Below are 57671 nucleotides of genomic sequence, written 5' to 3' on the forward strand. Positions count from 1 at the left end.
GCGAGGTCGGCGTGCGCTTCTGCTTCCGGACGCTGAAGCGGGACGGGACGCCCGTGGCGTGCGGCTACCAGACGGTCCTCTGCGCGGACAGGGCCACCGGCGCCCTGTGCGCCTTCCCGGATTCGTTCCGCCCCTGCTTCGAGTCGCTGTCGAACATGTTCGAGCCCGCGTCCGCGCAGAGCTTCCGCGAGCGCGTGCTCAAGGGCGGCTCCGCCATCCAGGAGCTGTTCTCCGAGCCGGTGCGTGCGCTGGCCCGGCGTCTGCTGGAGGACCCGGCCTCGCTGGGGACCTCCAGGCTGGTCGACGTCGATGCCCTGGTGGCGAGCGCTCCGGTCGCGGTGGAGCCGGCACGGAGCCCCACGCTCCAGTTGCCGACGGGGGCCACCGCGTTCCTCTTCGCCGGGCAGGGGTCCTTCGAGCCGGAGTTGTTCGCGCGGCTCAAGTCCCTGCAGCCCGAGCTCCGCGACGAGCTCATGTCCGTCGTGGACGTGGCCCGAGGACACGGGGTCGACGTGCGCCCGTTGGTGGAGGCGCGGGACGCGGCCGAGGTGCGTCACGCACTGGAGCAGGAGCCGCGGCTCGACCAGCTCGGCATCTTCCTGTCCGGTGTGCTCGGCGCGCGGTGGTTGATGCGCGAGGGCACGGCGCCGGACGTCTTCGTCGGGCACAGCTTCGGGGAGATTGCCGCGATGACGGCGGCGGGGGCGATGGACCTGCGCTCCGGCGCGGAGGTCGTGTGCCTGCGGGTCCTCGCGCTCGAGACGGTGCCGGAGGACCTGGGGACACTCGCCGCCGTGGCACTGGGCGAGGCGGACACGGCGCGTGCGCTGGTCGAGAGTGGCGTCACGGGGGTGACGGTGGCGGGGCGCAACCACGCCAAGCAGACGGTGGTGGCGGGGGCCCGTTGGGAGCTGGAGCGACTGCGAGCCCACCTGGAGCAGCGAGGGCAGGGCTTCACCTTCGTGTCGAGCCGGTACCCCTTCCACCATCCAGGCCTCCGGCCCGCGGCGGAGGCGTTTCGGGTCGCGCTGTCGCGGGTCGAGATGAAGACGCCGCGGGGGCTCATCTACTCGCCCATCGAGCGGCGCGTGTACGCGGGAGCTCCGGGCGAGCTGGCGGAGGCGCTGGCGGCGCACCTGCTCAAGCCGTTCGACTTCCTCGGCGCGGTGGAGCGGCTGTCGAGCGCGGGGTGCACGCGCTTCCTGGACTGCGGCACGGACGGACGGCTGGCGCGCATCGTCCAGCGCATCCCGGTTCCGACGGGGCCGCTCGACGTGCGCGCCATCTCCGCGCTGTTGCCGCCTCGCTCCGAGCCGGTGGCGTCGGCTCCCGTGAAGAGCGAGCCGCCGAAGGCGGATGCGACCATTGCCATCGTGTCGCTCGGCTGCATGTTGCCGGGAGGCGCGAAGGACCCCGAATCCTTCTGGCGCAACATCCGGCAGGGCATCAGTGGAATCGTGGACCCTGGGGCCCGCGAGCCGTCGCTGGTGACGGACTTCATCGGGCCGGTGGGCACGCCGGACCGGGCCTACACGTTGCTCACGGGGGCCGTGCGTGACGAGGACCTGGTGGCGCCGGAGGGGGCGGACCCGGAGCGCTTCCGGCGATATGTCCGCGAGCAGAAGCTGCTGGCCATCGCGCTGGCCCAGTCGATGGAGGGCCTCGGGGCGCATGCTCCGGAGCGCATCCAGTGTCTGCTCGGCTCCACGGCGGAGGGCTCCTCCGAGTACGACGCCGCGCTGAGTCTGGAGGCGGGCGAGGCGCTGCTGCGCGCGAAGGGGATGCATGGCGCGGACGTGGCCCTGCTGTCCCGGGCCGCGCGCGAGGTGATGGGCGTCGAGGCCCGCTCGTCGGAGCTGGCACCGCATCCCACGCTCCAGGCGGTGGTGACGGACGTGGTGGGGCGCGGTGTCTCCACGGTGCTTCTGGATGCGGCCTGTGCGTCCTCGCTCTACGCCATCGCGTTGGGGATGAAGACGCTCCAGCGAGGGGAGGCGGACCTGGTGCTGGCGGGAGGAGTCTTCTCTCCGGGGCCTGGCAACAACTGCCTCTTCTCGCAGTTCAACGGGCTGTCGGCGACGGGGAGCAGGCCGTTCGACGCGAGCGCGGATGGCGTCATCTTCGGTGAGGGCGCGGGGGTGGTGGGGCTGATGCGCCTGTCGGATGCGCTCGCGCGGGGCCTGCCTGTTCGCGCTGTCATCCGAGGCACGGGTTTGTCGAGCGATGGCCGCAGCAGCTCCGCGAATGTCCCTCGCGTGGAGGGACAGGTGGCGGCGATGACCGCCTGTTATGCGGCGGCGGAGGTGGACCCGGCTTCCATCCAGTACCTGGAGGCGCACGGCACCGCGACGCCCGCGGGAGACGCCACCGAGCTGAAGTCGATCGGCCGGGTCTTCGCGGGCAAGCGCGCGGGCATCCAACTGGCGAGCGTGAAGGCGCTCATCGGACACGTGGGCTGGGCGGCCGGCGCCGCGTCGGTCATCAAGCTGTGCAAGGCGCTGGAGCACCGGTTGTTCCCGAGGCAGGCGAACTTCGAGCGGCCTGGCGACGCGCTGCGCGCGCTCGGCGCGGACTTCGAGGTGAGTCAGCGTGAGCAGCCCTGGCCGGAGAACGGGGCGAATCCCCGGCGAGCCGCGACGAACGGCTTCGGCTTCGGGGGGACGAACGCGCACCTGGTGCTCGAGGAGTACCGAGGCGATGCGTCGCCCGTGTCGACGCGGTCCGGGTCGATGAGCGAGCTGGTGGTCGTCGCCGCGGAGGGCGTGTACCCGGATGCGCGAGGGACGCCGCGAGTGGGCGTGCCGTCGGAGGTGGGGACGCGCTTCGAGGTCGGAGCGTTCCGTCTGCCCTCCTCGTTGAGGTTGTTGCCGGACATCGCCGAGGACATGGACCTGACGCAGGGGCTCGCGCTCACGGCGGCGAGCGCGCTCGTGGAGAAGCTGGGTGGCTTCGACGGGCTGCGCTCGGGAACGGCCATCGTGCTGGGGCTCGAGGGAAAGACGCGCAGGGGCGTGGAGGCCATCCAGCGGGTGCTGGCCGCGTCGACGCGGCGTGGGCTTCGCGAGCTCGTCCTGGGCACTCCGGAGCGCGCGGCGCTGCTTCCGTTGGCGGAGGCGCTGCACGACACGGTGCTGGGGAGTGTGCGGCCGTCGGGGCCCTACACGCTCCAGGGGATGATGGCGAACGTCACGCCGGGGCGGGTGGCGGGGGCGCTGGATACGAAGGGGCCCAACTTCGTCATCGACGCGGGAGCGGCCTCGTTGGCCGAGGCGCTGAAGGCCGCGAGGGACGTGTTGGAGACGGGCTTCGAGCTGGTCCTCGTCGGGAGCGCGAACGTGCTCCGACCGGGCGCGGTGGATGCGGCGAGCGCGTCGGAGGGGGTGATGTTGCTGGCGGTCACCACCGCCGAGAAGGCCGCACAGCGAGGGCTGAAGGTGATGTGCGGCTTGCGCCTGTCCTCCGCGGAGCCCGCCCGTGAGGAGGCGGTGACGCGACTGTCAGCGCATTCGGCGAGCGAGGGGCTCGCGGTGCTGCGCGCGGTGCAGGCCGCGAGCGAGGGACGCGCGGGGACGCTGTGCTTCCACCCGGACGCGGCGAAGGGCACGCGTCTGTCGGTGGAGCTCATCCCGACGCAGGCGCGTGTCACCGGAGCGCGAGCTCCTGTCATGGAGACCCCGCGCATCGAGGGGGCTCGGCATGAGGCGGCGGCCTCGACAGCGAGGACCGCGCACCCAGCCGCCGCGATGTCGACCTCCAAGGTGGGCGAGACGGTAGCGAGGGCTCAAGCCGTGAGCGCGAGAGTGGATGCGTCCGCGCCCCAGGCAGAGGCGAGTGGCTTCGACCTCAGTGCGTCCATCGGCTACCACGCCCCTGTGCTCGTCGAGCATCCAGCGCGAGTGACGCGGGCCTCGGTGCTCACGGGGCGACGGGTCCTGTTCATCGCGGGAGACGAAACCCTGGCACATGAGCTGGAGGAGCAGGCGCGCCGGCTCGGTGTGTCGGACCACCTCAGCCTCTTCGCGGGCCCCGCGACGAGCACGAAGGGCAGGGTGCGCGGAATCGACCTGTCGAGCGAGGAGATCGCCGAGGCGGGACTGGAGGCCCTCGGCTTCGAGCCCCAGCTCATCCTCGCCGTCACGCGTGTCCACGGTGGCGACGAGCCCCAGGTCGTCGAGCAGACCGCCCTGCGCCACGAGGCACTCGAGCTGCTGTTCCTCGCGGCCCGTCGCTCCTACGAGAAGCTCGTCGCCGGAGAAGTCGAGCTGGCGAGTCTCTGCATGGGCGGGCTGGGACCTCGGCGTGTCCTGCATCCCGTGACGGGGCTGTTCGCGGGGCTGCTCAAGTCCATCGCGAGGGAAGTCCCGGCCAGGAACGTCCGGGCCATCTCGACCACGAGCACCCTGCTGCCCGAGTCCCTGGACCAGGCGCTCCTCGAGCTGGGCTCGGAGGAGGACGAGGAAGGCCCGTCGGTCGAGGTCTGCTTCGACGGCGAGACGCGCTGCGTGCGCAGGCTGCGCCCCACCTCGTCACCGTCCTCGGGACCGGCCCTGCTCGACTCGAGTTCCGTGGTCCTGCTGACAGGCGGCGGCCGTGGCGTCACGGCGGTGCTTGCGGGCGCGCTGTTGAAGCGCTACGGCTGCACGGTGGTCCTCCTGGGCCGGAGCGACCCGGAGGCGGCGCCCGAGAGAATCCTCGTCGCGACGGACGAGCAACTCCCCGCGCTGGAGCGGGAGTTCTACACCCACGAGCTGGCCACGACGTGGGGCGTCCGGATGCCGGAGCTGCGCGCGCGCTTCGAGCGTCACCTGGCCGCCCGCGAGCTTCGCTCCACGCTCATGGGGCTCGCCCGGCTGCCAGGGCGGACCGTCTACCGCGTCGCGGATGTCACCCGTCCCCAGGACGTGGCGAAGGTCATGGACGAGCTCGTCCGCGAGTTCGGCCGACTGGACCTCGTGGTCCACGGCGCGGGCACGCAGACCTCCAAGAAGCTCAACCGCCGCCGGCTCGCGGAGCTGCGAACGAACCTGGACACCAAGCTGCTCGGGCTGCACCACCTGCACGCGGCCTGCGCCAGTCGCTTCGGACGCACGGTGCCCTTCCACGTGCTCACGTCCGCCTTCAGCTTCATCGGCAATGACGGACAGGCGGACTACGGCGCGGCGAACGAGGCGCTGGACCGGCTCTGCGCCTGGGTGGACGACGTCAACCCCCGCGCACACTGGTGCAGCGTGGGGTGGCTCGCCTGGGATGGCATCGGGATGACCCGGGGCTCCGAGTACCGGGTGCTCGGCGCCAGCCGCAAGCTCCGAGGCATCCGTGCCGAGGAGGGCGAGGCCCTGTTCCTCCAGCTCGTGGACGGCCAGCCGCGCGAGGCCATCAACGTGCAGCTCACCCAGAACGAGCGCGAGTTCTACGGCCTGCGACTCCTCCCCGAAGGCTCCGCGGGGGCCACCGCGCCGCGCCCCGTCGTCCGCGAGGTGCGGGTCGACGCCGCGAGCGTGCCGTGCCTGGAGGACCACCTGGTGCGCGGCACGCCCACGCTCCCGGGGGCCTGGGCGTTGGACCTGATGCTCCGGGCCGCGGTGGGAGACCGGCTGCCGGAGCTGAACACCGTCACCATCGAGGACGTCCGCTTCTCACGCTTCATCCGCGTGCGGCCCGGCGGCCACCAGGCCCTGCGCGCCGAGTGCACGCCGTGGGTCGATGAACCCGGGGTGCATGGTGTGCGGGTGCGGCTGTTGGGGGACATCGTCCACGCCTCCGGCGTGGTGCTCGAGCGTGACCTCGTCTACGCGGAGGCGCGCTTCACGCTGACCCGGCAGCCACCCCAGGGCGTGCCGGGACTCGACGCGGCGGCGCCTTCGGGGCGAGGCATCCTGGTCGAGGACCCTCATTGCGCCCCGGGCGGTCCCATCGAGCTGCGCAAGATGTTCGACTGCCTGGAGGACATCCGCCTGGAGCCCGCGGCGCGCTTCGCGAAGCTCGGCCTGCCGACGCGGCGGGAGGAGGCGGGGGCCACCGTGCCCGCGCTCGTCCTGGACGCGGCGCTGCGCTTGAGCGCGATGCACGTGCACGGTGTGTCGAACGACGTCTTCGCGCCCATCCAGTTCCAGCGCGCGACGTTCGACCGGGAGCTGGTGGACGGGCGGAGCCGCGCGCCGCTCCAGCTCTCCCTCAAGGCCCTGCGCCCGCGACTGGAAGGTGACGTCCTCCAGTGCGGCACCGTCGCGGCGGTCGATGAAGCGGGGCGCCTGCGGATGCTGCTCGAGGGCGGCCTCGCGCGCCCCATGGCCTGAAACCCTTTCCACGGAATGGACCCCATGAGCTCCTCCACACCGTCGCCGGTTGCCCTGCCGTTCGATGACCCCAAGCCGCTCCGCGCGGAGCTGCGCCGGGTGATGCCCGCCGAATCCTTCGAACCTCAACCCCACCGGGGTGTCATCGCGCTGGCCCTGGTGCCGGTGATGCTGGCCTCCATGTGGCTGCTCGCCTGGGGCGGGCTGCCCTGGTGGGCCTGCCTCCCGCTCTCCTTCGTGTTGGGACAGATGGTCACCACCGTGGGGCTCGCGGCCCACGAGGCGCTGCACCACGCCGTCTTCAGGAGCCGGCGCTGGGAGGACGTCATCGGCTGGGTCGGCTTCGGCCCGTTCCTCGTCACGCCGGGCAACTGGCGCGCGTGGCATGTTCAGGCACATCACAGCGCCGCGAACATCCACCAGCGAGACCCGGACATCCTCCCGCGACAGCCGGACCTCGGCACCCAGCGCTTCGCGCGGATGTTCCACGCGATTTCACCGGGCTCCGGCACCTGGCTGAGCTACGTCAGCTTCAGCCTGTTCTTCACCGCGCAGGGGCAGGCCTTCCTGTGGCACCACATCGACCAGCCCCACCTGCGCCACGTGCGCATGAACCGCGCGAAGGAGCGCATCCTCACGGTGCTCCTGGTGCTCGGCTGGGGGGCGCTGGGCTGGGCCATGGGGCCGCGCGGAGCCTTCTTCGCGCTCGTGTTCCCCCTCGTCGTCGCCAACATCACGTTGATGGTCTACATCGCCACCAACCACTGGCTGCAGCCGGCGTCCGAGGAGCACGACAACCCCTTCGTGAACACCGCGAGCGTCAAGACGCACCCGGTGATGGACTGGGCCCACCTCAACTTCAGCTATCACCAGGAGCACCACATCTTCCCGGCGATGAGCCCCCGCTTCGCGCCGCTGTTGCGCAAGCGACTGCGGGAGCTGAGCCCGGAGGCCTCCACCGTCTATCCCCACGTCCAGGCGCTGCGCACGCTGTACTCGCGGCCCGCGTTGTACTCGCCCACCGAGGCGGGGACGTGGGTGGGGCCCCATGGGACCCCCACGGTGACGAGCGGCGAGCTGCGAAGCCGCCTCGAGTCCCCCGCCTGACGAAAGGCGCTACTTCCCGGTCCGGGCGTGGGGCGCGTTGACGGGCTTGGACTCGGGGCTGCCCTTCTCGCGCAGCCAGATGGACAGCAGGACGAGGGCCGCGACGGAGAGGAACTCGCTCTGCCAGTTCTGGAAGGACTCGAACCAGAACCGGGAGGACACCAGGTACTGGAGCACGGTGACTGCCGCCTCACCGTGCGCCAGGGCCTCTTCGTTGCGGGCCGCGGCGCCGGTGACGGCATGCAGGCCGAAGCACACGATGAACAGCGAGAAGAGGGCGATGGACAGCGAGTGGCTGTAGAGCTTGAGCACCAGCCCTCCGCGATGGAGCGGCGCCGGGGAGCCCTCCTGGGGCTCCAAATCCTTGTCCTCCTCCTTCTTGCCGCCGTTCAGGTCCTTCGACTCACCAGAGCCCTGCTGCTTGAGGAAGGCCGCCAGGATGACGAAGGCGCCCATCTGGAAGAACTCGCTCTCCCGGTTCTCGAACGTGGCCTCCAGGAAGTCGCCCGAGCGCAGGTGCTCGCCGAACCGCGCCTCGGGTTGCCCATGCTGGCGCTGCTCCTCGTTGTGATGGAGGAAGCCGGAGACGGCCTGCCCCACCCAGCACAGGAGGAACGCGGCGAGCAGGACGAGCGACAGCCCATTGTTGGACAGGAATGTGCGCGGGCCTCTCTTCGGAGACCCCGATTGAGTGGTATCCGCCATCTCCCGAAGTCTGGACACGAAATGTCGGAGCGTAGCCGCCTCGGGAGGGCGACTGTCCGCCCGCCCGGTCCCCCGCCGGCTTGGAACCCCCGGAGACACGAGACATGGCAGGACTGTTCGACCCCCTGGTGCTGCGAGAAGGCGTCGTCGCGCGCAACCGCGTCTGGCTGGCGCCGCTCACCAACAAGCAGAGCCATGCCGACGGAACCCTCTCCGACGCGGAGCTCCACTTCCTGGAGCGTCGTGCGCAAGGTGGCTTCGGACTGGTGGAGACCTGCGCGGCGCACGTCCAGCAGGACGGGAAGGCCTGGGCCGGCGAGCTGGGCGTGCACGACGACGCGATGTTGCCGGGCCTGCGCCGGCTCGCCGAGAAGGTCCACCAGGGCGGCGCGCTGTTGTCCGCGCAGCTCTTCCACGGAGGTCTGCGCGCGGACCCCACCGTGAGCGGGATGCCGCGCTGGAGCGCGAGCGCGCACGGCGGCGCGGACGAGTGCCGTGAGGGCACGGAAGGTGAGATTGAAGCCGTCATCGCCTCCTTCGCGAATGCGGCCCGGCGCTGCGCCCAGGCGGGCTTCGACGCGGTGGAGTTGCACGGCGCGCATGGCTATCTGCTGTCGCAATTCCTGAGCACCACCTACAACCGCCGCGCGGACCGCTGGGGTGGCTCGCTGGAGAACCGCTCGCGCCTCATCCGTCAGACCTTGGCCGCGGTGCGAAAGGCGGCCCCCTCGCTGGTGCTCGCGGTGCGCCTGTCACCCGAGGACTTCGGTCAGGCGCGTGGGTTGGACCTGGATGAGAGCCTGGAGGTCGCGCGGATGCTCACGGACGAGGGCATGGACATCCTCCACCTGTCGCTCTGGCGCGCGGGGCTCAACACGACCAAGCGCCCCCAGGAGCACGCGACGGACTTGTTCCGCCGGGCCGTGCCCGCGCGCGTGAAGATGGTCGTCGCCGGCGCCATCTGGACGAAGGAGGACGCGGAGGCGCAGCTGTCGCGCGGCGCGGACGCGGTGGCCCTGGGCCGCTCCGCCATCGCCAACCACGATTGGCCCGAGCGCATCCATCGCGGTGCGCCCATCCACCAGCCGCCTCTCTCCGTCGACCTGCTGCGGGCCGAGGGCGTCTCCCCGGGCTTCATCGACTATCTGCGGGGCTGGAAGAACTTCGTCGCGACCTGATGCGTTGAAGCTGCATGGGTCGCGACGCGGAAAAAGGGCGTTTCACTCCGGGAGTGTGCCCGCCGCGTCAAGATTCTTGGCCGTGAAACGAAGTCTCGCGATGTGAGGCGTGTGGACTGGAAAAATGCCTGGGTCTCCTGAAACCCGGCCTTTTATGTCCCGTCCGTTTTAAATAAGTGACGCCTCCGGGCGTCTCTACACGCGTCCGACACCTCGACGGTGTGGGGCAACTCACATCACTTTTCGCGGGACCACCTTCATGACCAGCCGCACCCAGATGATGCTGTGCTCGATGTCCTTCGCTCTCATCGCCGCCCCCGCGTTCGCGCAGGATGACGCTGCGGAGGGCTACTCCGAAGAGGGTTATGTCCGCGAGGACTCGTCCGCGGGTGAGGGCAAGGGCTTCGCGCTCGGCCTGCGCGCGGGCTTCGCCGTTCCGTACGGCGACCTGGCGGGGAACCCGAACGGCGAGGGTGATGGCGCTCCGGTGGGTGACCTGGTCTCGAGCGTGATTCCGCTGGAGCTCAACGCGGGCTACTTCTTCAACAAGAACTTCTACCTGGGCGCCTTCTTCCAGTACGGCCTGGGCTCGCTCAACACGGACACCGAGGATGGCGAGGAGGATCCCTGCAGCGTCGACGGCGTGAGCTGCAGCGCCACCCAGCTGCGCTTCGGTGTCAACGCGGCCTATCACTTCGACGCGACGCCGATGGTCGACCCCTGGGTGGGCGTGGGCATCGGCTACGAAATCCTGAACTCCAAGGTCTCGGCCGAGGCCCTGGGCCAGGAGATCTCCGCGAAGACGTCCGTGAAGGGCTTCGAGTTCATCTCCGCGCAGGGCGGCGTCGACTTCCGCATCTCGCCGAAGTTCTCGGTGGGCCCCTACATCACCGCGACGGTGGGCCAGTACTCGTCGGCGTCCATCTCCCTGTCTGGCGACGGCGAGGAGGAGGAGCAGTCGCAGGACATCGAGGAGAAGGCCATCCACGGGTGGATCAACGGCGGCGTGCGCGCGCAGTTCCGGTTCTAATCACCGCTTCGCGCCTTGGCTGTCCATGACGTCGGGCCAGGTTCGCTCCTGGCCCGACGTCGTCGTTTCAGGGCTCAGATGTATTCGTCGAACCAGTCGAACATGCGGTGATTGGCGACGGCCTGCGCGGCCTCCTGGCAGTGCAACAGGCCGGTGTCCTCCTCGGTGAAGAGCAGGTAGTCCTTGGGGCAGGTCAGCGCGTCGAAGAGCAGCTTCCCCTGGCCGCCGGAGTACGCCTCCGCGGTGCCGTCCATGACGAGCGTGCGGCAGCGGATGCGCTCGACGACGGGCCGGTTGGTGAAGCTCCTCAGCTTGAACATCAGGTCCGAGGGGGAGCTGGCGCCGTGCTTGTGCATGGCGTCGCGCATGTACCAGCGGTACAGGAACACCTGGGTCATGAGCTGGTACATGGCCGCGTCGAAGGCGGCCGGGTCCGTGTCGAGCAGCGCCATCAGCTCCGGGAAGTAGCCGTTGAAGTTGTCGAACTGCGACTGGCCCCAGTCGAGCACGCCCGGGTTGGGGATGAGCAGCTTGATGCGCCGCTCGAAGGCGGCCGCGCGCGGCACCAGGGCGCCGCCCATGCTCCAGCCGAGCAGGGCAATCCTGCGGGAGTCCACCCCGGAGATTCGCACCGCGAAGTCCACCACGGGCGTGATGACCTTCTCCCAGTCCGGGCGGAACGGCAGGTTCTGCTCGCGGATGGCCATGCCCTGGCCGGGGGCGTGGACGAGCAGGCAGTGGTAGCCCCGCTCCAGCGCGGCGTCCACCACGTACTTGGACTCCTCCGGCCAGGCGTCGCGGCCCTGCTGGAAGATGAGGAGCGGCGCGGGTCCCCGCGTGCCCCGCGCCCGGAAGAGGTAGCCGGGCAGGGTGGTGTTCTCGTAGGGGATGCGCACGGGGGTGCCCGGCATCTTCAGCAGGACGAGCGCCTTGTTGTACGCGTCCACCGCGCGGCGCCCCGTCTGCAGCACGCTCGGGTGGCTGGGCTCGGGGTGGTGGATGAGCGCGGCGCGGTAGTAGTTGGCCGCGCGCAGGTAGGCGTGGCCGGCGCTCGTCTTGTGGTGACGGGCAAGGCTCGCCTCGGCCATGCCGCGCAGGCGGTCCGCGGTGCTCACCCACTCGGTGGGCCAGCTCCAGTCATCGCTCACGTCGATGCGCGTCGCGGTGTCCAGCACCTCGCCGATGTCCGCCTGGGCGCTGTAGGTCGCGGCCAGGAAGTGCAGCAGCTGGTTCTGCATGACGGGGTCGTCTTCCAGCAACCCCAGCTCGTACCAGGGCCGCTGGGGCTCCTCGGCCGGGGGCGTCGTGCCCGGCGTGGAGGCCGGCGCCGCCAGGGCGGAAGGCGCGCGCAGCAGCGCGAGCCCGCCGGTGAGCCCCAGGCCCACGTGCAGCAGGGAACGTCGATTCAGGGTGAAACCCATGGTGTGCAATCTCCTGTGAGGGATTGCAGGCTCGAACACCGTGGCCCTTTATTTCTGTCATCGCCCGGTGGAAATCACAGACATGATTCCCGCGCGGAGAGGTGAAGACAGACGGAGGGCGGGGCGCGGGCGGCGCGAGGTGACACGTCGGCGTCGACAGGGCCCGGGCGCGCGGCTCTCGAGCACGGGAGGCCAGGGCATGGCTCGCCCGTGCCTCCCGGAGGGGATTCAATCAGTTGATTGAATCGTGCGATTGGAGGTGTCGGTTGTCAAGGGGCCCAGGCGCCGGAGGCCGCGGCCTCGGCGGCGTAGGTCTCGAACGGCTTGGGGGCCCGTCCGGTGACGGCGCGCACCGTGTCGGTGGGGGCGGCGTCCCCGCGCTCCTTCAGGGCGGAGAAGGCCTGGATGGCGCCCTGGATGGTCTCGTCGGGGAGCCCCAGCGTCTTCTGCTCGGCGCGGTAGGTGTCCGGGTCGCCGGCGAAGTGGACCGCGCGTCCGGCGGCGCGGCCGATGATGGCGGCGGCCTCGGCGAAGCCCAGGGCCCGGGGGCCGCTGAGCTTGTAGCTCCGGCCCGCGTGGCCGTCCTCCGTCAGGGCGGTGGCCACGACGGCGGCGATATCGTCGGCGTCGACGAAGGCCTGCTTCGTGTCCCCGACGGGCAGGGCGATGCGTCCGGCGAGGATGGACGGGCGGAAGAAGCCCTCGTCGAAGTTCTGGTTGAACCAGTCGGGGCGCACCAGGGTCCACTCCACGCCCGCGCCGCGCACCAGCCGCTCGGCGGCCATCAGGCGCTCGTCCCCCATGACTTCGATGGCCTGGCTCGACAGGAGCACGATGCGGCGCACGCTCCGGGACACGGCGAGCGACACGAACTCCGCGGGGATGGGCTGCTCATGGGGCGCCATGAGGTACAGGCGCGAGGACGCGCCGAGCGCGGCCTCCCAGGTGCTCGAATCCGTCCAATCGAAGCGGATGTCGGAGTGCCGGGAGGCGGCCCTCACGGTGTGGCCCTGGCCGCGCAGCAGCCGGGTGACTCGTCGTCCGGTGGTGCCGCTCGCGCCCAGGATGAGGATGCTCGGGGAGGAGGTCATGGCGTGAGGCATACACAGCCGCGCCTCGCCTCGGGACGCGCGAGGCGGGCGCGGATGGATTACTCAACAGAGCGCACGCTCAGGGCGTGGTGAACTGGGTCAACCAGTTCAGGTTGGGACGCAGGGACCAGGGCTGGCTGCCCGAGCGCCAGGTGGAGTCGAGCAGGAGCCCCACGCAGCTGCCCGTGCGCATGTAGCAGTGGTCGGCGTTGAGGTCGCCCACCTGGCTGTCCTTGATGATGTACCAGCCGCTGCCGTTGCTCTGCAGGCAGGACGTGGCCAGCGGGCAGGAGTAGCCCGTCGTGTCCGTGTTCTGCGCGCGCACCTGGGCCTCCGTCGGGCCGACGAAGACGTCCTGCTCGCCGTTGATGATGCGCAGGCGGCTGCTGGGCAGTGCGCGGTTGCCATTGGCGACGCAGGAGGACAGGTTGTAGATGGAGTACTGGACGCCGGCGCCCAGGCCATACGCGGCCTGCACGCGCGAGTCGTGGTTCTTGGCGAGGATGGCCATGACGGAGCCCTGGCTGAAGCCCGCCACCACGATTCCCTTCGAGCAGTCCGCCTTGGCGCGCGAGCACAGCGTGCCCACCGCGCTGGTGGACCGGCTGCCGTCGAAGATGCAGCGCGAGCGGGCCGTCAGCGTGGAGCACGAGCCGAACGTGGCGTTGTCGTACTCGACGGTGGCCGCGACATAGCCGCGCTGCGCCATCTCCTCCACCGCCGCCAGCGCCGAGGAGTGGTCATAGTTCTCCGTGGTGCCCACCGTGTAGATGAACACAGGGTACTTGCCCGAGGCCGCGGGCTCCTGGCCGCGCAGGTTGTACGTGGAGCCACACAGCGACGTGCCACCACCCCGGTACGTCGCCGAGAAACTGCTCAACGTCTGTGCCCCCGCGGCGGAGGACCAGGCCAGGGCCAGCAGCAATCCAAGACGGAAGCTCAGCTCGCTCTTCTTCATGACTTCTCCTCGTGGTTGTCGACAGTCATGGGAGCGCCGCGCAAGCCAGGCGCGGGCGTCCCATCCGGAATCAAAGCGGCGCATCCGGAGTCGTGTCTATCTTATTTTTCTATCTGTTCAGTTATTTCATGATTTGTTCCGCTTCGCGAAACATGGCTGGGATTGTTTCGCGAAGCGAAAGCGCGCGAGCGCGGTGGATTCCGCACCGCGAAAGGACAAGGCCTGTCGCGCGTGATAGAGGCGGCGCGCCATGTCTCCTTCGCTCTTGCTGCTGTCCCTGTTGTCGACCGTGCCCCAGGTGTCCGAGTCAACCCCGGAGGCGTCCTCGTGGCAGGCCCGTCTGTCCTTCCTGGCGAGTGACCCGAACGTGGACCGTTCGGGCTCCACGACCAGCTGGAACGCGGCGCTGGATGCGCGCTCGCCGGAGCTGACGGCGGGGCTGCGCGCGGAGGCGGAGCTGTCGTTCTTCGTGAACGCCAACAACGCGCAGGGCGTGAGCTTCGCGGACAATGGGAGCAACTTCCGGCTGCGCTACCGTCCCGCCGCCTGGGCCGCTGACGAGAGCCTGGCGCTGAGTGTCTTTCCGCTGAGCTCCACGCGGGTGTACCTGGGCTCCGTCTACCCGGTGACGTGGGGGCGGGACGTCTTTCCCTCCGGTGACAGCAGCAGCGAGCCCGCGGTGGAGCTGCGGCTCGTGCGTCAGCGCTGGGCGGCCTTCGTGGCGCTCAAGTCCGCGGAGTTGACGACGTGGGAGCTGGAGCGGGCGCGGCACTACGCGGTGCTCGCGGGCGGACAGGTCGAGCTCGCGCCCGGGCTGCGGGTGGAGCTGGAGGGGATGTACGTCGACCGGGGGGACAGTCCCGGGCTGGCCAACATGGGGCGTGAGCTGTCGGTCATCCTGCGAGGTGGCTCCGCTCGGGTGTTCTGGAGCCGGGGCGAGCCCATCGGCGACAACGTGGACCTGTCGCTCTTCCGGGGGGACCCCACCTTCTTCGAGCGGTTCTTCACGCCCTCGGCGTCCTCGACGGGGGTCTCCGCGTCGCTCTCGCTGGAGGGCAGCCTGATTTCCCAGGACCTGGAGGACGGGGACGGCGGCTTCGGCAAGCTCACCGAGACATCCCAGGCGGCGGCCCTGGATGGACGGCTGCGACTGGGGGCGTGGCGCTTCCATGCCCTGACCTGGTTCCGGACGGCGAGCTTCCTCCAGATGGATGGGCCCGGCTTCCCTCCGTTCATGGCCTTCCCGCGCGACGCGGACCCTCGCGTCGAGGTCTCCGGCTCGCTGGGCGTCGACTACCACCTGCCAGACTGGGGCCTGACGCCCGGCCTGCTGGCGCGTGTCTCCTTGCCGGCGGCGTTCAGCTCCGCCGAGGCGCTGGGGGTGGACCGGGTCTTCATCGTCCAGGGACGCAACCAGTTCCAGGTGCTGCCGGTCGGCGAGGACCGCGCCAGGGTTCTCACCCTGAAGGCCACGGCGAGATGGGACCTGGGACGCGTGGCTGGTGTCGTGGGCGAAATCTCCTACGTGAATGACCCCAACCAGACGGAGTTCCGAGACGACGTGACGGGGGTGGCGCAGCCCGTCTTCATCAAGGCGAGCGCGTGGGGTGCCACGGTGATGCTCCAGGCCCGTTTCTGACAGGCTTTCGAGCCAGGCGTGGCGCTCACGAATTCCTGATGTGCTGTGTTCTCTGAAAACGAGACACAAGAAATGGTTTCGTGGCGCAAGGAGTGGTCAGCCTTCACCCAGGTTCGCTGGCGCTCCGCGCCGTCGACATGTTCCAATGCGAAGCATGCGAAGACTCATTTGCATGCTGTGGGCGGTCCCGCTGCTGGTGCTGGCGGGATGTGGCAGTGACTCGGACTCGTGCGACGACAACACGTCGCCGGAGACCTACAAGGAAGCCAAGCGGGTGACGTGTTCGGGCACGGCGGACGCGGACGTCGCCTGCTGTGGTTACATGGGTGACGCGTGCAACTACACGCTGTGCCGCAAGAGCGTGTGCGGGGACTGGGTCGAAGAGTCCTACGTCTGTCCCTGAGCCTGGGTTGATGCTCGTTTCCGGGGCCGGGCCCCCGGGGATGGGCGGTCGACCGTGTCTATCTTGGCTGTGGTTGGGAAGTCGCCGTGGGTGTCCCCCGGGACTGTGCCCGGTGGTGTGAGGCCCCGCGCTTCCTTCGGAGCGTCTCGACTCGCGAAGCGAGGGACGCATTCCTCCGGGTGAGCACGGGGCCTTCGTGCGTCCGTGCAACTAATTGCGACGCTTGTTCGCCAGGAACTCCTCGGCCCAGCGCTTCACCGTGTCCGCCGCGTCGGTGCCGTCGGACGCGCGCAGGGCCGCGGCCAGCGTGGCCGGATTGGTGGAATCATCACCCTGGGCGGCCGTCTGGCCCTTCTTGCGAACCCAGACGCGCGGACCCGCGGGAGCGGCGGGCGTGGCCGCGGGCGTGGGCTTCTCCTCACGCGACTCCGAGCGACGGCGGCGCGACAGGATGACATCCGGCAGGGAGTGCGGCGCGGCGTGCTCCACCCAGGCGGAGTGCAGCCGGCCCGTCGCGATCATCTGGCGACGCTTCTGGTAGTGCGCCGAGCAGTAGCCGAGCGTGCGGACCGGTTGGCGACAGCCGATGACGGCGCAGGCGACGGGCTGCTCGACGACGGCCTCGACCTTGGGAGGAGGCTGGGGCGCGACGGGGGCCTTGGGGGCCGCGCGCGGCGTGGTGATGGGTTGCCCGCTCATGCGCTCGGACAGGCGGCGCAGCGAGGCCACCAGCGAGGCGAACGACTCCTGCACGGCGCCCTGCACGATGGACTGGAAGGCCTCATCCAGGGACGGCGTCGCCGAGGGAGCGCCGCGCGCGGGCTGAGAGCGGGTGTTTCGGGGGGAGGGGGAAACGCGACGGGCTCTAGGCATGTCGTGGCTGGCGTAGCACGGCTCAGGTGGTTCGACTATACGTGAATGTTCACCGCTCACTGGCGGGCACTCCGGGCGAGCCGTCGAGCTGACTTCACGCTGCTCGAGCATGCTGAGCACTGCAGTCGAAGCGCCGTCACGGTACACGCGGGTATCGATGTAACGCGGACGCTCGCGTTTCAATGCCTATGCAGTGGCGACGTCGCTGTCCCGATTGACGGCGAACACCGAGGCCACGGCCACTGTCGGCGGCTGCGCGCCACACTCGTCCCGTGGCTGCATGGGCAGCCTCCGTGGTGGTCGGGCAGGCCGCGGGCCTCCGGTCGAACGTAGCAACCGTGATGCGCCTGGGGCTGGACTGGGTTGCCGTGAGCGTGCTGCTCGTCGCGGGAGTCCACCGGCCCGCGAGCCATCGTGGAGCCGCTGGGCGGTTCGTCGTCGAGCTGCTCCGCCACCACATCCGAGCCGCGCGGCCATCGACGCGGTTGGAGCGGAGTGCGTCGCGATGTCGGGAGCCCGAAAAGGTGAAGGCCCCCAAGCCACTAGGACTTGGGGGCCTTCTTATTGGCGAGGAGTACGGGACTTGAACCCGTGGCCTCCGGCGTGACAGGCCGGCGTTCTAACCAACTGAACTAACTCCCCACAACTATGGGCGGAACAGGGATTGAACCTGTGACCCTCGCCTTGTAAGGGCGACGCTCTGCCGCTGAGCTATCCGCCCGAGGGCGTGTTCCGCGTTGCGACGGGGGGGCTTTTATAAAGGGCTCCCTCCACTGTCAAGCATACGTTTCGAAGGCCCTGATCATTCCGTCACCGACCGCGCGGAGCGTGAAATCGCCCGTGCGGTCGGTGAGTCATCCGCCTAGGGAGCGCTCACGACGCCCACGTCCGCGGCCTGGAAGCCGTTGCCGCTGCCATCCCGGTCATTCCGGTCGCCGAAGCAGTAGGCACCGCCGTTGAGGGCGTAGCGGTAGGCGTAGACGGTGCCGGCGGGGAGGTTGCCCGGCAGCTCAGCGGAGAACTGGTCGTTGTTGCCGCCGCCCTCCTCGCTGAGGAACGGGGCGGCAATCCAGGTCCAGCCCCCCACGCCCGGGTCCTGCTGGGCATCGCCGTAGCCCAGGTGCGCCACCAGGCCGACGCCCGCGCCGCTCTCGGTCGTGACGCCGGCCTTGTAGACCTGCCCATAGATGGTCGTGGGGTTGGGGCCCACGGTCACCGAGAAGGGCCACTGGAGGTTGCAGTACTCGATGTCCTGGTGGTTGCCGACGGTGAGGGCGTGCTGCTGACCCGGGGTGTACCCGCCCACGTCGCTGCCGTCCTTGTCGCAGTACGTCCACGCCGTACCGTCCGTGGAGTAGCGCAGGCTGACCGCACGGCTGCCCGTGTAGGCCGGGTGGATGCTGGTGGAGAACTCGTCGGTATCCGCCTCACCCTCGGCCTCGCGGGCGTACGCCGCGGCCTTCCAGGAGAAGGCCGCGGGAGTCGCGGAGGCGTCCACGTCCGCGTTGCCCAGGCCCACCTGCACCTGGAGCCCAGCGCCCGCACCCGCGCCGTTGGTGACGCCCGCCAGGCGCACCCGGCCCGTCACGGTGACGGCCGCGCCGCTGCCCACCGTCGTCCCGCTCACGCTCTGCAGCCGGCAGAAGTCCGCCGCCGCCGGCGCCTGCACCGTCAGCGTGCCGGCCTGCTCGAGCGAGAAGCCGTTGCCCAGCCCGTCCGCGTCGCAGTAGCGGTACGCGCCGCCATTCACATTGAAGCGGATGGCGAACTTGTAGCGGCCCACCGTGCCCGGGTTGGGCAGCGCGGCCTTCCACTCGTCGTTGTTTCCGTTCCCGGACTCACGGTTGAAGCTCGTCCCCGTGGTGGTCCACTGCCAGCTCGCCGCCGTCGGCTCGTCCGTCTCCGGGCCGTAGCCGACCTCGCCCTGGATGCCCGCGCCGCCGCCCGTGCCCGGAGTGACGCCCTCCATGTAGACCTGGGCGTAGATGTCGATGGGCGCCTGGCCCACCTGGTACACCTCGTTGGGGGGAGGCTCGTTGGACTCGCCGCCCAGCTTGCACCAGCCCACGGAGATGTCCTGCGCCGCGCTCACGGTGAGCGTGCCCGTCTTCTCCGGGTCGAAGCCCGTGGCCCCGCCGCTGTTGCCGTCCGAGTCGCACAGCAGGTACGCGCCGTCGTTCACCTTGAAGCGGTAGGCGAAGCGATAGCTGCCCTCGGCGCCCGGGTTGGGCAGCGTGGTCTCGAACTGGTCGTTGTTGCCGGACTCGTCCTTGTAGGCGGCCGTCGTCGTCCAGTTCCACTGCGCGGACGTGGCCGGGTTCTCACCGGCGGGGCCCCAGCCCAGCTGCCCCACGATTCCCGCGCCGGCGCCCGCGCCCTGCGTCACGCCCTGCACGAACACCTGCGCCAGCACCTTGCGGGTGCCCGCGGCGCCCGACGCGTACGTCACCGTCTCCGGGGTCTGATTGTCCGCAGGGCCCAGCTTGCAGAAGCCGATGACCTTGGGCACCACCACCTCGCCGGTGACGGTGAGCTGGCCCAGCTTGTCCAGCTCGAACTCCTGGCCGCCGTCATCCACGCCGTTGCCGTCGCACACGCGCACCGGGCCGCCGTTGCCGCTGAAGCGCACCGCGTAGCGGTACTCGCCGTTGGTGCCCGGGTTGGGCAGCGTGGCCTTCCACTCGTCGTTGACCTGGAAGTTGTCCTTGTTGAACGCGAGTGCCGTGGACCAGTTCCACAGCTGCGAGGTGCGCGGGTCCTCGCCCGCCGGCCCCCAGCCGAGCTGACCGGACAGGCCCGGGCCCGCGCCCACCTTGTCCGTCACCCCTGCCATGTAGACCTGCGCGTAGACGGTCTTGAAGCCCGACGTCTGCGTGGTCTGGTAGTTGATGACCTCCGGGTCCTTCTGGTCCTCGCCAATCTTGCACCAGCCCACCGGCGGCTTCGGCGCCTCGGTGCCCACGGTGAGCGTGCCCAGCTTGGCCAGGCTGAACGTCAGCTCGCCCTCGGTGCTGTCGTTGACGCCGTCCGCGTCACAGACACGCCAGGCGTTCTCACTGATGCTGAAGCGGAAGGCGAGCTTGTACTGGCCCTCGGTGCCGGGGTTGGGCAGCTCCGCCTCCCACTCGTCGTTGTTGCCGTGCTCGGCCTTGTAGACGGCCGGAATCCAGGTCCACGCCGCGGAGTCGCGCGGGTCGGTGTCCACCGGGCCGTAGCCCAGCTGCGCCACCAGCCCCGAGCCCGCGCCGGCGCCCTGGGTGATGCCCGCCGCGTACACCTGGCCCTGCACCTTGAGCAGCGTGGTGTCCGTGGGGCGGTAGAACAGCTCCGGGTTGGCGCGGTTCCCGTCCGGGCCCAGCTTGCAGTAGTCCACGCGCGGCCGGGAGATGAACACCCGGCGCAGCATGTTCTCCGCCACGCCGTTGGCCATGCCGTCACCGTCCGCCATCACCCACGTGGTGCCGCCGTCGATGGAGAAGCGAATCGTGATGACCCACTCGCGGCTCTCCCCGCCGATGGCCGGCTGGAGCAGCACGTTGCCCTTGTAGATGTCCGCCTCGCCGCTGTCGGAGTCGCCCTCGTACGTGGCCTCCTCCCAGGTGTAGCTGTCCTGCTGGAGCAGCGCCGAGTCCGCGGGCGCGAAGCCCACCTGCGCGCGCACCCCGCCGCCCTGGCCCACGCCGCGCGTCAGGCCCGCCACCGTGATCGCGCCGCGCACCAGCACGCCCACCGGCTGGCCGCCGCTGACCGCCTCCGTGTTGCCGTTGATGACCTCCGCCTGGTCGATGTTCCTGCCCGGCGGGCCCTCGTAGGTGAAGCCCTTCACCAGCACGCCGTAGGCGCCGTCGGGGTTCACCACCCGCACGTCCACCTGCGCGGTGGTCGCCGTGGGCGAGTAGCCATAGATGCGGAACGCGTTGACCACCACGACGCGCAGGGCTTCCTGCTCGCCGAGGTAGAGCTTCGCGCCGTCCTTGAAGCCGGACCCGTAGACATTGATGAGCGTGTTGCCCGCGATGGGACCGCCCGAGGGGGTGATTTCCCTCACGGTGGGCGCGGTCTGCTCGGAGGGCTGGTTGCCCTCCTTGTCATCACCACAGGCCACGGCGAGCAACGGCAACACGAGAAGAAGGGACCGCAGACAACGGGACATCGGCCATCACCCCTTGACGCCGCCGGCGGTCAACCCGCCGACGAGGTGCTTCTGGAGAGCGAAGAACAACGCCATGACCGGCGCGGACACCACGAGCGCGCAGGCGGCGAACTTGCCCCACTCCACCTTGTACTCGCCCACGTACCGCTGGAGGGCGACGGGCAGGGTGAAGCGGGTAGGGTCGTTTATCAGCGTGGCGGCGAGGACGAACTCGTTCCACGCCGTCATGAAGGAGAACAGCGCCGTCACGGCCAGCGCGGGGCGGGCCAGCGGCAGCACCACACGGAGGAACACCTGGAGGGGCGAGGCCCCGTCCATCACCGCCGCTTCCTCCAGCTCGCGCGGCAGCGTGTCGAAATAGCCCTTCAACATCCAGATGCAGAAGGGCAGGGCGGTGGTGGCGTACACCAGCACCAGCCCGGTGAGGCTGTCGAGCAGCCGCAGCTTCTGCAGGATGCTGTAGATGGGCACCAGCATCAGCGTCGCCGGGAACATCTGGGTGATGAGCAGCGCCTGCATGCCGCCCTCCTTCCCCGGGAAGCGGAAGCGCGACAGCGCGTATGCCGCCGTCACCGCCAGCGTCAGCCCCACCACCGTCGTCGCGCCGGACACGATGATGCTGGAGAGCACCTGCCTGCCGAACACCCACCGGCCATGCACGTCGGTGCTCAGGAGCACCTCCCGGAAGTGGTCGAACGTCACCGCGTCCGGGAAGGGGTTGGCCGTGAGCGACAGGCCGTCCGACGGGGACAGCGCCATCTTCACCACCCACAGCACCGGGTAGAGCGTCACCATGCACATCAGGCTCAGCCCGGCGTGGATGAAGGCCATCTTCAGGCCCGAGGGCTTCTTCATCACGCCGCCTCCTCGGTGCGCATCAGCCGCTTGGTGAAGACGGACCAGCCCAGCAGCACCACGAAGATGAGCACCGAGTACGCCGCGGCGAAGCCGTACTGCTCGTTGCGCTGGAAGGCCCAGCGGAACGCCTCGGAGACCAGGATGTCGGTGGCGCCGCCCGGCTCGCCTCCGGACACCAGGTAGATGATGTTGAACATGTTGAACGTCCACACGCTGCCCAGGATGACCGCTGGCAGCATGGCGGGCTTGAGCAGGGGCAGGGTGATGTGCCGGAACTGCGTCCAGCGGCTGGCCCCGTCCACCTCCGCGGCCTCGTAGAGCTCCGGGGGAATCGACTGCAGCGCGCCCAGCGCCACCACCATCATGAAGGGGAAGCCCAGCCACGTGTTGGTGGCCACGTTGGCCGCGAACGCGGTGGAGAAGCGCGTGAACCAGCTCACCGGCTCCAGCCCCAGCGCCACGAGCAGCCCGTTGATGGCCCCGAACTGCTGGTGGAACATGCCCTTCCACATCAGCGCGGTGATGTAGTTGGGCACCGCCCACGGGATGATGAGCAGCACCCGGTACACGCCGCGCAGCTTGAGCAGCGGGTCCTTGAGCAGGAGCGCCAGCCCCAGGCCGATGCTCACGTGCAGCACCACGTTCACCGCCGCCCACAGCAGCGTCACCACCAGCGTGAAGTAGAACGAGAGAGGCTCGGTGATGCTGTAGCCACGGCTGGCCAGGATGTCGACGAAGTTGGCCAGGCCCACGAAGGTGTACTGGCCCGCGTCGTGGTGGAACAGCGACAGGCCCAGGCCCACCGAGAACGGGATGAACACCAGCACCAGCAGGCCCACCGCCGCGGGCGCCACGTACCTCGCCGCGCGGGCCACGTCCGGGTAGCGCTGCCGGAAGGTCATCCCCGGCGCGGGCCGGCGCAGCACCCACGCGGTGCCACCCAGCGCCATGACCCCCGCGAGCCCCAGCCAGGGCACGGGGTTGGCCTCGGGGGGACGCTCGCGGTGCAGCGCGCGGTACCGGCGGTCCGCCAGCGCGCCCGCGTCCTCGGGCTGGGCGCCGCCCTGGAGCACCGCGCGCAGGGTGAGCTTCATCGGCTCCCACACCCGGGCCATCTCCAGCGTGTTGGGCATGGGCGTGGCGTTCACCGCCGCCTCGCGGAACGAGGAGATGAGCGTGTCGTCCTTCACCGCCTGGAGCTGGTATGCCTGCACGTCCGCCGGGATCTGCCTGCCCACCGTGGTGCGCACCCGAGACGCCTCGCCCAGCGACAGGAAGCGCGCCAGCTGGTGCGCCCGCGGCGCCTGCTCCGTGCGGGCCGAGACGAACGCGGCCTCCACGCCGAGGAAGGGACGCAGGGGCGTGCCCGTCTCGCTCACCGTGGGCAGCGCCACCACGCGGTAGGACACCGACGGGGCAATCTCCCCCGCGAACCAGGGGCCGCTGATGATCATCGCCGCGCGGCCGTCGTTGAAGAGCGTCTTCACCAGCGCCCCGCTCACCTCCTGGGGCATCAGCTTCTCGTCCTGGAGCTTCTTCACGAACGCCAGCGAGCGCGCCATGCCCGGCGTGTCGAAGCTCGCCTTGCCCGCCTCGTCGAAGAGCTTGCCGTCGAAGCCGAAGAGGAAGGGCGCGTGGAAGTAGAAGTCCCCGCTCTCGTACGCGAGGCCGAAGCGGCCTTGCGCGGGGTTGGACAGCGTGGGCAACAGCGCCAGCAGCTCCGCCGTCGTCGCGGGCGGCCGGGGCACGAGCTTCGTGTTGACGTAGAGCGCCAGCGACTTGAGCGACATCGGATAGCCGAACACTTGGCCATCCACCTCCAGCGCCTCCACCGTGTTGGAGAAGTAGTCCTCGCGCTGGAAGGCGCCCGCCGTGGGCGCCACCAGGTTCTGCGAGTGGAAGTTGCGCAGCCGCTCGTGGTTGAAGATGAAGACGTCCGGGCCCGCGCCATGGGGGATGGCGTTGGTCAGCTTGGCCGCGTACGCGTCATAGGGCAGGGCGAGCAGGTCCACCCGCACGCCCGTCTCCTTCGTGAAGAGGTTCGTCGCCTCCAGCAGCGCCGTCTCCTCCCCGCCCCGGTACGCGTGCCACAGCTTGAGGGGCGCCGGGCCTTCCGCCGCGTGCGCGCACCAGGTCGCCGCGAGCAGCACCATGGCACAGAGTCTCCTCAAGACGCCACCTCCAGCGTCTCGCGCTGGGTGGGGTGGCGCAGAGCCTTGGCGCCGTCCTCGCTGAAGACATGCAGCGCGTCGGCGACGGGCGCGAGCGCCACCTTGTCTCCCACAGAGACGTGGGTGCCCTTGTCGAAGCGCGCGGCCACGTGCCCTGCCTCCGTCGTGACGAAGGCGTAACCGTCGAACCCCAGCCGCTCCACCGCGTCCACCGTGCCGGACAGGGGCCCCAGCGCCGCCACGCGCAGGTCTTGAGGCCGCAGGCCCACCAGCACCCGCTCACCACCTTGCGGCAAATCTTGAGGGCTCAGCAGGGTGAAGCCCTTGCCCACGAGGCTTCCGCCGTCGCGCCGGGCCTCCAGGAAGTTCATCGACGGCGAGCCCAGGAAGCCCGCCACGAACCGGTTGGCCGGGCGGTTGTAGAGCTCCAGCGGCGGCCCCACCTGCTGCAACACGCCGCCGTTGAAGACGGCCACCCGGGTGGCCAGCGTCATCGCCTCCACCTGGTCGTGCGTGACGTAGATCATCGTCGCGCCCAGCCGGCGGTGCAGCCGCGCCAGCTCTCCGCGCATCTGCACGCGCAGCGCCGTGTCCAGGTTGGACAGGGGCTCGTCGAAGAGGAACACCTGGGGCCGCCGGACGATGGCGCGTCCCATGGCCACGCGCTGACGTTGACCACCCGACAGGGCCTTGGGCTTGCGCTCCAGCAGGTGCCCCAACTCCAGCATCGAGGCGACCTCCGCCACCCGCGAGTCGATCTCCGCCTGGGGGAGCTTGCGCAGCGTCAGGCCGAAGGCCAGGTTCTCGCGCACCGTCATGTGCGGGTAGAGCGCGTACGACTGGAACACCATCGCCACGTCGCGGTCTCTCGGCGGCACGTCGTTGACCCGCTTGCCGCCGATGCTCACCTCTCCCGCGTCCACCTGCTCCAGCCCCGCGATGAGCCGCAGGAGCGTCGTCTTCCCGCAGCCGGACGGGCCCACCATGACCAGGAACTCGCCCTGTCCCACCTGAAGGTCCACGCCCTTCACGATGAGGTTGGAGCCAAACGACTTCTTGATGCCGTTCAGGGTGACTTCGGACAAGACGCTCTCGGAAAAATGGGGGGAGAACGGTCGCGCACATTACCCGGAGCCTCGCGCTTTCCCCAAACCTCCCCGGTTGGGCGCAGTGCGTTATTCTCGACGGAAGTCATCCGGAAGTTTCCGGTGTCCGTAGCAATGCCCGGAGGGGGACGGGGCGGGGATGGCCGCCTTGTCAGCCCTGGAAGTCGCTTGTTATGGAAGCCGGCACCTGGTTCGTCGAGGTCTACCCCACCGCATGAGCACTCCCCGCTGGTCCCTTCCGAGGGGCATGACCCTGGTCTCGCTGCTGTTCGCCCTCGGGTGCAGCGAGAGCGATTACGTCCGGCTGTATCACAGCGAGGCACGTGCCCCGAGCTACACGGTGGAGGACGTGGAGTCCCTGAAGCACATGGGCGCTACCTTCGTGGATCAGGGGGTCAACTTCGCCCTGTACTCGGAGAACGCGACGCGCATCGAGCTGCTCCTGTTCGACGACCCGGAGGTGAACTCGCCCTCGCGCACGTATCAGCTCACCCGCTACGGCGACGTGTGGAACGTCTACGTGGAGGGCGTGGGCCTGGGCCAGCACTACGGCTTCAGGGCCTGGGGTCCCAACTGGGAGTTCGACCCGCGCTGGTTCCCCGGCTCCATCCACGGCTTCCGCGCGGACGCGGACGTGTATGGCAACCGCTTCAACCCGAACAAGCTGCTCACGGACCCGTACTCGAAGGCGCTGCACCGCGACCACGACTGGAGCAAGGGCAGCACCGCCAGTGGCCCCGCGCGCAACGAGGTGACGTACGCGGCCTCCGCCAAGAGCGTGCTGGTGCAGAGCGGCTACCAGTGGGGCGAGCTGGAGCGGCAGTACCGCGCCAACCGCGAGGACGAGCAGTGGGCGGGCCACAAGTGGCAGGACCTCATCGTCTACGAGGTCCACGCCAAGGGCTTCACCGCGGACCCCGCCAGCGGCGTGCGCTTCCCGGGCACCTACCGGGGCATGGGCGAGAAGGCCGACTATTTCAAGGACCTGGGCATCACCGCCGTGGAGCTGCTCCCCATCCACGAGAAGCCGCTGGATGGCGGCTACTGGGGCTACCAGACCATCAACTTCTTCGCGCCGGAGGTCTCCTACGCCGCGCACAAGCTGCCCCACCAGGTCATCGACGAGTTCAAGTGGATGGTGGAGGAGCTGCACAAGCGCGACATCGAGGTCATCGTCGACGTCGTCTACAACCACACCGGCGAGGGCGGGCTGTGGCGCGAGAAGCTGGAGTCCGACGACGTGCTGCCCGGTGAGCCGCTGGACTCGCTGGACCCGGCGGAGGTCGCGGGCCTGTACTCGTTCCGCGGCATCGACAACCAGGCGTACTACGGGCTCAACGGCGACCGGCGCACGTACTGGAACAACACGGGCGTGGGAAACCAGACGCGGCCCAACCACCGCCCCATGCGCAAGCTCATCATCGACAGCCTGCGCTTCTACGTCGAAGAGCTGCACGTGGACGGCTTCCGCTTCGACCTGGCGCCCATCCTCGGCGAGAGAGACCAGGACTACAACCGCTGGGACGACCCGAAGAACACGGTGCTGCAGGAGATCATCGACGACCCGGTGCTCCAGAAGTACAACACCCGCATCATCGCGGAGCCGTGGAGCGCGGGCGGCTGGTACTGCATGCCGATGGGCGAGTTCCCCAACTCGCTCACCCAGCCGGGCAACGGCTGGTACGAGTGGAACGGCCGCTTCCGCGACTGGTGGCGCGCGTTCATCAACCGCGACGACTGGAAGCTCAACTCCAACGAGGGCTCGCTGTGCGGGCGCCCCGGCTCCGCGGACGGCGCGTTCCTGATGTACGGCAGCAAGGAGTGGTACGTGCGCAACGGGCGCCGGCCGTACCACTCGATGAACTTCATCACCGTGCACGACGGCTTCACGCTCTACGACCTGTTCGCCTACGAGGTGAAGCAGAACAAGTGCGGCCCGCTGAACCCGGTGTGCTGCGACACGCCCAACAGCCCCTTCTGCGACAAGGTCAGCGGCGAGGACCACAACCGCTCTCGCAACTGGGGCCCCATCGGCGACGCGCGCGCGGAGAGCATGCGCCGGCAGATGATGCGCAACGCCTTCATGGCGATGATGGTCAGCCACGGCACGCCGATGATTCTCGGCGGCGACGAGTGGATGCGCACGCAGCTGGGCAACAACAACGCCTACTCCACGCGCGCGGACAACCCCTTCAACTGGTACCAGTGGGGCGCGTACCTCGCGCGCGACGAGCGCCACCGGATGTACGAGTTCGTCAAGGCCGCCATCCGCCTGCGCAAGGAGCACGCCTACGCCTTCGCGCCGCCCGACTACGAGAAGGGCTCGCCGCTGGTGTGGAAGAGCGCACAGAACAGCGAGGAGGTGGGCTGGGACACCAAGCAGCTGATGATGCACTACCCGGACACGACGCACGGCCCGGAGCTGGTGGTGCTCATCAACATGGAGCCGCGCGCGGTGGAGTTCACCCTGCCGCCCGGGCGTCAGTGGAAGCGGCTCATCGACACGCAGGCGTACTTCGACAGCCCCGAGTACCTGTCCGCCACGGGCCTGGACCCGAGGGCCACGGGCAACTCGTGGCTGGACGCGCCGTCCCCGGTGACGGGGGCGACCTACGGGGTGCCGGAGCGGACCATCGTCGTCCTGCGCGCGGAGTAGGGGCAGGCAGGCGAGGTGCGCTATAAGCGGGGCCCGTCCATGCGAGTCCTGCCAGCGCGCCTCGGCGCCCTCCTGTTGCTCCTCATCCCGCTCGTCACCCTGGCCGACGCCACGAGGGACCGCTTCGGCGCCGCGGGCTACTTCCGCATCATGACCCGCCCGGACTTCTCGGGCGGCTCCGGCCAGCTGGGCTACTACTGGCTCTACGGCCGGCTCCTCAACGAGAGCCCCTACGGTGAGCTCAACCTGCGCCTGGACGTGCTCCAGGCCGCGCCGGGCTCCGACGAGGTCTGGGCGGAGGTGCACTCGCGCTTCTCCGGCACCTCGTTCCGCTCCGCGGACCCGGGCAACGGCTCGTTCCTCAACTTCCGCGCCGACTACCTCTTCGTGCGCGCGGGCAACATCCTGCTGGACCGCGTGACGTGGCAGCTGGGCACGCTCGAGGACCGCTGGAATGACCTGCACATCTACGACCAGCGCCCGGCGACGCTGCTCTGGGACACGGTGGGCCTGTCGGGCACGTACCAGGGCGACCGCTACGACGTGCTGCTCGCGGTGGGTGACAGCGGCTACACGCTCAGGCCCCAGAAGTACAACACGGTGCTCACCGGCGCCGCGTCCTTCCGCTACCGGCTGATTCCCGGGCACCTGGAGGTCGGCCTGCGCGGCCAGCTGGGCTACGAGCCCAAGGTGCGGGGCAACCGCAACGCGCTCTACCGCTCGGAGTACGTCAACTACGAGGACTACGTGCGCCGGGAGGTGGTGCAGCGCTACTTCGAGGCCAACCCGGGCCTGGAGGACTACCTGGTGCCGGACCTGGCGCCCCGCAGCGCGCTGTCCTACCGCGCCATCGGCTACGTGGGCTTCGGCGGGCTGGGGCCGCTCATCTGGGACAACCTCTACCTCACGTTCGAGAAGAAGCACCCGGAGCAGGGCTACACGGAGCGCTACCGCAACCGCGATTGGACGGTATTCATCGCGGACCAGACCGACGAGCGCTACGAGGCGTCGCTCGGCAACGAGGCGTACATCAAGCTCATCCCCGACAAGCTCGAGGCGCTGTGGGGCGTGTGGCTGGGCTACGCCTACAACAACGACAACGCCATCAAGCCGGGCGACGACGACCGCATCATCGCGTCCACGGTGGTGCGGCTGCAGTACTTCCTCACCGAGCGCGTGCACCTCCTGATGGAGACGAGCATCGCGCGCGAGAAGAGCCAGAACGGCAACGCGTACCGCAACCACGTGGACTCGGTGTTCACCAGCACGCGCGGCATCCCCGACGCGCGCGGCCTGGAGTTCGGCGACAGCGACACGCGCGACACGTGGCAGGGCAAGGTGGGCGTGGTGCTCAACCCCACCGGCCGCGGCATCTACGCGCGCCCCAGCCTGCGGCTGCTGTACGGCTTGCAGTACTCGTCGCAGCACGCGGCGTTCGGCAACTCGTTCGTGGACAGCCTGAACCAGTACAACCAGTACGTCGGCCCCGAGCGCCACTGGCACTCGGTGGTCGCCATCGAGGCCGAAGGATGGTTCTGAGACAGCGGTGGTTGTGGTCCCTGGTCCTCGCGCTGGTGGCCTCGGGCTGCCTGAAGCGGCAGGGGCCTCCGGTGCTGGCGCCGGAAGGGACGGTGGTGGCGGTGGCGTACATCCGCGACGACGCGCGGCGCGGCGCGGTGGCCAACGTGCCGGAGGGCGTGCGTCAGCGCGTGGCGGAGGTGCTGGCCAAGAGAAACCTCCAGGCGCGTGAAGTTCCCTACGACGAGTACGCCGCCGAGTTCGCGAAGGTGACGGACACGCAGCGCCGCTTCGCGATGCTCAAGGCCCGCGCCGGGGACGCGCCACTGCTGCTCCTGGTGGAGACGCGGGTGACGTTCTTCGGGCAGGTGGGCGGGCGCTTCTCGTGGGACGTGTACGTGAAGACCACGGCCAACCGCGCCACGTCCGCGCTGGAGGCCACGAGCGACTCGGCGGACTACGGCGCCGCGCTCCAGTTCGACCAGCAGCGCGAGGATGACGCGCAGCTGGAGGTGGCCCGGCAGATTTCGGGGCAGGCGGGCGCGCTGTTCGACTCGTTCCTCGCCTCGCCCATGCTGGTGCCGTCCACCGACGGTGGCCCGGGGCTGGTGCCCGGCCTGTCGGCGCCGGCCGGAGAGGGCATCGAGCCGGGCACGAGCACGCCCACCGAGCCGCCTCCTCCGCCCAAGCCCGCGCCCCAGCCGTACCGGGGCCAGTGGGCGCCGCCGGAAGGCGACGCCATCTACTTCGTGATGGTGGACCGCTTCGCCAACGGGGACGTGAAGAACGACGGGGTGGTGGATGCGAAGGACGCGCAGGCCTTTCACGGCGGAGACCTGCGTGGCGTCATCGACCGACTGGACGGGCTCAAGGCGCTCGGTGTCCGCACGGTGTGGCTTTCACCCGTCTTCCAGATGCGGACCGACAAGTTCTACGGGTACGGCGCCTTCCACGGCTACTGGGTGGAGGACTTCGGCCGGGTGGAGCCGCGCTTCGGTGACGAGGCCCTGCTGAAGGAGCTGTCCGCGGAGCTTCGCCGCCGCGACATGCGGCTGGTGCTGGACGTGGTGCTCAACCATGTGGGCCCGGAGACGCGGCTCACGCGCGAGAAGCCGACGTGGTTCCACGGGCTGGGGCCCATCGAGAACTGGAACGACTCGCGCGAGCTGGTGATGCGCGACGTGCACGGGCTGCCGGACCTGGCGGTGGAGCAGGAGGAGGTCTACCAGCACCTGCTCTCGCACTCGCTGAAGTGGGTGGACACGGTGAAGCCCGCGGGCTTCCGGCTGGACGCCGTCAAGCACCTGCCCATGGACTTCTGGGCCCGCTACAACGATGACCTGCGCGCGCACGCGGGCAAGGACTTCCTGCTGCTGGGCGAGCTGCTCGACGGCGACCCGGTGCTGCTGGCGCGGGTGATGAAGGAGGGCCGCTTCGGGACGATGTTCGACTTCCCGCTGGCCTTCGCGCTGGTGGATGTCTTCTGCCGGGGGCGCTCTCCTTCGCACCTGGGCGCCATCCTGTTCAACGACCGGTTCCAGCCTTCTCCCCAGTCGCTGGTGACGCTCCTGGACAACCACGACCTGCCCCGGGTGATGAGCGAGTGTGGCGGGGATGTGGAGAAGGTGAAGCGGGCGCTCGCGGTGCAGCTCACGGCGCGCGGCGTGCCGGCGCTGACGTATGGCATCGAAGAGGGGCTCACTGGCGCGAAGGAGCCGGAGAACCGGGGCGACATGCGCTTCACCGCGGACCATCCGCTGCGCGCGTGGATTGCCCGGTTGTTGGAAGCGCGTCGAGGCAGTGAGGCCCTCCAGCGTGGCGAGACGATGGTGCTCGCCGCCCGGGAGGACTTCTTCGCCTACGTCCGCGTGACGCCGGATGACGCGTTCTTCGTCGGCATCAACTCCGGGACCGAGCGGCGTGTCGCGTTCCTGCCCTCGGGGCTCGGGGATGGGCACGGCATCGAGCCGCTGACGGGAAAGCGCTCCATGCTGGGGCGGCTCGCGGAGTCGGCCTATTGGCACGTCGAGGTGAAGCCGGGCGAGGTGTCGCTGGTGCGGCTCAAGGCGGCCACGCCGGGCGGCCACGCGGCGCTGGTGGAGATGGCTCGGACCGGGTGGAAGGGGGAGGGGCCTCGACGCACCGTGGTGCTCCAGACGGGAGACGCGGCGGTAAGGGTGGTGGGCGGAGGCCCGGAGCTGGGAGGCTGGAAGCCCGAGCGCTCGCTGCGCCCGGAAGCCGGCGCCGTCACTCTGTCGCTGCCCGAGGGCGGGGTCTTCGAGTACAAGCTCGTGCGAGAGGACGGCCCGGGGAAGTTCTCCTGGGAGGGCGGCCCCAACCGCCTGCTTTTCGTCCCGGAGCTGAAGACGGAGGAGGGCCCCGTGCAGGTGCCCGTGGCGTGGGAGCAGCGCTCCGTGAAGGGGCCGCCTTTCCTCCGCTTCTGTCCGCCGTTGTTGGCGATGTCGACCTCCAAGCTGTGCACCGACTGACCGAGAGCCCGAAGTGAACGACCGACTCCTCCGCGCCGCGCGCCGCCAGCCCACCGACACCACGCCCGTGTGGCTCATGCGCCAGGCCGGCCGCTACCTGCCCGAGTACCGGGCCATCCGCGGCAACATCGCCTTCCTGGACCTGTGCAAGCACCCGGACCTGGCCGCCGAAGTCACCGTGCAGCCGGTGACGCGGCTGGGCGTGGACGCGGCCATCATCTTCTCCGACATCCTCATCCCCGTGGAGGCCATGGGCATCCACCTGGAGCTGGGGGACAAGGGGCCGCACTTCCCGAACCCCGTGCGCACCGCGGCGGACATCGACAAGCTGGGCGTGCCGGACCCCGTGGAGGGCACGGGCTTCGTGGCGGAGGCCATCCGCCGCACGCGCAAGGCGCTCAACGACTCGGTGCCCGTCATCGGCTTCGCGGGCGCGCCCTTCACGCTGGCCGCGTACATGGTGGAGGGCGGCGGCTCCAAGAGCTACATCCTCATCAAGCGGCTGATGTTCGAGCAGCCGGAGCTGGCGCACCGCCTGTTCGGCAAGCTCACCGACACGCTCATCCCGTACCTCAAGATGCAGGTCGAGGCGGGGGCGAGCATCGTTCAAATCTTCGACTCGTGGGGCGGCGAGCTGTCGCCGTGGGACTACGAGCGCTTCTGTCTGCCGTACCTGACGCGCATGGTGTCCGAGCTGAAGGCCACGGGCGTGCCCGTCATCGTCTTCGGCGTGGGCATGTCCACGCACCTGTCCCTGCTCAAGAGCACGGGCGCGGACGTGGTGGGCCTGGACTGGACGCTGCCCATGGACGAGGGCCGCAAGGTGCTGGGCCCGGACGTCGCGGTGCAGGGCAACCTGGACCCCCTGCACCTGTTCCTGCCGCGCGAGGAGCTGGAGGGCCGCGTGAAGGACATCCTCCTGCGCGCGGGGCCCGTCGGGCACATCTTCAACCTGGGCCACGGCATCCTCCCGCCCACGGACCCGGAGGCCGCGAAGTTCGCCGTCGAGGCCGTGCACCGCCTGGGCACGGCGCTGCGTCAGGGCACGCTCAAGCCGTAGCGGTTTCCCGCATGTCGGCGTGGCTCCTCCACGCGCGCGGGCGTAACCGGACACGCCACAGTCCGCTCGGACTGTGGCGTGGAATGTCTCGCCGCGAGGTCCTCGAGCGGCGCGTCATCCTCTGACGGACGGGAGGGCATGGCGGTTGCTCAGTGGCCGGCCGCGGCGCGCCCTTCCTTCTTCTCGACCTGGAGTTCTCCGACGTGGCCTGGCGCGGCCGAACCCGCCACACCCCGAGGAGCTCCATGTCTTCGCCTCATCCCCGAGTCCACTTCAGCACCGTCTTCAGCATGCTCGCCCTCCTGGCTGTCACCTGGGGCGGCGCCGCGCGCGCGCAGACCTTCACCCACGGCATCGCGGACAACTTCGCCGCGCCGACCGAGGCGGTGTCGCCCAGCACGGGCATGCTCAACTACATCGCCGCGAACTACACCTATCCCGGCTCGCGTCCGTTCGACGACATGAGCATCGACCGGTGGTTCGCCACCACCTTCACCAACCTGCGCCGGCTGGGCCCCATCTGTGGCGCCACGCTGCGCATGGTGGTGCGCAACGGTGACACCAACGACTCCATGGGCCTGCTCTTCATGGGCCCCGCGGGCACGCAGCTGGCCACGGGCTGGGGCGCGTCGCTGGCGAGCCTGGGCATCCCGCTCTACGGCTCCGGCACCGTCTCGCTGAACCTGGCCGCGCTGCCCGGCGGCGTGAACCTCATCCCCACCCTCAACGCGCAGGGCTTCGTGGACGTCTTCGCCCAGGATGACTCGGCGGTGGACTTCGTCACGCTCGTCGTCACGCAGTGCCGCGTGGACGTGTACTCGAAGGACAACGGCGGCGACTTCGGCAACACGCCGACGGTGGACCCCATCTGGGTGAGCCCGGACATCCGCGTGTGCCAGAACGCCGGCTGCGTGGGCCACCAGAACCCGGAGTTCGGCCAGACGAACTACGTCTACGTCACGCTGCGCAACAACGGCCCGCTCGTGCCCGTGGGCAACACGGCCAGCGGCACGCTGCACGTCTACTACACGGGCTCGGGTGGCGCGGCGCTGTGGCCCATGGACTGGGCGCCCATCGGCTCCATCTCCGTGGCGGGCATCGCCCCGGGCGCCAACGTGGAGGTGATGGTGCCGTGGAACGGCGTGCCCGCGCCGGGCCACTACTGCCTGCTGACGCGCTGGGTGTCCTCGCAGGACCCGATGACGCTGGTGGAGGCGACCAACTCCAACACACTCAACAACACGCGCTGGAACAACAACCTGGCGTGGAAGAACGTCAACGTCGTCAACCTGTCGCCCTTCGCGCCCGTGCGTGACTTCGACTTCCGCGTGCGCAACCTGCTGCGCGACAGGCCGAGCCTGGCGCACCTGGAGATCCGCAACGGCGACGTGGACCTGCCGTCCTTCCTGGAGCGTGGACAGGTGCTCGTCACGCTGCCCTCCGAGCTGTGGGACCGCTGGGGCCACGAGGGCCAGGGCTTCGAGGTGGTGGGCGAGCAGACCGTGCGCATCGTCAATCCGCAGGGCGCCCGGCTGGACGGCCTGTGGCTGGACCCGGACGGCGCGCACCACGTCAACGTGCGCTTCGTCTCGCAGGGCACCGCCGTGGAGCAGGGCCGCTTCGCCGTCGAGGTGGTGCAGCACTCGGCCAGCCCCGAGCAGCCCGACAAGGTCGAGGAGGCGGGCGGTGTCCGCTTCGACATCGTCCTGGGACCGCAGGCCGACGGAAAGAAGTAGCGAAGGCGTGTCCCTCGCGTGAGTGAGGGACGACCGAAGCACACGGGGCGGAGGCCTCACCCCCTCCGCCCCGTGGCTCCCTCGCTGGAGGAGGGAGCGCGCCAAGTGCTCGCGGATTGACTCTTGAATCAACAGAGGGTTGACGCGCCGCATCAGCGCTCATTAGAAGTGCCCCACTCGACGTCCAGGAGGGTGAGGCACACATGGCAAGCCAGAAGCGCAACAGTCACCGGAGGGTGGCCATCGTCCGGGGGCTGCGGACGCCGTTCGTGAAGGCGGGCACGGTGTTCTCCGGGCTCACCGCGCTGGACCTGGGACGGATGGTGGTCCAGGAGCTGGTGCAGCGCTCGGACCTGGACCCGAACGTCATCGACCAGCTCGTCTTCGGGCAGGTGATTCCGACGCTGACGGGGCCGTCCATCGCGCGCGAGGTGGTCATCGCGGCGGGGCTGCCGCTCAAGATTGAAGCGGCCACGGTGACGCGCGCGTGCGCGACGTCCATCCAGGCGCTGACGACGGCGGGCAACGCGATTGCGCTGGGCTACTCGGACGTGGCCATCGCCGGGGGCACCGAGGCGATGTCGGACCCGCCGGTGTTCACCAGCCGGCCCCTGGCGCACGCGCTGGCGGCGGCGTCCAAGGGGCGCTCGCTGAGCGAGAAGCTCAAGCCCTTCCAGAAGCTCAAGGCGCAAGATTTGGTGCCCGTGCCGCCCGCCATCGCCGAGTACTCCACGGGCCTGTCCATGGGGGAGAGCGCGGAGAAGATGGCGAAGGAGAACGGCATCTCCCGCGAGGAGCAGGACCGCATCGCGCTCTCGTCGCACAAGAACGCGGCGGCGGCGTGGAAGGACGGCCGCTTCGACGACGAGGTGATGCACGTGTCGGTGCCGCCGAAGTACGAGCAGACGGCCACGCGCGACAACATCATCCGCGAGGACACCAGCCTGGAGGCGCTGGGCAAGCTCAAGCCGGTGTTCGACCGGAAGTACGGCACGGTGACGGCGGGCAACGCGTCGCCGCTGACGGACGGCGCGGCGGCGCTGTTGCTCATGAGCGAGGAGCGGGCGCGGGAGCTGGGCTACGAGCCCCTGGGCTACCTGCGCTCATACGCGTACGCGGCCACGGACCCGGGCGACCAGCTGTTGCAGGGGCCGGTGTACGCGGTGCCCACGGCGCTGGCGCGCGCGGGGCTGAAGCTGTCGGACATCGACCTCGTCGAGATGCACGAGGCGTTCGCCGCGCAGGTGGCGAGCAACCTCCAGGCGCTGGCGTCGAAGAGCTTCGCGAAGAAGGCGGGCTGGGCGGAGCCGGTGGGGGAGGTGGACCGCGAGCGGCTGAACGTGACGGGGGGCTCCATCGCCATCGGTCATCCCTTCGGGGCGACGGGGGCGCGCATCGTCACGCAGGCCCTCAACGAGCTGAAGCGTCGGAACAAGAACACGGTGATGTGCACCGTCTGCGCCGCCGGCGGCCTGGGCGCCGTGGTGGTCCTGGAGCGTGCGTGATGGCCATCCAACTCGAAGAGCTTCAGGCGAAGCAGGGCTTCTCCCTCCAGGTCGAGGACGGCGTCGCCGTCGTCACGTTCGACCTGCCGGACTCCGCCGTGAACACGCTGAGCCCGGAGGTGGGCGCGGCGTTCTCCCGGCTGCTGGACGAGGCGGAGCGCGAGGCCGACGTGAAGGCCCTGGTGTTCATCTCCGGCAAGAAGGACAGCTTCGTCGCCGGGGCGAAGATTGACTACCTCCAGACGCTGAAGACGGCGGAGGAGGCCACCGCGATGAGCCAGCAGGGGCAGGCGGGGTTCGACCGGCTGGAGGCCTTCCCCAAACCTGTCGTGGCTGCCATCCACGGCGCGTGTCTGGGCGGCGGGCTGGAGTGGGCGCTGGCGTGCCACTACCGCATCGCCACGGACAGCGCGAAGACGACGCTCGGCCTGCCGGAGGTGCAGTTGGGCCTGCTTCCGGGCGCGGGCGGGACGCAGCGGCTGCCCGCGCTCATCGGCGCGCAGGCGGCGCTGGACCTCATCCTCACGGGCAAGAACGTCAAGCCGGCGAAGGCCCGCAAGCTGGGCATCGTCGACGAGGTGGTGCCAGTGCCCATCCTGCGCGCCATCGCGGTGCAGCGCGCGAGGGAGCTGGCGGCGGGCTCGCTCAAGCCGGTGCGCGCGCACGGCCAGGGGCTGAAGTCAGTGGGGCAGAAGAAGGGGCTCGCGGGCTTCTTCCAGGGACTGGCGAACAAGGAGCTGTGGGCGGAGGTGGCGCTGGAGGACAACCCGCTGGGGCGCAAGGTCCTCTTCGATGCGGCCCGGAAGCAGCTGCTCAAGAAGACGCGCGGCAAGTACCCCGCTCCGGAGAAGGCCCTGCGGGTGGTTCGCACGGGCCTGGAGTCCGGGCGCGAGGCGGGGCTGGCGGCCGAGGCGAAGGCGTTCGGCGAGCTGGTGATGTCGGACGTCTCCAAGCGGCTGGTGGAGGTGTTCTTCGCGACGACGGCGCTGAAGAAGGAGAACGGCACGTCGGACGCGAGCGTGAAGCCGCGCGAGGTGAAGAAGGTCGCGGTGCTGGGCGGCGGGCTGATGGGCGGGGGCATCGCCTACGTGGCTGGCGTGCTGCAGGGCGCGCAGGTGCGCGTGAAGGACAAGGACGACGCGGGTGTGGCGCGCGCGCTCAAGCAGGTGCAGGGCATCCTGGATGAGCGCGTGAAGAAGCGCTCGCTCACCTGGCGCGAGGCGGCGGCGAAGCAGGCGCGAATCACCGCGGGCACCGACTACAGCGGCTTCAAGTCGGCGGACCTGGTCATCGAGGCGGTGTTCGAGGACCTGAAGCTCAAGCACCGCATCCTCGCGGAGGTGGAGGCCGTCACCGGGCCCGACGCCATCTTCGCGTCCAACACCTCCAGCATCCCGATTACCGAGCTGGCCAAGGGCAGCAAGCGGCCCGCCCAGGTCATCGGCATGCATTACTTCAGCCCGGTCAACAAGATGCCGCTGTTGGAGATCATCACCCACGCGGGCACCGCGGACCAGGTGACGGCCACGTGCGTGGAGGTGGGGCGCAAGCAGGGCAAGACGGTCATCGTCGTCAACGACGGGCCGGGCTTCTACACCTCGCGCGTCCTCGCGCCGTACCTGAACGAGGCGGCGTACCTGCTGGCCGAGGGCGCGGACATCGCCGCCCTGGACAAGGCGCTGGTGGAGTTCGGCTTCCCGGTGGGACCGATGACGCTGCTGGACGAGGTGGGCATCGACGTGGCCCACAAGGTCGGCCCCATCATGGAGGCGGCCTTCGGCAAGCGCATGGCCGCGCCCAAGTCGCTGGACGGCGTGGTGGCCGACGGCCGGCTGGGCCGCAAGAGCCAGAAGGGCTTCTACCTCTACGAGAACGGAAAGAAGAAGGAGGTGGACCCCACCGTCTACGGCCTGTTGCCGCACGGCAAGGAGCGCAAGGGCTTCGATGCGTCGGAGATGGCGGAGCGGCTGGTGCTGCAGATGGTGAACGAGGCCATCCGCTGCCTGGGCGAGGGCATCCTCCGCAGCGCGCGCGACGGCGACGTGGGGGCCATCTTCGGCCTGGGCTTCCCGCCGTTCCTCGGCGGTCCGTTCCACTACGCGGACGCGCGGGGGCTCTCGGAGGTGCTGCGCAAGCTGGAGCACTACCAGGACAAGCTGGGTGAGCGCTTCACGCCCGCGCCGCTCCTGGTGGAGATGGTCAAGGAAGGCAAGACGTTCTACCCGCGCTGAGGCGTGGGTTCCCGCCGCTCCGGTGCTTGACCGGGGCGGCGTTCTGGGACCAGCCTGCCGGCCGAATGGCCCGCTCCGCGTCTCGCACCATCGCCCTGGTCGTCCTGGTCGCCGTCCTGCTCTGCAGCGCCGCCGCCGCGGCCGGGGCGTGGCGCTACTTCCACAAGAATCCGCAGAACCCCGTCGTGCGGCTCGACGAGTACGTCACCATGGGCTGGGTGGCGTGGGATTCGAGCTGGTACATGCGCATCGCGCAGGACGGCTACCAGTACACGCCGGGCGAGCAGAGCTCGGTGGCCTTCTTCCCGCTCTACCCGCTGCTCATCCGCGCGGTGGAGACCCTGGGGCCCAACGTCTATCAGGCGGGGGTGCTCATCACGCTGCTGTGTGGCCCGCTGGCGCTGGTGATGTTCACGCGCTGGGCCAGGCTGCTCGCGGACGAGGACACCGCGCTCAAGGCGGGCCTCTTGATGGCGATGTACCCGTTCACGATGTACTTCTACGGGGCCATGTATTCGGACGCGCTGTTCGTCCTGCTGGTGGTGACGTCCTTCGTGCTCCTGGAGAAGGGGCACCTGGGGCCGGCGGTGCTGGTGGCGGCGGTGGCCACGGCGGCACGGCCCGTGGCGCCCGCGGTGGTGCTGGGACTCCTGGTTCGCAGGCTCGAGTGGAAGCACGCGCGGGGCGAGAAGTGGACCGCGGTGGACTTCCTGCCGGTGCTCTCGGGGGTGGGGTTCGGCTGCTACATGCTCTACCTGTGGCACCAGTTCGGAGACCCGTTCGCCTTCGTGAAGGTGCAGGGCGCGGCGGGGTGGGCGCAGACGCCGGGGTGGAGGACGTGGCTGAAGGTGTCGTGGTTCGAGCACGTGGTGCTCAACCCCACCGACAAGCGCGAGGCGTTCCGGCTGGCGGCACACGCGTTCTTCACGCTTCTGGCGCTCGCGCTGGTGTGGCCCACGCGCAAGCTGCTCGGGTGGGGGTACGCCGTCTACGTGCTGGCCATCGTCGGGCTGCCCGCGTGGTCCACGAAGGACTTCATGGGGATGGGGCGGTATCTGCTGTCGTCGTTCCCCGTGTTCCTGACGGGGGCGATGCTCTTGCGTGAGCGGCCGCGCGTGCTCCAGGGGGCGCTGGCGGTGGGCGCGGTGTCGTTGCTCGTGTTGTCGTGGGCGTTCGGCGCGGACTACTACATCTCATGAGCACGCTCCTCGACGAGGCCCTCGCGTTGTACTCCCGGCTGCCCGCGGCCGAGCGGTTCCATGTGCATGCGCGTGCGTCCTCGGCGCCGCTGCTCGCGGTGGTGGAGCGCATGCCCGCCGGTGGCACGGTGGCGGACATCGGCTGTGGACACGGGTTGTTGTCCGCGCTCTTGGCGCTGTCGGACCCGAAGCGCGAGGTGCACGCGGTGGATCCGGACCCGCGCAAGGTGGGGTGGGCGCGCGAGGCGCTCGCGGGGCTGCCGCGGGTGAAGCTCGCGGAGGGGACGTTGGAGGATGTGCTCGCGCCCGCGCTGCCGGGGACGTGTGAGGCGGCGGTGGTGTGCGACGTGCTCTACCTGTTGCCCGAGGAGAAGTGGCCCGGCTTCCTGCGCGCGACGCGCGGGCTGCTTCGCCCCGGTGGGCGCCTGTTGTTGAAGGAGGTGGAGGGGGATGGCTCCTGGAAGCACCGCAAGGCGTTGGCGCAGGAGTGGGTGATGGTGTCGCTCCTGGGGCGCACGAAGGCGAGCGGGGGCATGGTGCTCAAGCCTCGCTCGGCGATGCGAGCGCTCTTGGAGGATGCGGGCTTCACGGTGCGCGAGGTGGTGGACCTGGGACGTGGCTACACCACACCTCACGTGCTCTACGTCGCGGAGGCGAGTGCTCCGTAGTCGCTGGGGCCTCACGGTGCGCGAGGTGGTGGCGTCGGGCGCCACTACGTCCTGTGGGCGCTACGTCCGCGGAGGCGGAGTCCCCTCGGCGGGCACAGGGGCGAGGTGAATACGCCGAGCCGTAGAGCGCCATCGCACCGAGGCGCGCGTTGCTCATGCGAGGTGGCTGCAACGCGCGCAACCATGCGCAGCGGAGGCGCGGGGCATCCACGCCATCGCACGTGCTCTACGTCGCGGAAGCGAGCGTCCCGTAGGAGTGGAGCTGGATGCCTCGCTCGGCGAGCCGCGCCTTCACGCGGGCACTCGTGAGCGCCTCCAGCTCCGCCTGCCAGCCGTAGGTCCACGCCGGGTCCTCGGGCACCTGCGGTGTGCCCTCGCCAGGGTGACAGCCCACCTCGAAGTCTCCCGCCGGCATCGCGTCCAGCACCGCCAGCAGCGCGGCCTCATCCAACCGGCCCGCCTCGAACACGCCGCCCGCGCTCACCCTACGCACGCCGTGCCGAGCCCGGGGCGCCGTGCGCGCCAGCACCGTGAGCAGCGTCGTCTTCAGCGCGGGGCCCGGCGTGCGCAGCCACCGCGCGCGGGGCAGGGCGTCCGGCCAGCGCACGGGGAGCCGCTCCCGCGCGGCCATCGCCTCGACCATCGGCCGGATGCCGGGCAGCAGGTGCAGGTGCTGGTGTCCATCCAGGTGGTCCACCACCACGCCCAGCTCCCGCGCGCGCCGAAGCTGCGACTCCAGCTCCAGCTCCACCTCCGCGCGTCGCACCTTGCCCGTCAGCCACGCCTTCGCGAACTCCGCCCAGCTCGCACGCAGCCGCCCGTCAGGCGCCACCGTGGGGACCCGGTGGGCGCCCGCCGCGGGCTCGAGCCGCGTCGACAGCGCCAGGTGCAACCCCACCGCGAGCCCTTGCCCGCGCGCGCGCGTGGCCGCCTCGGGCGCTGTCGGCCCCATGGCGAGCAGCGTGGCGCTGGTGACGATTCCCTCGCGGTTCGCGCGGAGGATGCCCGCGTCCAGGGACGGGTGCAGCCCCAGGTCATCCGCGTTGACGATGAGGCGCCGGGGCCGCGTGCTCACGGACGACTCAGCCCCGCGCCGAGCGGCTGTTCGCGGTGCGCAGCGGCTGCACCGACGGCGGCAGGCGCACCGGCTGCGACGGCGGCGCGGGCTTGCGCGTCTCCGGGTAGAGCTTCACCAGCTCCTTCACCATCTTCACGATGACCGACGGCGAGGCCAGCGTGGACACGCCACGCGTGCGCGGGAAGTAGTCCACGCCCATCTGGAACACGCGGAAGCCCTTGCGGATGGCCTTCACCACCAGCTCCGCGTCGATGAACGAGCCCTGGCTCTTGAGCTCCATCGACTCCAGCACCCGCCGGTGCATCACCTTGAAGCTGAAGTTGACGTCCTTGATCTGGATGTCGAACAGCGCCCGGATGAGCATGTTGTAGACGAACGAGTAGACGATGCGCTTGGGGCCCTCGCTCGTGCGGTCGAACCGGAAGGCGCAGATCATGTCCGCCTCCAGGTAGTCCATCAGGTGCAGCGAGCGCTCCAGCTCCCGCAGGTCCCACGGCAGGTCGATGTCCGAGTAGACGACGATGTCCTTGGTCGACGCCGCCAGCCCCGTGCGCATCGCCCCCCCCAGCTTCAGGTTCACCGGATGGTTGATGACCCGCAGCTGCGGAATCCGCTTCGCCATCCCTTCCGCAATCTCCTGCGTGCGGTCCGTCGACGCGTCGTTGACCACGATGATCTCGAAGTCGTCCGTCAGCTGCGGCAGCGCCTCCAGCGCCCGACTCACCGCCCGCTCCACGTAGTCCTCCTCGTTCCATGCGGGGAGGAAGAGGCTGATGCTGGGGTACTTGGCCACGACGGACCTCGATGCTCGGAGAAGGGGATTCCGGGCGGCTCGGTAGCAAGGCCCGGGTCCTAAATCAATCAGGGGGCTCCCACTCGCGAACACCCCTGTGCTACCGTGGAATCACCATTTTACGGGGACACTGTGACCTCTAGGCCTCATACCCTGCTGGTGGTGGATGAAGCGGAGTCAACCCTGGCCCGCCTCGCGAGGGCCCTCGGTCCGGAGGACTACTGCCTCCGTCTGATTTCCCCGGGCCCGGAGGTGGGTCGGCTGGCGAGGGAGGTGGACCTGGTGGTGTGGGTGGGCGGAAGACAGGTCACCGGTGACTGGCTCGACAAGCTGCTGGGCCAGGAGGGCCCGCCAGGTCCTCCGGTGATGGTTCTGACCCCCCGGGAACCTCGCGAGTCTTGGCTGGAGGCGCTCACCCGCGGCGCCGAGGTCATGTTCGACCCATGGGACGTGGAAGAATTACGGGCGCGGGTGGCCCGGTGCCTGACGGTCCACGCCCGATTTTCGCAGTTATCCAACCAGGTGGGTGAGCTGCAGCGGCTGTCCTCGACGGACGGGCTGACCGGGGTCCACAACCACCGCCACTTCCAGGAGCGGCTGCGCGAGGAGTTCCGCCGGGCCCAGCGCTACGACGACCCGCTGTCGCTCATCCTCATGGACCTGGACCACTTCAAGCAGGTCAACGACAGGCACGGCCACACCACGGGGGACGGCGTCCTGAGAGAGGTGGCGGCGGCCCTCCAGCAGAGCGTGCGGGAGACGGACCTGGTGGCCCGCTACGGAGGCGAGGAGTTCGCCGTCCTGTTGCCCCGGACCCACCTGACGGGCGCGCTCACCGTGGCGGAGCGTGTGCGCAAGGATTTGGCGACCCTACAGGTAGGGCCCCAGGGCTCGCTCCGGGTGACGGCATCGCTGGGCCTCTCCAGCTTCCCCCACCGCACCGTCCTCAGCCCCGAGCAGCTGCTGCTCACCGCCGACGAGGCCCTCTACCGGGCCAAGGCGGAGGGCAGGGACAGGGTCTGTCTCCACTCTCAAATGCCCCTGCTGCCGCCCAATCCCTCGCAGGGCGAGTGACCTGGGTCAAAGACCCTGGGGTAGTCTTGACCCATAAGGGTGGGGGGAGTCTAGGATGACCCCGCTCCTCGATTGTCGGGGAGTCGAATCATCCCGTGATTCCATGGGTTTGCGGCGCCCCACCGGCTGGCAGACACATTGCAAATGTCATGGGACGGAAAGAATCCCATGGGCCCCCTCGCCGCACAGATCACCCAGACGGAAGCAGCGCCGCGCGGGCGGCTGCTGCTCGTGGACGACGAGGAGAACATCCTCAAGTCCATCCGGCGGGTGCTGCGCCGGGGGGACTGGGACATCGAGACGGCGACGGACGCGGAGCAGGCGCTGCGCACGGTGGAGGCGTTCCGCCCCGAGGTCGTCATCTCCGACTTCCGGATGCCGGGCATGAACGGGGTGGAGTTCCTCACCCGGGTGAAGCAGCAGGAGCCGCGCGCCCAGCGCATCATGCTCACCGGCCAGGCGGACCAGCAGGCCATCGAAGAGGCCATCAACCGCTCGGAGATCTTCCGCTTCATCTCCAAGCCCTGGAACGACAGCCACCTGGTGCTGACGGTCAAGAGCGCGTTCGAGCAGTACGCGCTGCAGGCGGAGAACGAGCGGCTGTACCGGGTGACGACGGCGCAGAACGCGGAGCTGAAGCTGCTCAACGCGGACCTGGAGGAGCGCGTCGCTCAGCGCACGCGGATGCTCAGCCAGGCCAAGCGCGAGTGGGAGCTGTCGTTCGACTGCATGGAGACGCCCCTGTGCGTGGTGCGCGGGCGCGACTTCGCGGTGCGGCGGGCGAACCTGGCGTACGCGCACGTGGCGGGGCGCTCCATCGAGCAGATTCCGTCCGACATGGCCTGCTACCGGTATCTCTTCGGTCGCAACGAGCCGTGCACGGGCTGCCCGCTGCCGGCGGCGATGGAGAGCGGCAAGGGCGCGCGCGGAGAGGTGCAGCAGGGGGGCAGGACGTACGTGGTGGCCGCCTACCCCATGGCGGGGGACGAGCGGGTGGTGTGCACCTATCGCGACGTCACCGAGGAGCAGGCGATGACGCGCCGGCTCATCGAGACGGAGAAGATGGCGGCGGTGGGGCAGCTGGCGGGGGGCGTGGCGCATGAAATCAACAATCCGCTGGGGGGCATCCTGGCCTTCGCCCAGCTCATGTCCCGCGACGCGGGCCGCAGCGACGCGGACCTGGAGTCCCTGGGGCTGATTGAAGAGAGCGCGCTGCGGTGCAAGCGCATCGTCGAGAGCCTGCTGAAGTTCAGCCGGCACAGCCGCGTGGAGGACCGGCGGCTGTTCGACTTGTCGCGGTGCGTGGAGGACGCGGCGGTGCTCTTCCGGGCGCAGCTGAAGACGACGCCGCGCGCGGAGCTGTCGCTCGATTTGAAGGACGGGCTTCCGAAGGTTTATGGCGACCCGGGCACGCTCGCGCAGGTGGTGTTGAACCTGCTGCAGAACGGCCTGCAGGCGCTCCCAGAGCGTGTCGGCCAGCTCAAGCTGGAGACGGGCCGTGAGGGTGACCGCTGCTTCTTCGCGGTGACCGACACGGGGTGCGGCATCGAGGAGAAGCACCTGCCGCGCATCTTCGAGCCCTCCTTCACCACCAAACCCCCCGGTGAAGGCACCGGGCTGGGCCTGTCCATCGCGTACCGCATCGTCCAGGACCACGGGGGCAGCTTCCACGTCGACACCCAGGTGGGCGCCGGCTCCCGTTTCACCGTCTTCCTGCCCATTCCCCTGCAGCTCGAGAGGTTGCCGTGAACCAAGTCAAGCGCGCCAAAGTCCTCGTCGTGGATGACGATTCGGTCGTCCTCAAGGCCGTGACGCAGATTCTCCAGCGCGAGGGCCACCCGGTGGTGGCCATTGATGACGCGGTGGAAGGTCTGACGGCGGCCAAGGACCCGACCATCGACGTCGTCGTCCTGGACATCAAGATGCCGAACCTGTCCGGCATGGACCTGCTCCGTGGCATCAAGGCCGAGCGCCCGGACGTGGAGGTCATCATGATGACGGCCTTCGCCACCGTGGAGACGGCGGTGGAGGCGGTGAAGGCGGGCGCGTACGACTACCTCACCAAGCCGTTCGAGAACATCGACGAGGTGAGCCTCACGGTGGCCAAGGCGGCCGAGCGCAAGGCGCTCAAGGACCGCACCCGCGCGCTGGAAGAGGCGCTCACCGTGCGCAGCCAGTTCGAGGACCTCATCGGCCAGTCGCCGCAGATGCGCTCGGTGTTCAAGCTGGTGGAGACGGTGAGCCACTCCACGGCCACGGTGCTCATCCAGGGTGAGAGCGGCACGGGCAAGGAGCTGGTGGCGCGCGCCATCCACTACCGCAGCTCGCGCAAGGACAAGCCGTTCGTCGCGGTGAACTGCTCGGCGCTGACGGAGACGCTGCTGGAGAGCGAGCTGTTCGGCCACGTGAAGGGCAGCTTCACGGGCGCCACGGGCAACAAGAAGGGCCTGTTCGAGGCGGCCGACGGCGGCACCATCTTCTTGGACGAGATTGGCGACGTTCCGCCGGCGACCCAGGTGCGACTCTTGCGCGTCCTCCAGGAGGGCGAGGTCAAGCGGGTGGGCGCCAACGAGCCGGTGAAGGTGGACGTGCGCGTCATCGCGGCCACGCACGTGGACCTGTCGCGGGCGAAGGAGCAGGGCAAGTTCCGCGAGGACCTGTTCTACCGGCTCAACGTCATCACCATCGACCTGCCGCCGCTGCGGGACCGTCCGCAGGACGTGCCGCTGCTGGCGCACCACTTCCTGAAGCTGTACGCGTCCAAGGCGGACAAGAAGGTGACGGGCATCTCCCCGCGCGCGATGGAGGCCCTGACCTGCAACCGTTGGACGGGCAACGTGCGCGAGCTGGAGAACGTCATCGAGCGCGCGGTGGTGCTGACGGGCAATGACGTCATCGACGTGGAGGATTTGCCGCCCGGCTTCCAGTCGGCGCCTCAGGCCGACTCGGCGGTGGAGGTGTTCAGCCTGGCGCACCTGCCGTACGCGCAGGCCAAGCGCCTGGCGATGCGGGCGTTCGAGCGGCGCTACCTGTCGGCGCTCCTGGAGAAGAACAACCAGAACGTCTCCAGCGCGGCGCGCGCCGCGGGCGTGGACCGCTCCAACTTCCGCCGGCTGCTCAAGCAGTACGAGGTGGCGGGCCGCTCCATGAAGCCGCGCGTCCTCAAGGACGACGAGGGCGCTGAGCCGCTCGAGGCCGCGTCGTAGTCACGACGGGACGAACTGGATGAACTCCTGGCGCTGGTGAGGGACTCCCTCACCGGCGCCTGTTCGTTTCGGAGGGCTGGTTTCTCGGGAAGTGGGGACTCCTGGCTCGGAAGAGCCTTACGAAGTGGCTCTTTTGAGCCCTTGAGCCCCCAGCAGGTCACTTCTCTGGCAACCACCAGAGTTGATTGCCGCTGCGGAGTGTCTTCTCCAGCCACGCGCCGAAAGAGGGGGCAATCTCTTCCACCCTTCGGGGGAAGGCCTCGTGCCATGCATCAAGGATGCGGTACGGCTTGCCGGGCCGGGCCACGTCGATGAGGTTGTAGTCGGAGTCCCCGAGATAGATGAGCGTCCACCAGGACGAGGCGCCCATTGCGTCGTCGTCCGTACCTCGCATGGCCACGCGTGCGCGCCGGATTTCCTCGAGTGGGAGGATGCGAAACTTCTCGTCCGGGCGAGGCTCGAACAGGGTGGCCCCGTCGAAGCACGAGTAGAAGGCGCGCAGGTCGTCATCAAGGCGCCAGCCGACCCGGGCCTCGAACGCGGCAATCTGCCTGGGTGTCGCCGGGGCATTGGGAAAGTGGCTGGCCGCCACCTCTTCGAGTAGCGCGCGCATGTGTCAGTCCGAGTATGGCCGGTCCGGGCCCGGGGTGCGCCAGCGGGGATGGCCCGCGTAGCACTGGGGGTAGGCCTCGTTGATGACCTGGTGGACTTCCGGGTGCATGGGCAGCACGTTGTTGCGTGCTGTCGGATGCCCTCCGTGGAGCAGGTCGTGGATATGGTGGCCGGGCCAGTTATCCCCACCGGGGATACGCGGCCATGCTCCGAACTCCTCGGTCCAGGCGTTGCGGTAGCCTTGTCGCGCGCCATTCCACACACGTCGGAGTGCGGACGCGTCGGGCACTTCCGCGTAGTCGCAGCAGCAGTGGGTGATGGCAAGCCGTCCGCCGGCTTCCGCCGGAAGCAGGAGGAATCGGCCGCGCCAGTCACCCTTGATGTCCGCGAGCCAGATGCACCCTTTGAGGGTATGGCCTTCGCCCGCGCACCGCGCCTCGCAACGACGCCAGAACGCGGCCGAGCAAGACCAGGGGCCGTAGTAGATGCTTGTCGTGAGTTGACCCCCACCGGGGCCGGGCACCGAGGGGCCGACCCACTTGGCGGATGCGGGTGGGCCAACTGCTCCAACTGTCGCGGAGCCGCATGCGGATGACAGAAGCACAAGGAGTAGCGCGCACAATCGCCGACGCATTGAAACGAGTTTAACCAGTATTCATTGGGCGTGAGAAGCTCTGCTCACGGACGCGACCCTGACGGAGTGGAGCCGCGAAGCGCCCTCGCCACCGTCCTCCGGGGACGTCTCGTAAGCGCACCTCTGAAAGGCTCACTCGCCGTCTTCACCCGGTTCGCGTGTCCTCTCCGCGAGCTGGCGCTGGATGTCCTCGTACCGCTCCGCCAGTCGCGCCTCCTCGCCGTTGCGAGTCGGCGTGTAGAAGCTCCGTGAGCGCAGCTCGTCGGGCAGGTAGTCCTCGGGGACGTAGTTGCCCTCGAAGTTGTGCGGGTACTTGTAGCCGCCGCCGTAGCCCAGCGACTTCATCAGCTTCGTGGGCGCGTTGCGCAGGTGCATCGGCACGGGCAGCGCGCCCTCCTTCGTCACGGCCTCGCGCGCGGACGTGTACGCCGTCAGCACCGCGTTCGACTTGGGCGCCAGCGCCAGGTACGTGACGGCCTGCGTGAGCGGCAGCGTGCCCTCCGGCAGGCCCACCAACTGGAACGCCCTCAGCGCGTCCACCGCCACGCTCAGCGCGCGCGGGTCCGCATTGCCGATGTCCTCCGACGCGAAGATGACCATGCGCCGGAACAGGAAGATGGGGTCCTCGCCCGCCTCCAGCATCCGCGCCATCCAGTACAGCGCCCCATCCACGTCACTGCCGCGCATCGATTTGATGAAGGCGCTGATGACGTTGTAGTGCTCCTCGCCGCCCTTGTCGTACAGCAGCGTCTTCTGCTGGAGCGCCTCCTCCGCGGCCTTGCGGTCCACGTGTGCCCCCGCATGCGCCGCGGCCACCTCCAGCCCCGTCAGCGCCTTGCGCGCATCCCCGCCCGCCGACGCCGCCAGGAACACCAGCGCGTCGTCGTCCGCCGTCACCCGTCCGCCCAACCCGCGCGCATCCCCGAGCGCCCGGCGCAGGAGCGCCACCAGCTCCTCGTCCTCCAGCCCGCGCAGCGTGACGACCCGGCAGCGCGACAGGAGCGCCGCGTTCACCTCGAACGAGGGGTTCTCCGTCGTCGCGCCGATGAGTGTCACCGTGCCCTTCTCCACGTGGGGCAGCAGCGCGTCCTGCTGCGCCTTGTTGAAGCGGTGGATTTCGTCGATGAACAGGAACGTCCGCTGGCGATGCAGGTTCCAGCGCTCCTGCGCCCGCGCCACCGTCTCGCGGATGTCCTTCACCCCCGCGAGCACCGCCGACACCGAATCGAACGCGGCGCCCGTCGAGCGCGCCACCAGCCAGGCGAGCGTCGTCTTGCCCGTGCCGGGAGGGCCCCAGAGGATGAGGCTCGGGACCTGGTCCGCCTCCAGCGCCCGACGCAGGAACCGGCCCTCGCCCGTGAGGTGCTCCTGACCGACGAACTCATCCAGGGCGCGCGGCCGCATGCGCTCGGCGAGGGGTGCCCGGCGGGCCTGCTCCTTCTGTCCCGCGTGTTCGAAGAGGTCCATGGACCCCTCAAAGCTAGCGCCCCGGAGGCGGGCACGCCGGGGCGTCTGTCCGGTGGGCGGGACCTTCGACAATTCAGGGGAGCGCCCGGGCGCCTGGCTGGATTATGAAGCAGGCTGCGTGCAGACCCTCGTCATCGTCGCGAAGAAGGACAACCCCGAGGCGGTGGCCCTGGCGTCCCGCATCCGCGAGACCTACCCGCACCTCACCATCCTGGGAGACCGCTCCCTGGCCCACGAGCTGGGCTGGCCCCGGGTGGAGGACCGCGAGCTGGCGGCTCGCGCGGACCTCACGGTGGTGCTCGGCGGGGACGGCACCCTCATCTACGCGGCGCGGCTGCTCGGCGGACGCGGGGTGCCCATCCTCGGCGTCAACCTGGGCAGCCTGGGCTTCATGACGGAGGTCCCCGTCGAGGAGCTGTTCACCACGCTGGAGGAAGTGCTCGCGGGCCGCTTCCAGGTGGACTCGCGCATGAAGCTCACCTGCCGGCTGATTCGCGGCGGACGCGTGCTCATCGAGGACGAAATCCTCAACGACGTGGTCATCAACAAGGGCGCGCTGGCGCGCATCGCCGACCACGAGACCTCCATCGATGGCGTGCCCATCACCACGTACAAGGCGGACGGCGTCATCCTCGCCACGCCCACGGGCTCCACCGCGTACTCGCTGTCCGCCGGCGGCCCCATCGTCCATCCGTCCGTGGACTGCACGGTGCTCTCGCCCATCTGCTCGCACGCGCTCACCCAGCGCTCCATCGTCGTGCCCGCCGACCGCACCATCCGCATCACCCTGCGCAGCGAGACGGCCGACACGTACCTGACGCTGGACGGACAGACGGGCCACGGCCTGCAGGGCGGTGACTGCATCGAGGTGGTGCGCTCGGCCAACCGGGTCAACCTGGTGCGCAACCCGCGCGTGGCCTACTTCTCCATCCTCCGGCAGAAGCTCCACTGGGGCGAGCGCTGACGGACGCTCCGTGTTCCTGTTCCTCTCGAAGGTGCTGGACCTGTTCCTGGCGCCGCTCACCTGGGCGCTGCTGCTCATCCTCGTGAGCCGGCTGCCCCGGCTGCGCCCCGCGCTCGCCCGAGGGCTCCTCGTCGCGGGGGTCGGGGTGCTCTACGTCTTCTCCACCGAGGCGATGTCCACGCTCTTGACGTACCAGGTGGAGGAGGGGGCCCACGACACGTTCCATCCCGGCGAGCCCTACGACGCCGTCATCGTCCTGGGTGGAGGACTGGACCCCTCCGCGATGGAGCGCTCGGGGCGGCTCGAGTTCAACGCCGCGCCGGAGCGCATCCTCCGGGGCTATGACTTGATGCGCGAGGGACACGCCCGCTTCGTGCTCATCTCCGGCGGCTCGCTGGACCCGCGCCCCACGGCGGTGGTGGAGGCGGACGTGCTCTCGCGCATGCTCCAGGACTGGGGCATCCCCGCCGAGCGCATCGTCACCGAGGGCCAGAGCCGCAACACGCGCGAGAACGCGGTGGAGTCCGCGCGCATCATCCAGGAGCGCGGCTGGAAGCGGCTGCTGCTGGTGACGAGCGCGGCCCACATGCCCCGGGCGCAGGGGTGCTTCGCCGCGGTGGGCCTGCGCCCGGACACGCTGCCGGTGGACGCGAGGATGCCGGCCTTCCGCATGGGCCGGCTCGGGTGGCTGCCCCGCGCCGGAGCGCTGTCGCAGAGCACGGACGTGCTCCGGGAGCTCGCGGGGCGCGTCGTCTACCGGCTCCGGGGTTGGACTTCGCCCTGACGTGTCAGCCCGCGGCGAGTCGTCGAGGCACCTCTTCCACGGGGGCGGTGCGCTGGACGGCCTCCTCCCGCAGCCACGCGAGCGTCGTCAGCCGGTCCTCGTCGAGGATGCGCTGGGTGGTGACGCGGTCCGGGTAGCAGCGCATGAACATGTGCGTGAAGTGCGTGCCGTAGTGGATGAACTCGTCGCGCGTGGGGTCCTTCAGCGGGCGGACGCAGGCCTCGAAGTGGGGCTCGTGGAAGTACGCCATCGCGAAGCGCTCGCGTGAGGCGAGCACCACCTTGTGCGGCGTCGACAGCAGATAGCCCCGCGTGAGGAACTGCAGGATGTCTCCGGGGAAAACCGTCAGCACGTCGGGGACGGGCTTCACGAAGGTCCACGGCTCGTCGTGCTCGTACATGCCCGCGGAGCTCTCGCCCTGCAGCCAGTTGCGCTTGCGCGGCTCGCCCTCGACGGGCGGGCGGACCCACAGGCCGCCCACGTCGTCCTGCGCGGCGATGACGAGCATGCCGTAGTCCGTGTGCGCGCCGATGCCTCGCGTCGTTGCGGGAGAGCGTGCGGGAAAGCGCAGCACGCGCATGTGATGCCAGCCGTCCTTCGTCAGCGCGGTGAGCGCGTCGATGTCCAGGCCCAGTCCCAGCGCGGTGAGCCGCAGGAGCCGCTCGCCCGCGGAGCCGAGCTCCTCGGTGTGCGCCGTCATGCCCAGCCGATAGGCCTCGTCCGGCCAGGGCGCCGGGCCATGGCAGGGCCAGCCGGAGTGCACGCGCGCGTCGGTGAGGGGCACGTCCTTGCAGACGGTGAAGACCTCCGAGTAGTCGGCCTCGCCCGCGGTCAGCTCCTCGCCGGAGGCGACGTAGCCCGAGTACGTCGAGTCACTCACGCAGCGCTGCTTCTCCTCCAGCGGCTGACGGAAGAAGCGCCGGCTCAGCTCGAAGGCGTCACGGGCCTTGTCCGCCTGCGCGGGGCTCATGCGAATCTGGAAGATGCCGTCGCGTCGCCAGGCTCGAATCATCGCGAGCCCGAGCGCGACATCGGCTTCACTTCCACTCACGACGTGCGGCAAACGGAATGTCTCCAACTCGGCCATGGGCGCTCCCGGGTGGGGGTGGGCTGGGGGCGCTCCCGGAAACAAGCTGGCCGAGTCGGAAGATGCGACGGGGGCGCTCCGCCGGCGCGCGAGTGGAGCAATCCCTCGCGTTCATCGCCAGACACGGGGCCAAATCCACCCAGGTTTCGGGGGGTCAGATTGTCGGGAAGTGGATGCGAGGGCGCGCGAATTCCGCCCGGGGTTTATTTCAGGGGAGGCGAGGGTCGGCGCGCGTCGTGTGAGAGCGTCGCGCCATCCAGCCGGACGATGCGGCCCTCGGCCTTCGCGCGCGGCGCGGGCTTGCCCGAGTGCAGCGCCTGCGCGAGCAGGTCCAGCGGCGTGCGCCCGTCCTTCATCGCGGGCGTGGAGGGCAGCCCCTTGAGCATGTCGTAGCCGTCCTTGCCGCTGGTGAGGAAGCTCAGCGTGGCGAGCCGGTACGTGGCCGCGTCGTCGAGCGGCTTGCCGTTCACCTTCACGTCGACGACGCGCGAGCCCGGCGGCTTGCGTGCGTCGAAGGTGAAGCGCATGCCGGAGACCTGGAGGAAGCGGCCGGGGCGCGCGTCCTCGCGGCTCAGGCTGACGCCGTTCTCCAGCGCGGCGCGCAGCGTGGCGCCGGGAATCTCCACCACCACCAGCTCGTCGGTGTAGGGCATCAGCGCGTGCAGGTCCCTGCGCGTGAGCGTGCCGGCGGGGAGGATGGTGTCCGCGCGCAGCGCGCCCCCGTTGACGAAGGCCACCTGGGCGCCGGCCGCCTCGCGGAAGATGTCCGCGACGAGCGAGCCCAGGTTCGTCTCGCGCGAGCGCACCTGCGTGCCGCGGGCGTCGAGCGCCACGGGCGTCCTGCCCACCGGCTCCGCGAGCCTGGCGAACAGCGCCTCGTAGGGCTTCATGGCCGCGTTGAACTCCGCGTCCTCGGGCACCTTCTTCGTGACGGGCAGCCGCGCCCAGGACACCTTGCGCACCTTGCCCGTGGCCGTGTCCACGTCCAGCGTGAGCCGGCCCAGCTCCAGCGCGTCCGCGGGCACCTTGAAGATGGGCGTGCCGGTGGTGCGGTCATTCGCGCCCACGTGGTCATGCCCGCCCAGGAGGGCGTCGACCTTCACGCACTTCGCCAGCTTCCGGTCCTGCGCCAGCTCCAGGTGCGTCAGGCCCACCACCACCTGCGCCCCGTCCTCGCGCAGCTTCGCCACCGCCTCCCGCGCCGCCTGGCAGAAGTCGGTGAACAGCGTGTCGGGCCCCGCCTTCGTCGAAGTCTTCGTCTCCGGCAGCACCACGCCGAACAGGCCCACGCGGACGCCACCCAGCTCCCGCACCTCGTACGCCTTGACGCCCTCGAACAGCGCGCCCGTCTTCCCGTCGACGACGTTGGCGCCCAGCCAGGTGAAGCGCGACTGGCGGATGCGCTCCTTCAGCACGTCGTCACCGAAGTCGAACTCGTGGTTGCCCAGCACCGCCGCGTCCAGCCCGAGCGCGTTCCACGCGTCCACCATGTGCCGGCCCTTGAGCGCCTTGCCGTCCACCTCCAGCAACGACTCCACCGACGGGGACAGCGTGTCGCCGCCCAGGAGCGTCAGCACGTGCGGGGCAGGCGACTCGCTCAGCACCCGCTTGCGCAGCGTGGCCACCCGCGCCAGGCCCCCCCGGCCCCCGTGCTCCTGCTGGGGCTGCACCTGGTACACGTCCGCCAGGTGGAGCAACGTCAGGCGCGTGGTGCCCGCGGGCGCCGCGCCCTGGCCGAGGCCCGGGGCCAGCGTCAGGAGCAGCGCGAGCGGCAGGAGCAGGGCCCCACGTCGGGCCAGCGCTGTCGTCGTCGTCATCGCGAGTCGTTCTCCAGGGGCGCCCGCACGGCGCCGGGCTCGCCGGAGTAGCGCACTCACGCGACGAACGCGAGCACACCCGCCTTCACCTCAGGCCCCTGAGTCACGACCATCCCAGGACAGCCAGGAAAACTGCCGCAGTGTGTCATGGGTGAAAGTTGCAGAAATCTGATGAAGCCGGTTTGCCCGTACTTCACTGCGATTGCTAGGACCCGCCCTGAACAACCCTAGGGAGGTCGTCACCATGCGACACAACACGTGGAGCGCGCTGCTGTTGGCCGGCTTGTTGGGCTGCGGCGAGAGCGCGCTCGAGAATCAACAGCGCTCCGGTGAGGAGACAGCGGAGGTCGTTCAGCGGCTCGGCCCCTCGGGGCGACCGGGCATGGGCGCCACCATCTACTCGGGGGGCGTGACGTTCCGGACGTGGGCGCCGCTGGCGCAGAAGGTCTTCGTCGCGGGCGACTTCAGCGGCTGGGGCTGGATTGAGCTGGGCGGCGAGGGCAACGGCAACTTCTCTGGCGACGTGGCGGGCGCGGTGAAGGGCCAGAAGTACAAGTTCGTTACGCGCAACGCCTGGGGTAGCGACGCGTGGCGCGCGGACCCTCGGGCGGCGTGGCAGGAGAACTCCACGGGCGCGAGCATCATCTACGACCACGGCGAGTACTGGTGGAACGCGCAGCAGTTCAGCACGCCGGGCTTCAACGAGATGGTCATCTACGAGATGCACGTGGGCACCTTCCACGACTCGCCGGGCTGGGGGCCGGGCAACTGGAACAGCGCCATCGCGAAGCTCGGCTACCTGCAGGACCTGGGCATCAACATGGTGAAGGTGATGCCGGCGTACGAGTTCGCCGGCGACTTCTCCTGGGGCTACAACGTGGCCTTCCCGTTCGCGCCGGAGAGCGCCTACGGCTCGCCCAACGACATGAAGCGCTTCGTGGACGAGGCGCACATGCGCGGCATCGGCGTCATCTTCGACGTGGTGCACAACCACTGGGGGCCGAGTGATTTGCCCATGTGGTGCTTCAGCGGCAACTGCCTGAACAACGGCGGCGAGTACTTCTTCGATGACGGTCGCAAGGTGACGCCGTGGGGCAACACCCGCCCGGACTACGGCCGTGCCGAGGTGCGCGCCTACATCCGCGACTCGATGATGAATCTGCTCGACAACTTCCGGGGCGATGGCCTGCGCTGGGACGCCACCAAGTACATGCGCACGATTGATGGCACGGGTGACATCCCGTCGGCGTGGCAGGTGTTCCGCTCCATCAACAACGAAATCAACACGCGCAACGGCTACAAGATCTCCATCGCCGAGGACTTCGGTGGCGGCAACTCCATCACCGACAACGCGAGTGGCGACTTCGCGGGAGGCGCGGGGTTCGACGCGCAGTGGTCCGCGGAGTTCGTGCACCCCATCCGCGCGGCGGTCATCGAGCAGAACGACGCCAACCGGAACATGGGCGCGGTGGCGGCCGCGATTGGCCAGAGCTTCAGTGGCCGGACGCACGCGCGCATCATCTACTCGGAGAGCCACGACGAGGTGGCCAACGGCCACAGCCGCGTGCCGGAGGAGATCTGGCCGGGCAACGCGGGGAGCTGGGCGTCGAAGAAGCGCTCCACGCTGGCCGCGGGCATCACCATGACGTCGCCGGGCATCCCGATGATCTTCCAGGGGCAGGAGATTCTGGAGAACGGTTTCTTCTCCGACCAGGACCCGGTGGACTGGCAGAAGCTCACCGACTTCGGTGGCATCCACAACCTCTACCGCGACCTCATCCGCCTGCGCCGCAACTGGAACAACAACACGCGCGGCCTGCGCGGGGGTGGCCTCAACGTCCACCACATCAACAACACGAACAAGGTGATTGCCTACCACCGGTGGGAGAACGGTGGCCCGGGCGACGACGTCATCGTCGTGGCCAACTTCAGCAGCACCACGTTCAGCAGCTACAACATCGGCTTCCCGCGCACCGGCACCTGGCACCTGCGCTTCAACAGCGACTGGAACGGGTACTCGGGTGACTTCGGCAACACCCCGTCGGCGAACACCACGGCATACAGTGGCGGCAAGGACGGCATGGGCAACAACGCGTCCTTCGCCATCGGGCCCTACTCGCTGCTCATCTTCTCGCAGTAGCGCGTGGAGGACGCATCCGGGCGCCCGGAGTCACTTGGGGCGCCTGGAAGCTCCTCACACGGTGTAGCGGCGGCCCTGCTGGAGCGGCTCGATGACGCTCGCGGCCGTGTCGAAGTCGTCCGGGTAGTGGATGAGGCGCATCCGGGCGCGCAGTCCCTCCGGCAGCGCGGCGAGCTTCTCGTAGGGCGTGTGCACGCCGTAGTTCGTCTCGTGGATGACGAGGTCCGCGCGGGACAGCCAGTCGATGAGGCCCTCGTCGAAGGCGGTGTCCGCGCTGTAGCCCAGGCACCGCCCGCCCGCGTGGATGCGCAGCGCGGTGGTGGGCACGTGGTGGTACGTCATCCGCGCCTCGATGAGGAAGGGCCCGTGGCGCACGGCCGACTCGGTGGAGAGGGGCGTGTGCTCGAAGTAGTCCTCGAAGTGCTTGGGGCTGGGGGCCTCGCCGCGCTTCTCGATGAGGCACTCCATGCCCGCGGCCAGGTGGCCTTCCCACAGGCGCTCGGCGACGTCCGGGTGCGCGAGCAGCTCCAGCTTCTTTCGCAGGATGAAGAAGGAGAAGTAGCCCAGGCCCTCCAGGCCCGAGGAGTGGTCCGCGTGCAGGTGGGTGAGGGCCACGGCGCTGACGCGGTCCACGTCCAGCGGGACGCCGGACGTCAGTGACGCCTCGCGCATCATCTTCCGGATGGGGTGGGGACAGTCGATGAGGAGGACCTGGTCCTCGACCTCCACGGCCAGGCACGAGGAGTAGTGGAGCGCGGAGAAGGCGTCACCGACACCCAGGGGGATGAAAGTCATGCTCATGGCTGGCTCCGGTGGGACGGGTGGAGACGCTCGCGCAGCTTCGCCGCGACGGCGGGAGGACAGAAGTCGGAAACGTCCTCGCCCCGGAGCACGCGCGCCTTGAGGCCGCTGCTGCTCACCTCGGCGAGGTGTGCTTCCGCGGGGAGGAAGAGGGTGGCGAGCTCGGGCGCGAGCACGCGGTTGTTGTGCGCGAGCTCCGTCTCGAACTGGGCGTCGGTCGCGCCCCGGACGCCGCGGAGCAGGACGCTGGCGCCGATGGCCCGCGCGTAGTCGACGATGAGCCCTTCGGTCCACGCCACGGTGACATTGGGGTGGGGGGCCACGGCCTCTCGCACCAGTGCGACGCGCTCGTCGGGGGACAGGAGCGTGTTCTTCGCGGGGTTGATGGCGACGATGACGACGACGTGGCCGAACAGTCGCGCGGCCTGGCGGACGACGGACAGGTGCCCGGCGGTGACGGGGTCGAAGCTGCCTGCGTAGACGGCGATGGTCATGGCGACACCTCGGGTGTTCCGGGCGTGAGCGCTTGTGACTTCGGGAAGGCGATGGTGACGAAGAGGGTGCCCGCGACGCAGAGGGCCGCGGCCAGGAGGAAGTGGCCCGTGTAGCCGAGGGCCTGTGCGCTGAAGCCGCTGAGGGCCGCAGCGGCGCCGGTGGCGAGCACGACGAGCGAGGCCTGCACGGTGTAGTCGGTGGCGGCGTGGTCGGGACGGCAGACGTCCATCATCGCGGTGAAGACGGCGGCGGTGGCCATGCCGCTGGCCACATGCTCCACGGCGCAGACGGCGGTGAGCCAGGGCAGGCCCGACACGGTGCCGCTGGAGACCAGCGCGTACAGCAGCACCGCGGTGGACTGGATGGCGCCGAACAGGAGCAGGGCCCGCTTGCGTCCGAGCTTCACCACGAGGCTGCCGCCGAGGAGCGCGCCCACCAGGCCCGCGGTGAAGCCCACGATTCCGAGCAACCACGCGATGTCCGTGAGCGTCAGGCCCCGGTCGACCAGGAAGGTGCGCAGCATGCCCGTGGCCAGCGCTTCACCGGCCTTGTAGACGACGAGCAGGGCGAGCCACGTCCCCGCGCCCGGGCGCCGCACCCACCAGCCGAGGCCCAGGCTCACGCGGGGCGGGGGCTCGGAGGGGGGCTCGCGATAGAGGGCCACGGGG

General features: G+C 69.6%; 39 protein-coding genes and 2 tRNA genes (2 of these 41 only partly in view). 21 read left to right on the forward strand and 20 right to left on the reverse strand.

From position 1 onward, the window contains the following. Both K8640_RS00695 and K8640_RS00700 read left to right on the forward strand, forming a co-directional pair. On the forward strand, positions 1-6296 hold the 3' portion of the coding sequence (locus tag K8640_RS00695; protein ID WP_223745317.1) for a type I polyketide synthase. The gene continues 259 nt to the left of window position 1, outside the view; only the last 6296 of its 6555 coding nucleotides appear in the window; its start codon lies off the left edge, out of view; the stop codon is at positions 6294-6296. Positions 6297-6320: 24 nt separating this feature from the next. Continuing rightward, positions 6321-7403, forward strand: a complete 1083-nt coding sequence (locus tag K8640_RS00700) for a fatty acid desaturase (RefSeq protein ID WP_223745318.1) — start codon at positions 6321-6323, stop codon at positions 7401-7403. Between the two features lie 9 nt (positions 7404-7412). Here the strand turns inward: K8640_RS00700 and K8640_RS00705 are convergent, their stop codons facing one another. Next, positions 7413-8108 (reverse strand): DUF6766 family protein, encoded by a 696-nt coding sequence (locus K8640_RS00705; protein WP_223745319.1) that lies wholly within the window; start codon positions 8106-8108, stop codon positions 7413-7415. Positions 8109-8212: 104 nt separating this feature from the next. On the opposite strand from K8640_RS00705, the gene K8640_RS00710 reads away from it, so the two are divergent. Next, positions 8213-9286: an NADH:flavin oxidoreductase gene (locus K8640_RS00710; RefSeq protein ID WP_223745320.1), complete on the forward strand. Its 1074-nt coding sequence runs from the start codon at positions 8213-8215 to the stop codon at positions 9284-9286. Positions 9287-9545: 259 nt separating this feature from the next. Further along, a complete protein-coding gene (locus K8640_RS00715) occupies positions 9546-10316 on the forward strand; it encodes an outer membrane beta-barrel protein (protein ID WP_223745321.1) in 771 nt (256 codons plus the stop codon). A 74-nt stretch (positions 10317-10390) separates the two neighbouring features. On the opposite strand, the gene K8640_RS00720 is transcribed toward K8640_RS00715, so the two are convergent. The 3 genes from K8640_RS00720 to K8640_RS00730 form a co-directional block, all read right to left on the reverse strand. After that, entirely contained in the window at positions 10391-11737 is a 1347-nt protein-coding gene (locus tag K8640_RS00720) for a S9 family peptidase (RefSeq protein WP_223745322.1), read from the reverse strand. A 269-nt stretch (positions 11738-12006) separates the two neighbouring features. Beyond that, positions 12007-12828, reverse strand: a complete 822-nt coding sequence (locus tag K8640_RS00725; RefSeq protein WP_223745323.1) for an NAD(P)H-binding protein — start codon at positions 12826-12828, stop codon at positions 12007-12009. 79 nt (positions 12829-12907) lie between these two features. Further along, positions 12908-13786: a S9 family peptidase gene (locus K8640_RS00730; RefSeq protein ID WP_223745324.1), complete on the reverse strand. Its 879-nt coding sequence runs from the start codon at positions 13784-13786 to the stop codon at positions 12908-12910. A gap of 250 nt (positions 13787-14036) precedes the next feature. Here K8640_RS00730 and K8640_RS00735 point away from each other — a divergent pair, with 250 nt between their 5' ends. Together K8640_RS00735 and K8640_RS00740 are read left to right on the forward strand one after the other, a co-directional pair. After that, complete coding sequence (locus K8640_RS00735) at positions 14037-15425, forward strand: hypothetical protein (protein WP_223745325.1); 1389 nt, start codon at positions 14037-14039, stop codon at positions 15423-15425. 172 nt (positions 15426-15597) lie between these two features. Further along, positions 15598-15828 carry a hypothetical protein gene (locus tag K8640_RS00740; RefSeq protein ID WP_223745326.1) on the forward strand — a complete coding sequence of 77 codons (231 nt, stop codon included), beginning with the start codon at positions 15598-15600 and terminating at the stop codon, positions 15826-15828. Between the two features lie 210 nt (positions 15829-16038). Here the strand turns inward: K8640_RS00740 and K8640_RS00745 are convergent, their stop codons facing one another. The 7 genes from K8640_RS00745 to K8640_RS00775 form a co-directional block, all read right to left on the reverse strand. Then, on the reverse strand, positions 16039-16593 hold the full coding sequence (locus K8640_RS00745; protein WP_223745327.1) for a cell wall protein: 555 nt from the start codon (positions 16591-16593) through the stop codon (positions 16039-16041). A 673-nt stretch (positions 16594-17266) separates the two neighbouring features. Beyond that, positions 17267-17343: transfer RNA gene (locus K8640_RS00750), tRNA-Asp, on the reverse strand. A gap of 7 nt (positions 17344-17350) precedes the next feature. Then, positions 17351-17422, reverse strand: a tRNA-Val gene (locus tag K8640_RS00755). 141 nt (positions 17423-17563) lie between these two features. Next, the gene (locus K8640_RS00760) at positions 17564-20854 is read right to left on the reverse strand and encodes an IPT/TIG domain-containing protein (protein WP_223745328.1); all 3291 of its coding nucleotides are present in this window, start codon (positions 20852-20854) and stop codon (positions 17564-17566) included. A gap of 6 nt (positions 20855-20860) precedes the next feature. Further along, entirely contained in the window at positions 20861-21709 is an 849-nt protein-coding gene (locus tag K8640_RS00765) for a sugar ABC transporter permease (protein ID WP_046715363.1), read from the reverse strand. Then, positions 21709-23883 (reverse strand): extracellular solute-binding protein, encoded by a 2175-nt coding sequence (locus K8640_RS00770; RefSeq protein ID WP_223745329.1) that lies wholly within the window; start codon positions 23881-23883, stop codon positions 21709-21711. Before K8640_RS00770 ends, K8640_RS00765 begins: the two co-directional genes overlap by 1 nt. Further along, positions 23880-24968 (reverse strand): ABC transporter ATP-binding protein, encoded by a 1089-nt coding sequence (locus K8640_RS00775; RefSeq protein ID WP_223745330.1) that lies wholly within the window; start codon positions 24966-24968, stop codon positions 23880-23882. Before K8640_RS00775 ends, K8640_RS00770 begins: the two co-directional genes overlap by 4 nt. Before the next feature lie 268 nt (positions 24969-25236). Between K8640_RS00775 and K8640_RS00780 the strand changes: the two genes are divergently transcribed. The 9 genes from K8640_RS00780 to K8640_RS00820 all read left to right on the forward strand — a co-directional run bounded on the left by K8640_RS00780 (position 25237) and on the right by K8640_RS00820 (position 40051). Beyond that, positions 25237-27645: a glycogen-debranching protein gene (locus K8640_RS00780; protein ID WP_223745331.1), complete on the forward strand. Its 2409-nt coding sequence runs from the start codon at positions 25237-25239 to the stop codon at positions 27643-27645. A gap of 39 nt (positions 27646-27684) precedes the next feature. Beyond that, the gene (locus K8640_RS00785) at positions 27685-29184 is read left to right on the forward strand and encodes a carbohydrate porin (RefSeq protein ID WP_223745332.1); all 1500 of its coding nucleotides are present in this window, start codon (positions 27685-27687) and stop codon (positions 29182-29184) included. After that, on the forward strand, positions 29175-31652 hold the full coding sequence (locus tag K8640_RS00790; RefSeq protein ID WP_223745333.1) for an alpha-amylase family glycosyl hydrolase: 2478 nt from the start codon (positions 29175-29177) through the stop codon (positions 31650-31652). The genes K8640_RS00785 and K8640_RS00790 overlap by 10 nt, the downstream gene beginning before the upstream one ends. Positions 31653-31665: 13 nt before the next feature. After that, positions 31666-32712, forward strand: coding sequence for a uroporphyrinogen decarboxylase (gene hemE / locus K8640_RS00795; protein WP_223745334.1), 1047 nt, complete (start codon positions 31666-31668; stop codon positions 32710-32712). Positions 32713-32957: 245 nt separating this feature from the next. Beyond that, the gene (locus tag K8640_RS00800) at positions 32958-34448 is read left to right on the forward strand and encodes a hypothetical protein (RefSeq protein ID WP_223745335.1); all 1491 of its coding nucleotides are present in this window, start codon (positions 32958-32960) and stop codon (positions 34446-34448) included. A 203-nt stretch (positions 34449-34651) separates the two neighbouring features. Further along, on the forward strand, positions 34652-35953 hold the full coding sequence (gene fadI / locus K8640_RS00805; RefSeq protein WP_223745336.1) for an acetyl-CoA C-acyltransferase FadI: 1302 nt from the start codon (positions 34652-34654) through the stop codon (positions 35951-35953). After that, the gene (gene fadJ / locus K8640_RS00810) at positions 35953-38184 is read left to right on the forward strand and encodes a fatty acid oxidation complex subunit alpha FadJ (RefSeq protein WP_223745337.1); all 2232 of its coding nucleotides are present in this window, start codon (positions 35953-35955) and stop codon (positions 38182-38184) included. Before fadI ends, fadJ begins: the two co-directional genes overlap by 1 nt. A gap of 65 nt (positions 38185-38249) precedes the next feature. Beyond that, entirely contained in the window at positions 38250-39383 is a 1134-nt protein-coding gene (locus K8640_RS00815) for a mannosyltransferase family protein (protein WP_141322909.1), read from the forward strand. Next, positions 39380-40051 (forward strand): class I SAM-dependent methyltransferase, encoded by a 672-nt coding sequence (locus K8640_RS00820; protein ID WP_223745338.1) that lies wholly within the window; start codon positions 39380-39382, stop codon positions 40049-40051. The genes K8640_RS00815 and K8640_RS00820 overlap by 4 nt, the downstream gene beginning before the upstream one ends. Positions 40052-40277: 226 nt before the next feature. Here K8640_RS00820 and K8640_RS00825 read toward each other — a convergent pair whose 3' ends face one another. Together K8640_RS00825 and K8640_RS00830 are read right to left on the reverse strand one after the other, a co-directional pair. Then, positions 40278-41126: a ChbG/HpnK family deacetylase gene (locus tag K8640_RS00825; RefSeq protein WP_223745339.1), complete on the reverse strand. Its 849-nt coding sequence runs from the start codon at positions 41124-41126 to the stop codon at positions 40278-40280. Positions 41127-41133: 7 nt separating this feature from the next. Then, complete coding sequence (locus K8640_RS00830; protein ID WP_223745340.1) at positions 41134-41922, reverse strand: glycosyltransferase family 2 protein; 789 nt, start codon at positions 41920-41922, stop codon at positions 41134-41136. 132 nt (positions 41923-42054) lie between these two features. On the opposite strand from K8640_RS00830, the gene K8640_RS00835 reads away from it, so the two are divergent. The 3 genes from K8640_RS00835 (at position 42055) to K8640_RS00845 (ending at position 46202) form a co-directional block, all read left to right on the forward strand. After that, the gene (locus K8640_RS00835) at positions 42055-42996 is read left to right on the forward strand and encodes a diguanylate cyclase (RefSeq protein ID WP_223745341.1); all 942 of its coding nucleotides are present in this window, start codon (positions 42055-42057) and stop codon (positions 42994-42996) included. Positions 42997-43164: 168 nt separating this feature from the next. Continuing rightward, positions 43165-44745, forward strand: coding sequence for an ATP-binding protein (locus K8640_RS00840; RefSeq protein ID WP_141322904.1), 1581 nt, complete (start codon positions 43165-43167; stop codon positions 44743-44745). Continuing rightward, a complete protein-coding gene (locus tag K8640_RS00845) occupies positions 44742-46202 on the forward strand; it encodes a sigma-54 dependent transcriptional regulator (RefSeq protein WP_141322903.1) in 1461 nt (486 codons plus the stop codon). Before K8640_RS00840 ends, K8640_RS00845 begins: the two co-directional genes overlap by 4 nt. A gap of 157 nt (positions 46203-46359) precedes the next feature. Here K8640_RS00845 and K8640_RS00850 read toward each other — a convergent pair whose 3' ends face one another. Both K8640_RS00850 and K8640_RS00855 read right to left on the reverse strand, forming a co-directional pair. Beyond that, entirely contained in the window at positions 46360-46815 is a 456-nt protein-coding gene (locus K8640_RS00850; RefSeq protein ID WP_141322902.1) for an SMI1/KNR4 family protein, read from the reverse strand. Positions 46816-47580: 765 nt separating this feature from the next. After that, a complete protein-coding gene (locus K8640_RS00855; RefSeq protein WP_223745342.1) occupies positions 47581-48915 on the reverse strand; it encodes a replication-associated recombination protein A in 1335 nt (444 codons plus the stop codon). Positions 48916-49033: 118 nt separating this feature from the next. On the opposite strand from K8640_RS00855, the gene K8640_RS00860 reads away from it, so the two are divergent. Both K8640_RS00860 and K8640_RS00865 read left to right on the forward strand, forming a co-directional pair. After that, on the forward strand, positions 49034-49879 hold the full coding sequence (locus K8640_RS00860) for an NAD(+)/NADH kinase (RefSeq protein WP_223745343.1): 846 nt from the start codon (positions 49034-49036) through the stop codon (positions 49877-49879). 10 nt (positions 49880-49889) lie between these two features. Continuing rightward, entirely contained in the window at positions 49890-50663 is a 774-nt protein-coding gene (locus tag K8640_RS00865) for a YdcF family protein (RefSeq protein ID WP_223745344.1), read from the forward strand. 4 nt (positions 50664-50667) lie between these two features. Here the strand turns inward: K8640_RS00865 and K8640_RS00870 are convergent, their stop codons facing one another. Both K8640_RS00870 and K8640_RS00875 read right to left on the reverse strand, forming a co-directional pair. Then, positions 50668-51750 carry a 2-oxoglutarate and iron-dependent oxygenase domain-containing protein gene (locus tag K8640_RS00870; protein ID WP_223745345.1) on the reverse strand — a complete coding sequence of 361 codons (1083 nt, stop codon included), beginning with the start codon at positions 51748-51750 and terminating at the stop codon, positions 50668-50670. 203 nt (positions 51751-51953) lie between these two features. Further along, positions 51954-53567, reverse strand: a complete 1614-nt coding sequence (locus K8640_RS00875) for a bifunctional UDP-sugar hydrolase/5'-nucleotidase (protein WP_223745346.1) — start codon at positions 53565-53567, stop codon at positions 51954-51956. A 244-nt stretch (positions 53568-53811) separates the two neighbouring features. Between K8640_RS00875 and K8640_RS00880 the strand changes: the two genes are divergently transcribed. Beyond that, positions 53812-55707 carry an alpha-amylase family glycosyl hydrolase gene (locus K8640_RS00880; RefSeq protein ID WP_223745347.1) on the forward strand — a complete coding sequence of 632 codons (1896 nt, stop codon included), beginning with the start codon at positions 53812-53814 and terminating at the stop codon, positions 55705-55707. A 54-nt stretch (positions 55708-55761) separates the two neighbouring features. Here the strand turns inward: K8640_RS00880 and K8640_RS00885 are convergent, their stop codons facing one another. The 3 genes in view from K8640_RS00885 to K8640_RS00895 are tightly spaced (each overlapping or abutting the next) and all read right to left on the reverse strand, a layout consistent with a single transcriptional unit that may run on beyond the window. Further along, entirely contained in the window at positions 55762-56508 is a 747-nt protein-coding gene (locus K8640_RS00885) for an MBL fold metallo-hydrolase (RefSeq protein WP_223745348.1), read from the reverse strand. Beyond that, on the reverse strand, positions 56505-57002 hold the full coding sequence (gene coaD, locus K8640_RS00890) for a pantetheine-phosphate adenylyltransferase (RefSeq protein ID WP_223745349.1): 498 nt from the start codon (positions 57000-57002) through the stop codon (positions 56505-56507). The genes K8640_RS00885 and coaD overlap by 4 nt, the downstream gene beginning before the upstream one ends. Next, positions 56999-57671 carry the 3' portion of an MFS transporter gene (locus tag K8640_RS00895; protein WP_223745350.1) on the reverse strand. It continues 644 nt past the right edge of the window, so only the last 673 of its 1317 coding nucleotides appear in the window; the start codon falls outside the window, past its right edge; its stop codon occupies positions 56999-57001. Before K8640_RS00895 ends, coaD begins: the two co-directional genes overlap by 4 nt.

It is taken from the genome of Myxococcus sp. XM-1-1-1 (assembly GCF_020037095.1).
GTDB classification, from domain to species: Bacteria; Myxococcota; Myxococcia; order Myxococcales; family Myxococcaceae; genus Myxococcus; species Myxococcus fulvus.

Coding starts and splice junctions, on each gene's coding strand:
- K8640_RS00700 (WP_223745318.1), top strand. CDS start 6,321: ATGAGCTCCTCCACACCGTCGCCGGTTGCCCTGCCGTTCGATGACCCC.
- K8640_RS00705 (WP_223745319.1), bottom strand. CDS start 8,108: ATGGCGGATACCACTCAATCGGGGTCTCCGAAGAGAGGCCCGCGCACA.
- K8640_RS00710 (WP_223745320.1), top strand. CDS start 8,213: ATGGCAGGACTGTTCGACCCCCTGGTGCTGCGAGAAGGCGTCGTCGCG.
- K8640_RS00715 (WP_223745321.1), top strand. CDS start 9,546: ATGACCAGCCGCACCCAGATGATGCTGTGCTCGATGTCCTTCGCTCTC.
- K8640_RS00720 (WP_223745322.1), bottom strand. CDS start 11,737: ATGGGTTTCACCCTGAATCGACGTTCCCTGCTGCACGTGGGCCTGGGG.
- K8640_RS00725 (WP_223745323.1), bottom strand. CDS start 12,828: ATGACCTCCTCCCCGAGCATCCTCATCCTGGGCGCGAGCGGCACCACC.
- K8640_RS00730 (WP_223745324.1), bottom strand. CDS start 13,786: ATGAAGAAGAGCGAGCTGAGCTTCCGTCTTGGATTGCTGCTGGCCCTG.
- K8640_RS00735 (WP_223745325.1), top strand. CDS start 14,037: ATGTCTCCTTCGCTCTTGCTGCTGTCCCTGTTGTCGACCGTGCCCCAG.
- K8640_RS00740 (WP_223745326.1), top strand. CDS start 15,598: ATGCTGTGGGCGGTCCCGCTGCTGGTGCTGGCGGGATGTGGCAGTGAC.
- K8640_RS00760 (WP_223745328.1), bottom strand. CDS start 20,854: ATGTCCCGTTGTCTGCGGTCCCTTCTTCTCGTGTTGCCGTTGCTCGCC.
- K8640_RS00765 (WP_046715363.1), bottom strand. CDS start 21,709: ATGAAGAAGCCCTCGGGCCTGAAGATGGCCTTCATCCACGCCGGGCTG.
- K8640_RS00780 (WP_223745331.1), top strand. CDS start 25,237: ATGACCCTGGTCTCGCTGCTGTTCGCCCTCGGGTGCAGCGAGAGCGAT.
- K8640_RS00785 (WP_223745332.1), top strand. CDS start 27,685: ATGCGAGTCCTGCCAGCGCGCCTCGGCGCCCTCCTGTTGCTCCTCATC.
- K8640_RS00790 (WP_223745333.1), top strand. CDS start 29,175: ATGGTTCTGAGACAGCGGTGGTTGTGGTCCCTGGTCCTCGCGCTGGTG.
- K8640_RS00800 (WP_223745335.1), top strand. CDS start 32,958: ATGTCTTCGCCTCATCCCCGAGTCCACTTCAGCACCGTCTTCAGCATG.
- fadI (WP_223745336.1), top strand. CDS start 34,652: ATGGCAAGCCAGAAGCGCAACAGTCACCGGAGGGTGGCCATCGTCCGG.
- fadJ (WP_223745337.1), top strand. CDS start 35,953: ATGGCCATCCAACTCGAAGAGCTTCAGGCGAAGCAGGGCTTCTCCCTC.
- K8640_RS00815 (WP_141322909.1), top strand. CDS start 38,250: ATGGCCCGCTCCGCGTCTCGCACCATCGCCCTGGTCGTCCTGGTCGCC.
- K8640_RS00820 (WP_223745338.1), top strand. CDS start 39,380: ATGAGCACGCTCCTCGACGAGGCCCTCGCGTTGTACTCCCGGCTGCCC.
- K8640_RS00840 (WP_141322904.1), top strand. CDS start 43,165: ATGGGCCCCCTCGCCGCACAGATCACCCAGACGGAAGCAGCGCCGCGC.
- K8640_RS00850 (WP_141322902.1), bottom strand. CDS start 46,815: ATGCGCGCGCTACTCGAAGAGGTGGCGGCCAGCCACTTTCCCAATGCC.
- K8640_RS00855 (WP_223745342.1), bottom strand. CDS start 48,915: ATGGACCTCTTCGAACACGCGGGACAGAAGGAGCAGGCCCGCCGGGCA.
- K8640_RS00870 (WP_223745345.1), bottom strand. CDS start 51,750: ATGGCCGAGTTGGAGACATTCCGTTTGCCGCACGTCGTGAGTGGAAGT.
- K8640_RS00875 (WP_223745346.1), bottom strand. CDS start 53,567: ATGACGACGACGACAGCGCTGGCCCGACGTGGGGCCCTGCTCCTGCCG.
- K8640_RS00880 (WP_223745347.1), top strand. CDS start 53,812: ATGCGACACAACACGTGGAGCGCGCTGCTGTTGGCCGGCTTGTTGGGC.
- K8640_RS00885 (WP_223745348.1), bottom strand. CDS start 56,508: ATGAGCATGACTTTCATCCCCCTGGGTGTCGGTGACGCCTTCTCCGCG.
- coaD (WP_223745349.1), bottom strand. CDS start 57,002: ATGACCATCGCCGTCTACGCAGGCAGCTTCGACCCCGTCACCGCCGGG.